Origin of the sequence: Curtobacterium sp. MCBA15_005 (genome assembly GCF_001864855.1) — a bacterium.
Taxonomy (GTDB): domain Bacteria; phylum Actinomycetota; class Actinomycetes; order Actinomycetales; family Microbacteriaceae; genus Curtobacterium; species Curtobacterium flaccumfaciens.
The window spans coordinates 487309-544979 of the sequence record NZ_MJGL01000003.1 but is presented as its reverse complement, the minus strand read 5'-3'; the positions used below and the strand labels follow the sequence as shown (position 1 = coordinate 544979).

General features: G+C 70.7%; 50 protein-coding genes (1 of these 50 running past the window's edge). 46 read left to right on the top strand and 4 right to left on the bottom strand.

The features are described 5' to 3' along the window. From BIU89_RS03730 to BIU89_RS03630, 21 genes are all read left to right on the top strand, one after another. Window positions 1-847, top strand: partial view of an MraY family glycosyltransferase gene (locus tag BIU89_RS03730; RefSeq protein WP_027465783.1) — the 3' portion only. It extends 380 nt beyond the left edge of the window; 847 of the gene's 1227 nt are visible here — the last part of the coding sequence; the start codon falls outside the window, past its left edge; it ends in the stop codon at window positions 845-847. Next, window positions 844-1335 (top strand): hypothetical protein, encoded by a 492-nt coding sequence (locus tag BIU89_RS03725; protein ID WP_071244790.1) that lies wholly within the window; start codon window positions 844-846, stop codon window positions 1333-1335. Before BIU89_RS03730 ends, BIU89_RS03725 begins: the two co-directional genes overlap by 4 nt. Before the next feature lie 107 nt (window positions 1336-1442). Further along, window positions 1443-2303, top strand: a complete 861-nt coding sequence (gene atpB, locus BIU89_RS03720; RefSeq protein ID WP_027465782.1) for a F0F1 ATP synthase subunit A — start codon at window positions 1443-1445, stop codon at window positions 2301-2303. Window positions 2304-2364: 61 nt separating this feature from the next. Next, window positions 2365-2601, top strand: coding sequence for an ATP synthase F0 subunit C (gene atpE, locus BIU89_RS03715; protein ID WP_027465781.1), 237 nt, complete (start codon window positions 2365-2367; stop codon window positions 2599-2601). Between the two features lie 9 nt (window positions 2602-2610). Further along, window positions 2611-3165 carry a F0F1 ATP synthase subunit B gene (locus tag BIU89_RS03710; protein ID WP_027465780.1) on the top strand — a complete coding sequence of 185 codons (555 nt, stop codon included), beginning with the start codon at window positions 2611-2613 and terminating at the stop codon, window positions 3163-3165. A 2-nt stretch (window positions 3166-3167) separates the two neighbouring features. Then, window positions 3168-3962 (top strand): F0F1 ATP synthase subunit delta, encoded by a 795-nt coding sequence (locus BIU89_RS03705; RefSeq protein WP_027465779.1) that lies wholly within the window; start codon window positions 3168-3170, stop codon window positions 3960-3962. Window positions 3963-4070: 108 nt separating this feature from the next. After that, window positions 4071-5699 carry a F0F1 ATP synthase subunit alpha gene (gene atpA, locus BIU89_RS03700; RefSeq protein WP_027465778.1) on the top strand — a complete coding sequence of 543 codons (1629 nt, stop codon included), beginning with the start codon at window positions 4071-4073 and terminating at the stop codon, window positions 5697-5699. Then, window positions 5700-6602: a F0F1 ATP synthase subunit gamma gene (locus BIU89_RS03695; protein ID WP_027465777.1), complete on the top strand. Its 903-nt coding sequence runs from the start codon at window positions 5700-5702 to the stop codon at window positions 6600-6602. Window positions 6603-6649: 47 nt separating this feature from the next. Beyond that, entirely contained in the window at window positions 6650-8104 is a 1455-nt protein-coding gene (gene atpD / locus BIU89_RS03690; RefSeq protein WP_017885744.1) for a F0F1 ATP synthase subunit beta, read from the top strand. Window position 8105: 1 nt separating this feature from the next. After that, window positions 8106-8369, top strand: coding sequence for a F0F1 ATP synthase subunit epsilon (locus tag BIU89_RS03685; protein ID WP_027465776.1), 264 nt, complete (start codon window positions 8106-8108; stop codon window positions 8367-8369). Beyond that, window positions 8366-9136, top strand: a complete 771-nt coding sequence (locus BIU89_RS03680; protein ID WP_368073330.1) for a YaaA family protein — start codon at window positions 8366-8368, stop codon at window positions 9134-9136. Before BIU89_RS03685 ends, BIU89_RS03680 begins: the two co-directional genes overlap by 4 nt. A gap of 107 nt (window positions 9137-9243) precedes the next feature. After that, on the top strand, window positions 9244-9801 hold the full coding sequence (locus tag BIU89_RS03675; protein ID WP_027465775.1) for a hypothetical protein: 558 nt from the start codon (window positions 9244-9246) through the stop codon (window positions 9799-9801). 25 nt (window positions 9802-9826) lie between these two features. Continuing rightward, complete coding sequence (locus BIU89_RS03670) at window positions 9827-10654, top strand: FHA domain-containing protein (RefSeq protein ID WP_139178772.1); 828 nt, start codon at window positions 9827-9829, stop codon at window positions 10652-10654. Window positions 10655-10657: 3 nt separating this feature from the next. Further along, window positions 10658-11479, top strand: a complete 822-nt coding sequence (locus tag BIU89_RS03665; protein ID WP_017885739.1) for a PP2C family protein-serine/threonine phosphatase — start codon at window positions 10658-10660, stop codon at window positions 11477-11479. A gap of 130 nt (window positions 11480-11609) precedes the next feature. Then, window positions 11610-13022: a serine/threonine-protein kinase gene (locus tag BIU89_RS03660; RefSeq protein WP_071244787.1), complete on the top strand. Its 1413-nt coding sequence runs from the start codon at window positions 11610-11612 to the stop codon at window positions 13020-13022. Then, window positions 13019-18874: an Ig-like domain-containing protein gene (locus BIU89_RS03655; RefSeq protein ID WP_139178770.1), complete on the top strand. Its 5856-nt coding sequence runs from the start codon at window positions 13019-13021 to the stop codon at window positions 18872-18874. The genes BIU89_RS03660 and BIU89_RS03655 overlap by 4 nt, the downstream gene beginning before the upstream one ends. Before the next feature lie 59 nt (window positions 18875-18933). Next, window positions 18934-19905: an AAA family ATPase gene (locus tag BIU89_RS03650; RefSeq protein ID WP_027465773.1), complete on the top strand. Its 972-nt coding sequence runs from the start codon at window positions 18934-18936 to the stop codon at window positions 19903-19905. A 98-nt stretch (window positions 19906-20003) separates the two neighbouring features. After that, the gene (locus tag BIU89_RS03645; RefSeq protein ID WP_051596797.1) at window positions 20004-21317 is read left to right on the top strand and encodes a DUF58 domain-containing protein; all 1314 of its coding nucleotides are present in this window, start codon (window positions 20004-20006) and stop codon (window positions 21315-21317) included. After that, window positions 21314-23791, top strand: coding sequence for a transglutaminaseTgpA domain-containing protein (locus BIU89_RS03640; protein ID WP_071244785.1), 2478 nt, complete (start codon window positions 21314-21316; stop codon window positions 23789-23791). Before BIU89_RS03645 ends, BIU89_RS03640 begins: the two co-directional genes overlap by 4 nt. Then, window positions 23788-25785, top strand: coding sequence for a zinc-ribbon domain-containing protein (locus tag BIU89_RS03635; protein WP_139178768.1), 1998 nt, complete (start codon window positions 23788-23790; stop codon window positions 25783-25785). Before BIU89_RS03640 ends, BIU89_RS03635 begins: the two co-directional genes overlap by 4 nt. A gap of 65 nt (window positions 25786-25850) precedes the next feature. After that, on the top strand, window positions 25851-26615 hold the full coding sequence (locus BIU89_RS03630) for a hypothetical protein (RefSeq protein WP_071244783.1): 765 nt from the start codon (window positions 25851-25853) through the stop codon (window positions 26613-26615). Window positions 26616-26649: 34 nt separating this feature from the next. Here BIU89_RS03630 and BIU89_RS03625 read toward each other — a convergent pair whose 3' ends face one another. Continuing rightward, window positions 26650-27642 carry an asparaginase gene (locus BIU89_RS03625; protein ID WP_071244782.1) on the bottom strand — a complete coding sequence of 331 codons (993 nt, stop codon included), beginning with the start codon at window positions 27640-27642 and terminating at the stop codon, window positions 26650-26652. A 34-nt stretch (window positions 27643-27676) separates the two neighbouring features. On the opposite strand from BIU89_RS03625, the gene BIU89_RS03620 reads away from it, so the two are divergent. From BIU89_RS03620 to rbfA, 12 genes are all read left to right on the top strand, one after another. Then, on the top strand, window positions 27677-28186 hold the full coding sequence (locus BIU89_RS03620; protein ID WP_027465770.1) for an OsmC family protein: 510 nt from the start codon (window positions 27677-27679) through the stop codon (window positions 28184-28186). Window positions 28187-28192: 6 nt separating this feature from the next. Continuing rightward, the gene (locus BIU89_RS03615) at window positions 28193-29164 is read left to right on the top strand and encodes an FKBP-type peptidyl-prolyl cis-trans isomerase (protein ID WP_071244781.1); all 972 of its coding nucleotides are present in this window, start codon (window positions 28193-28195) and stop codon (window positions 29162-29164) included. A gap of 2 nt (window positions 29165-29166) precedes the next feature. Then, window positions 29167-30279, top strand: a complete 1113-nt coding sequence (gene dxr / locus BIU89_RS03610) for a 1-deoxy-D-xylulose-5-phosphate reductoisomerase (RefSeq protein ID WP_071244780.1) — start codon at window positions 29167-29169, stop codon at window positions 30277-30279. A gap of 124 nt (window positions 30280-30403) precedes the next feature. Further along, window positions 30404-31738 (top strand): M50 family metallopeptidase, encoded by a 1335-nt coding sequence (locus BIU89_RS03605; RefSeq protein ID WP_173034034.1) that lies wholly within the window; start codon window positions 30404-30406, stop codon window positions 31736-31738. A 26-nt stretch (window positions 31739-31764) separates the two neighbouring features. Continuing rightward, window positions 31765-33261, top strand: a complete 1497-nt coding sequence (locus tag BIU89_RS03600) for a purine-cytosine permease family protein (RefSeq protein WP_071244778.1) — start codon at window positions 31765-31767, stop codon at window positions 33259-33261. After that, a complete protein-coding gene (locus BIU89_RS03595; RefSeq protein ID WP_083404134.1) occupies window positions 33258-33818 on the top strand; it encodes a cysteine hydrolase family protein in 561 nt (186 codons plus the stop codon). The genes BIU89_RS03600 and BIU89_RS03595 overlap by 4 nt, the downstream gene beginning before the upstream one ends. Before the next feature lie 56 nt (window positions 33819-33874). Beyond that, on the top strand, window positions 33875-35029 hold the full coding sequence (ispG, locus tag BIU89_RS03590; protein WP_173034028.1) for a flavodoxin-dependent (E)-4-hydroxy-3-methylbut-2-enyl-diphosphate synthase: 1155 nt from the start codon (window positions 33875-33877) through the stop codon (window positions 35027-35029). Between the two features lie 42 nt (window positions 35030-35071). Then, window positions 35072-36823 (top strand): proline--tRNA ligase, encoded by a 1752-nt coding sequence (locus tag BIU89_RS03585; RefSeq protein WP_027465763.1) that lies wholly within the window; start codon window positions 35072-35074, stop codon window positions 36821-36823. Window positions 36824-37026: 203 nt separating this feature from the next. Continuing rightward, window positions 37027-38022: a transcription termination factor NusA gene (gene nusA / locus BIU89_RS03580; RefSeq protein ID WP_027465762.1), complete on the top strand. Its 996-nt coding sequence runs from the start codon at window positions 37027-37029 to the stop codon at window positions 38020-38022. Between the two features lie 68 nt (window positions 38023-38090). Continuing rightward, on the top strand, window positions 38091-38402 hold the full coding sequence (locus BIU89_RS17615) for a YlxR family protein (protein WP_031259737.1): 312 nt from the start codon (window positions 38091-38093) through the stop codon (window positions 38400-38402). 74 nt (window positions 38403-38476) lie between these two features. After that, the gene (infB, locus tag BIU89_RS03575) at window positions 38477-41326 is read left to right on the top strand and encodes a translation initiation factor IF-2 (RefSeq protein WP_071244777.1); all 2850 of its coding nucleotides are present in this window, start codon (window positions 38477-38479) and stop codon (window positions 41324-41326) included. 113 nt (window positions 41327-41439) lie between these two features. After that, window positions 41440-41913, top strand: coding sequence for a 30S ribosome-binding factor RbfA (rbfA, locus tag BIU89_RS03570; RefSeq protein WP_071244776.1), 474 nt, complete (start codon window positions 41440-41442; stop codon window positions 41911-41913). On the opposite strand, the gene BIU89_RS03565 is transcribed toward rbfA, so the two are convergent. After that, window positions 41910-42836, bottom strand: a complete 927-nt coding sequence (locus tag BIU89_RS03565) for an A/G-specific adenine glycosylase (protein WP_371836749.1) — start codon at window positions 42834-42836, stop codon at window positions 41910-41912. The genes rbfA and BIU89_RS03565 overlap by 4 nt on opposite strands. 52 nt (window positions 42837-42888) lie before the next feature. On the opposite strand from BIU89_RS03565, the gene BIU89_RS03560 reads away from it, so the two are divergent. Genes BIU89_RS03560 through BIU89_RS03540 form a run of 5 tightly spaced genes read left to right on the top strand, consistent with a single transcriptional unit; the run spans window position 42889 to window position 46154 of the window. After that, entirely contained in the window at window positions 42889-43335 is a 447-nt protein-coding gene (locus tag BIU89_RS03560; RefSeq protein ID WP_051596740.1) for a hypothetical protein, read from the top strand. 22 nt (window positions 43336-43357) lie between these two features. Beyond that, complete coding sequence (truB, locus tag BIU89_RS03555; protein ID WP_071244775.1) at window positions 43358-44320, top strand: tRNA pseudouridine(55) synthase TruB; 963 nt, start codon at window positions 43358-43360, stop codon at window positions 44318-44320. Beyond that, window positions 44317-44682, top strand: a complete 366-nt coding sequence (locus BIU89_RS03550) for a hypothetical protein (RefSeq protein ID WP_071244774.1) — start codon at window positions 44317-44319, stop codon at window positions 44680-44682. Before truB ends, BIU89_RS03550 begins: the two co-directional genes overlap by 4 nt. A gap of 45 nt (window positions 44683-44727) precedes the next feature. Then, window positions 44728-45183: a hypothetical protein gene (locus tag BIU89_RS03545; protein ID WP_027465756.1), complete on the top strand. Its 456-nt coding sequence runs from the start codon at window positions 44728-44730 to the stop codon at window positions 45181-45183. 8 nt (window positions 45184-45191) lie between these two features. Continuing rightward, window positions 45192-46154, top strand: a complete 963-nt coding sequence (locus BIU89_RS03540) for a bifunctional riboflavin kinase/FAD synthetase (protein ID WP_071244773.1) — start codon at window positions 45192-45194, stop codon at window positions 46152-46154. Between the two features lie 98 nt (window positions 46155-46252). Here BIU89_RS03540 and BIU89_RS03535 read toward each other — a convergent pair whose 3' ends face one another. Together BIU89_RS03535 and BIU89_RS03530 are read right to left on the bottom strand one after the other, a co-directional pair. Beyond that, the gene (locus BIU89_RS03535; protein WP_173034022.1) at window positions 46253-47485 is read right to left on the bottom strand and encodes a DUF349 domain-containing protein; all 1233 of its coding nucleotides are present in this window, start codon (window positions 47483-47485) and stop codon (window positions 46253-46255) included. Between the two features lie 113 nt (window positions 47486-47598). Next, complete coding sequence (locus tag BIU89_RS03530) at window positions 47599-48411, bottom strand: peptidylprolyl isomerase (protein ID WP_027465753.1); 813 nt, start codon at window positions 48409-48411, stop codon at window positions 47599-47601. 129 nt (window positions 48412-48540) lie between these two features. Between BIU89_RS03530 and BIU89_RS03525 the strand changes: the two genes are divergently transcribed. The 8 genes from BIU89_RS03525 to BIU89_RS18365 form a co-directional block, all read left to right on the top strand. After that, window positions 48541-49893: a replication-associated recombination protein A gene (locus tag BIU89_RS03525; RefSeq protein WP_083404133.1), complete on the top strand. Its 1353-nt coding sequence runs from the start codon at window positions 48541-48543 to the stop codon at window positions 49891-49893. A gap of 234 nt (window positions 49894-50127) precedes the next feature. Further along, complete coding sequence (rpsD, locus tag BIU89_RS03520) at window positions 50128-50757, top strand: 30S ribosomal protein S4 (protein WP_017887166.1); 630 nt, start codon at window positions 50128-50130, stop codon at window positions 50755-50757. Window positions 50758-50880: 123 nt separating this feature from the next. After that, entirely contained in the window at window positions 50881-51063 is a 183-nt protein-coding gene (locus BIU89_RS03515) for a hypothetical protein (protein WP_027465751.1), read from the top strand. Window positions 51064-51122: 59 nt separating this feature from the next. Further along, the gene (gene alaS / locus BIU89_RS03510) at window positions 51123-53780 is read left to right on the top strand and encodes an alanine--tRNA ligase (protein ID WP_071244772.1); all 2658 of its coding nucleotides are present in this window, start codon (window positions 51123-51125) and stop codon (window positions 53778-53780) included. An 8-nt stretch (window positions 53781-53788) separates the two neighbouring features. Then, complete coding sequence (gene ruvX / locus BIU89_RS03505) at window positions 53789-54232, top strand: Holliday junction resolvase RuvX (protein WP_175474965.1); 444 nt, start codon at window positions 53789-53791, stop codon at window positions 54230-54232. 93 nt (window positions 54233-54325) lie between these two features. Further along, window positions 54326-55885: an endolytic transglycosylase MltG gene (gene mltG / locus BIU89_RS03500; RefSeq protein ID WP_254791473.1), complete on the top strand. Its 1560-nt coding sequence runs from the start codon at window positions 54326-54328 to the stop codon at window positions 55883-55885. A gap of 43 nt (window positions 55886-55928) precedes the next feature. Further along, a complete protein-coding gene (aroC, locus tag BIU89_RS03495; RefSeq protein ID WP_027465748.1) occupies window positions 55929-57149 on the top strand; it encodes a chorismate synthase in 1221 nt (406 codons plus the stop codon). After that, window positions 57146-57671, top strand: a 526-nt coding sequence (locus tag BIU89_RS18365; RefSeq protein ID WP_071244770.1) for a shikimate kinase, incomplete at its 3' end; no start/stop codon positions are given. The genes aroC and BIU89_RS18365, both read left to right, overlap by 4 nt.

Sequence of the window (57671 nt, the reverse complement as noted above, 5' to 3'; positions counted from 1 at the left end):
GCAGGGCGTCGCGATCGTCTCGCTGCCCATCGGCAACACGCTGGGCGTCGGCTCGTCGTACATGAGCCTGATCTTCACCGTGCTGGCGGTGGTGCTCGTGATGAACGCGGTGAACTTCATCGACGGGCTCGACGGCCTGGTGGCCGGCGTCGCGATCATCGCCGGCGGGGTCTTCTTCCTCTACACGTTCTTCATCAACCGCGTGGTCGTGCAGACCGAGTTCTTCTTCAACCTGCCGTCGCTGCTCACCGCGGTGCTCGTCGGGGCCTGCTTCGGCTTCCTCATCCTGAACTGGCACCCCGCCAAGCTCTTCATGGGCGACGCCGGCGCGCTGCTCGTCGGGTTCCTGATGGCCACGAGCGCAGTGTCGGTCACGGGCAACATCGACCCGGCGGCGGTGCAGACACGCCAGGCGCTGCTGCCGGCGTTCATCCCGATCCTGCTGCCGTTCGCGATCCTGATCGTCCCGATCCTGGACTTCGGGCTCGCGGTCACCCGACGGCTCAGCGCGGGCAAGTCGCCGTTCTCGGCCGACCGGAAGCACCTGCACCACCGCCTGCTCGACATGGGGCACTCGCACTTCCACGCGGTGCTGATCTTCTACGCGTGGACCGCGACCGTCGCCTTCGGGTGCCTGCTGTTCCTCTTCGTGGACTGGTACTGGGTCGTCGTCTTCGTGTCCGTCGGCTTCACCGTCTGCGCCGTCGCGACGTTCGCGCCGCTCGGCCGCAAACGCACCGAGATCGCCGCCCAGACCGCCAACCGTTCCGCCGCCGTGGTGGATGCCAGCCTCGACCCGCTCGACCGGGCCGCCAACGACCGCACGATCCCTGGAGACATCACGTGACCGCACCGAACGCGCTCGACCACGTCCGGCCGGTGTTCCGCCGCATCATCACCTGGGGCGCGGTCCTCGCCGTCGCCCTGGCGGTGGTCGGCGGGCTCATCGGGTTCCTCGTCGCGGACGGCCCGGGGCTGGTCGGGGGACTGCTCGGCGCCGTGCTGAGCGTCGTGTTCCTCGGGCTCACCGCCGTCAGTGTCCTCGTCGCGCTGCGCGTCTCCAAGGGGCAGATGATCTCCGGTGCCTTCTTCGGCATCGTGATGGGCACCTGGTTGCTCAAGTTCATCGTCTTCATCGTGCTGCTGGTCCTGCTCAAGGACCGCGACTGGGTCCACTTCCCGGTGCTGGCGATCGTGATCATCGCGGGGGTCGTCGGCTCCCTGGTGATCGACGTCGTCGCCGTCGCGAAGGCCCGCATCCCGATCGGCGTCCGGCTGCCGGGCGACGGCCTCGACGACTCCGCGGACGCTGGGAACCCGACCCCCCGCGTCTGAGAAGCCGGGAAGCCTCTCGCACCTGATAGGCTTCTCGAAGTCCGCTACCGGAGCCTTTCGCTCGGGGCGGACGAGCCTCCACAACGTCCACCATCGCGTGCCATGATGTGCGCGCGCCGACACAGGAGACAGCGCTGCTATCCCACGCTCTTCCCCTGTCCCTCTCCGCTGCGGTTGACACCGTCGCGGCGGGGAGCAGCAAGGCCGCCGAGTTCCATGGTCCGTCGATCAACGAGTTCTTCCCGGATGCGATCTTCTTCGCCGGGACGCCGTTCGAGATCGATCGGGTCGTCCTCATCCGCTTCTTCGCCGTCGCCGTTCTGCTGGTGTTCGCGTTCGTGGGTACCCGTGCACTGAAGCTCGTGCCGAACCGCGGTCAGGCGTTCATCGAGTACGCGTTCGACGTCGTCCGTCGCAACACCTTCGACAACCTCGGAGAGAAGGACGGCAAGCGCTTCCTGCCGCTCCTGGCGACGATCTTCTTCGGCGTGCTGTTCATGAACCTGACCGGTCTGATCCCGGGCATGAACCTCGCCGGCACCAGCCGCATCGCGATGCCGATGATCCTGGCGATCGTCGCGTACCTCGCCTTCATCTACGCCGGTCTCCGCAAGCACCCGGGCACGTTCCTCAAGAACTCGCTCTTCCCGCCCGGGGTGCCGTGGCCGCTGTACATCATCGTGACGCCGATCGAGCTCGTCTCCACCTTCGTGCTCCGTCCCGTCACCTTGACGCTGCGACTCCTGATGAACATGGTCGTGGGGCACCTGCTCCTCGTGCTGTTCTTCTCGGCTACGCAGTTCTTCTTCTTCGACGCTTCGCTCGGCTTCAAGGCCTTCGGCGTCGGGACCATCGCGTTCGGCATCGCGTTCAGCTTCTTCGAGGTCCTCGTCGCGCTGCTGCAGGCCTACGTCTTCATGCTCCTCACCGCCGTCTACATCCAGCTGGCGCTGGCCGACGAGCACTGATTCCTCACTGACCCCCTACGGGACCGGCGACCGTCGGACCCGCACCTCGAAAGGAAAACACGTGGACGCAACGACCGTTCTCGCGGAGATCAACGGCAACATCGCGACGGTTGGCTACGGCCTCGCAGCGATCGGCCCGGCCATCGGTGTCGGCATCGTCGTCGGTAAGACGATCGAGTCCGTCGCTCGCCAGCCCGAGCTCCAGGGCCGCCTGACGACCCTCATGTACATCGGTATCGCCTTCACCGAGGCCCTGGCCTTCATCGGTATCGCCACGTACTTCATCTTCACCAACTAAGGTTCCTCGATGCAGAACGCACTCATCATCGCGGCGGAGGAAGCGCACAATCCGCTGATCCCGCCGGTGTACGACATCGTGTGGTCGGCGCTCGCCTTCGTCATCATCTTCGTGGTGATGTGGCGTGTCGTCACGCCGCGCATCACGAAGATGCTCGATGAGCGCACCGAGGCCATCGAGGGCGGCATCAAGAAGGCCGAGGCCGCTCAGGAGCAGGCCGCCGCTGCGCTCGACGAGTACAACAAGCAGCTCGCCGATGCACGCGCCGAGGCTTCGCGCATCCGTGAGCAGGCCCGCGCCGACGCCACGGCGATCGGCAACGAGGTCCGCGAGCAGGCGGCCGCCGATGCAGCACGCATCACGGCCAACGCCCAGGCGCAGATCGAGGCCGAGCGCCAGAGCGCCGTCCAGGCACTCCGGTCCGAAGTGGGCACCCTCGCGCTGGACCTCGCGTCCGGTGTGATCGGTGAGTCCCTCAAGGACGACGCGAAGTCGACCGCAGTGGTCGACCGCTTCCTCGCCGACCTCGAGGCCTCGCAGGCCACGAAGACGGGGGAGCACTGAGCATGCGCAGCGCTACCAGAGAAGCACTCGCGTCCACCAGGGCGGTGCTGTCGGACCTCGGTCCGAGCGCCGGCCTGGCCGCGGGTGCCGAGATCCTCGCCTCTGGGCGTGCGATCGCCGGTGCGCCGCAGCTGCTCGGGCTGCTGTCCGACCCCACGGCCGACGCGGCCGGCAAGAAGGTCCTCATCGACCGTGTCTTCGCCGGGCAGTCGGACGCGACGCGTGCGGTCCTGACCGCGGTGGCCGGCTCGCGCTGGTCCTCGCAGCAGGACCTGCTCGCGGGCATCGAGGACGCGGGCATCCGCGCCGTCGCCGCCACCGCGGGTCCGGACTCGTCGATCGAGTCGGAGCTGTTCGCCTTCGAGACCGCCGTCCGCTCGGACGCCGGCCTCGAGCTGGCGCTCGGCACCAAGCTCGGCAGCCCCGAGCAGAAGGGCGCGCTCGTCGAGCGGCTCCTCGGTGCCAAGGCCTCGGAGCAGACGATCACGATCGTGTCGGCCCTGGTGCAGCAGCCCCGCGGCCGCCGCATCGGTGAGATCGTCCGCGACGCCTCGCGCATCGTGGCCGAGCAGGCCGGCAAGCTCGTCGCGACCGTCGTCACGGCGACGCCACTGACCCCCGCCCAGTCGGCCCGCGTCACGCGCGGTCTCTCCGAGCGGTACGGCAAGGACATCAGCATCAACCAGGTCGTCGACCCCACGGTCGTCGGCGGGGTCCGGGTGCAGATCGGCGGCGACGTCATCGACGGCACCGTGTCCACGCGACTCTCGGAGCTCCGGCTCCAGCTCGCCGGCTAGGCGTACGGTCGAAGCCGCTCCTCCCCAAGTCCACAACGGGAACTGCCGAGTCCGGCAGCGTCACCCTCTCGGAGCCGAAGGGCCCCGGAAAACCACAAGGAAAATCCCATGGCAGACATCACCATCAGCCCCGATGAGATCCGTGATGCCCTGAAGGACTTCGTCTCGAACTACGAGCCGACGAAGGCCTCCACGGCCGAGGTCGGGCACGTCACCGACGCCGGTGACGGCATCGCCCACGTCGAGGGTCTCCCCGGCGTCATGGCGAACGAGCTCATCCGCTTCGCGGACGGCACGCTCGGCCTGGCGCAGAACCTCGACGAAGACGAGATCGGCGCCATCGTGCTCGGCGAGTTCGGCGGCATCGAGGAGGGCATGGAGGTCACCCGCACGGGTGAGGTCCTCTCCGCCCCCGTCGGCGACGCCTTCCTCGGTCGCGTCGTCGACCCGCTCGGCGCCCCGATCGACGGTCTCGGCGAGATCGCCGCAGAGGGCCGTCGCGCCCTCGAGCTCCAGGCTCCCGGCGTCATGGCCCGCAAGTCGGTCCACCAGCCGCTGCAGACCGGCATCAAGGCCATCGACGCGATGATCCCCGTCGGCCGTGGTCAGCGTCAGCTGATCATCGGCGACCGCCAGACCGGCAAGACGGCCATCGCGATCGACACGATCATCAACCAGAAGGCCAACTGGGAGTCCGGCGACGAGGAGAAGCAGGTCCGCTGCATCTACGTCGCCATCGGTCAGAAGGGCTCCACGATCGCCTCCGTCAAGGGTGCGCTCGAGGACGCCGGTGCGATGGAGTACACCACCATCGTCGCCGCTCCGGCCTCGGACCCGGCCGGCTTCAAGTACCTCGCCCCGTACACCGGTTCGGCCATCGGCCAGCACTGGATGTACCAGGGCAAGCACGTCCTCATCATCTTCGATGACCTGTCGAAGCAGGCCGAGGCCTACCGTGCGGTGTCGCTCCTCCTGCGTCGTCCGCCGGGCCGCGAGGCCTACCCGGGTGACGTCTTCTACCTGCACTCCCGTCTGCTGGAGCGTTGCGCGAAGCTGTCCGACGAGCTCGGCGCCGGTTCGATGACGGGTCTCCCGATCATCGAGACCAAGGCGAACGACGTCTCGGCGTACATCCCGACCAACGTCATCTCCATCACCGACGGCCAGATCTTCCTGCAGTCGGACCTCTTCAACGCGAACCAGCGTCCGGCCGTCGACGTGGGCATCTCGGTGTCCCGCGTCGGTGGTGACGCGCAGGTGAAGTCGATCAAGAAGGTCTCCGGCACGCTGAAGCTCGAGCTGGCGCAGTACCGCTCGCTCGAGGCCTTCGCGATGTTCGCGTCCGACCTCGACCAGGCGTCGCGTCGTCAGCTGGAGCGCGGTGCCCGTCTGACCGAGCTCCTCAAGCAGCCGCAGTACTCGCCGTACCCGGTCGAGGAGCAGGTCGTCTCGATCTGGGCCGGCACGAACGGCAAGCTCGACACCGTCCCGGTGCCGGACGTGCTCCGCTTCGAGTCCGAACTGCTCGACCACCTGCGTCGCAACTCCGACGTCCTCACGACCCTGCGCGAGACGAACCAGCTCAGCGACGAGACCGTCGCCGAGATGGACAAGCAGATCGACGAGTTCACGAAGAGCTTCCAGACGAGCGACGGCAAGACCCTCGGCTCCGAGCAGTTCGACGCGGCTGACGCCGAGGACGTCGACCAGGAGCAGATCGTCAAGGGTCGTCGCTAGATGGCAGCGCAGGTCCGGGTCTACCGCCAGCGGATCAAGTCGGCGAAGACCACGAAGAAGGTCACCCGCGCCATGGAGCTGATCTCGGCGTCGCGGATCCAGAAGGCGCAAGCCCGCATGGCTGCGTCCGGTCCGTACTCGCGGGCCGTCACGCGTGCGGTGTCGGCCGTGGCGACGTTCTCGAACGTCGATCACGTGCTGACCACCGAGCCGGAGTCGTCGACCCGTGCAGCCGTCGTGCTCTTCACCTCGGACCGCGGCCTGAACGGTGCGTTCAGCACGAACGTCCTCAAGCAGGGCGAGGAGCTCGCCTCCCTGCTCCGCAGCGAGGGCAAGGACGTCGTCTACTACCTGGTCGGCCGCAAGTCCGTCGGGTACTTCGCGTTCCGTGAGCGTCCGTCCGAGCAGCAGTGGGTCGGCAACACCGACCAGCCGGAGTTCTCGACGGCCAAGGAGATCGGCGACGCCGTCGTGGCGAAGTTCCTCCAGGACACCGCTGACGGCGGCGTGGACGAGATCCACATCGTGTTCAACCGGTTCATCAGCCTGGCGACCCAGGAGCCGCAGGTCGTTCGCCTGCTGCCCCTCGAGGTCGTCGAGGGCATCGACGAGCCCGAGGGCAACGAGCCCCTGCCGCTCTACGAGTTCGAGCCGGACGCCGATGCGGTGCTCGACTCGCTGCTCCCGGTCTACATCGAGAGCCGCATCTTCAACGCCATGCTGCAGTCGGCTGCTTCCGAGCACGCCGCGCGTCAGAAGGCGATGAAGGCAGCCAGCGACAACGCCGACTCGCTGATCCGTGACTTCACCCGACTCGCGAACAACGCGCGTCAGGCGGAGATCACCCAGCAGATCTCCGAGATCGTCGGCGGCGCCGACGCCCTCTCGTCGAAGAAGAAGTAGTCCGCGTCGTTCGCGGACAGATACCCACCCTCAGGAAGGCACCAGCCATGACCGACACCGCAACCACCGCGGTCGAGACGTCGTCGGCGCCCGGTGTCGGCCGGATCGCCCGTGTCACGGGCCCCGTCGTCGACATCGAGTTCCCCCACGACGCAATCCCGGAGATGTACAACCTCCTGTTCACGACCATCACCATCGGTGACTCGTCGCAGGAGATCGGCCTCGAGGTCGCGCAGCACCTCGGCGACGACCTCGTCCGTGCCATCTCCCTGAAGCCGACCGACGGCCTGGTCCGTGGCCAGGAGGTCCGTGACTCGGGCGCTCCGATCTCGGTCCCCGTCGGCGACGTCACCAAGGGCAAGGTCTTCGACGTCCTCGGCAACGTGCTCAACACGGACGAGAAGCTCGAGATCACCGAGCGCTGGCCGATCCACCGCAAGGCCCCGGCCTTCGACCAGCTCGAGTCCAAGACCTCGATGTTCGAGACCGGCATCAAGTCCATCGACCTCCTCACCCCGTACGTGCAGGGTGGCAAGATCGGCCTCTTCGGTGGTGCGGGCGTCGGCAAGACCGTCCTCATCCAGGAGATGATCCAGCGCGTTGCGCAGGACCACGGCGGTGTGTCGGTGTTCGCCGGTGTCGGTGAGCGCACCCGTGAGGGCAACGACCTCATCGGTGAGATGGAAGAGGCGGGTGTCTTCGACAAGACGGCCCTCGTGTTCGGCCAGATGGACGAGCCGCCGGGAACGCGTCTCCGCGTGGCCCTGTCGGCGCTGACGATGGCGGAGTACTTCCGCGATGTCCAGAAGCAGGACGTGCTCCTCTTCATCGACAACATCTTCCGCTTCACGCAGGCCGGCTCCGAGGTCTCGACGCTGCTCGGCCGCATGCCGTCCGCCGTGGGCTACCAGCCCAACCTCGCCGACGAGATGGGTGTGCTCCAGGAGCGCATCACTTCGACGCGTGGTCACTCGATCACCTCGCTGCAGGCGATCTACGTGCCGGCTGACGACTACACCGACCCGGCTCCGGCCACCACGTTCGCGCACCTCGACGCGACGACCGAGCTCTCCCGTGAGATCGCTTCGCAGGGTCTGTACCCCGCGATCGACCCGCTGGCGTCGACGTCGCGCATCATGGACCCGCGCTACCTGGGTGCCGACCACTACGAGACGGCCACGCGCGTCAAGCAGATCCTCCAGAAGAACAAGGAACTGCAGGAGATCATCGCCATCCTCGGTGTCGACGAGCTCTCCGAAGAGGACAAGATCACGGTCGAGCGCGCTCGTCGTATCCAGCAGTTCCTCTCGCAGAACACCTACATGGCGAAGAAGTTCACGGGCGTCGAGGGCTCCACGGTGCCGCTCAAGGACACCATCGAGTCCTTCCGCGCCATCGCCGACGGCGAGTTCGACCACGTTGCGACCCAGGCGTTCTTCAACGTCGGTGGCATCAACGACGTGGAAGAGAAGTGGGCTCAGATCCAGAAGGAGAACCGCTGACATGGCGGGTCTCAGCGTGAGCGTCGTCTCGGCCGACCGCGAGGTCTGGTCGGGCGACACCACCATGGTCGTCGCACGGACGACAGAGGGCCAGATCGGCATCCTCGCCGGACACGAGCCGATGCTCGCGATCCTGGCGCAGGGTCAGGTCCGCATCACGCGGGCCGATGGGTCGACCGTCGCGGTCGACGCCGAGGACGGCTTCCTGTCGGTCGAGCACGACACGGTGACGATCGTCGCGCGGCAGGCCGCGCTGGCGTCCTGACTGGACTGACCGTCCTGCTCCCGCCTTCGGAGACGAAGCGGGAGGGCGGGGACACGAGCCGCACGCTCGATCTGCGTGCACTCTCGTTCCCGGAACTGGCCGATGAGCGGGCCGCGGTGATCACCGCGGCCCGCTTCGTCAGTTCCGAGGAGTCCTCGGCCAGGACGGCACTCAAGCTCGGTCCGAAGTCCATCGCCGAGCGCCTCCGGAACCTCGAGCTCGACACCTCGGGCACCATGCCCGCGATCGAGCGGTACACGGGGGTCCTCTACGACCCGTTGGGTGTGCAGGACGCGGACGCGGCGACCCGTGCGTGGTGGGCGGAGCACGTGATCGTGCAGTCCGCGATGTTCGGCCCGATCGGCGCCGGTGACCCGATCCCGGCGTACCGGCTGTCGCACGACTCGCGGCTCGGTTCGATCCGGTTGGCCGCGCACTGGCCCACGGTGTCGACCCGTTCGCTGCTGACCCGTGCGGACGGCCTGGTGCTCGACCTGCGGTCCGAGGGGTACCGGCAGCTCGGCCCCTTGTCCGGAGCGGTCACACCACGGGTGGTGAGCGTTGACGGCTCCGGTCGTCGTCGTGCACTGAACCACTGGAACAAGACCGCGAAGGGCCGCCTGGTGGCGTTGCTCGCCCGCACCGGCGCGAGCATCGGCAGCATGGACGACCTGGTCGTCTGGGCGGCGGCGAACGGCGTGGTGGTCGAACGCAACGAGGGCAGCTGGGACCTGGTCGCCGAGAGCCTGGAGCCCGTCGCCGCCTGAGCGGGTTCCGCCGGCTCGTCCTCCACAGCCTTAGGTGGGGCAGCTCCGGTCCACAGATGGCCGGGGCGCCCCTGCCTGGAGGCCCGCAGCACGCTTCGATGGCGTGCATGATCCCTCTCACGGCACAGTCCGGCCCTGGCTCCGCAGTCCGTTTCCCTCGCGAGATCGCCGCGGCGGTCACCCTCCCCGCCGCAGCGGCCGCGCTGGTCGCGCCCGGCCGTGCGGACCTGTCGACGGCGGCTGCGACGGCAGTGGTGACCGCGTGCGGCGCACTCGCGCCCCGGATGGCGCTGGTGCCGTTCATCGCGGCGCAGGGCACGCCGGACCCGCGGTCGATCCGGGTGTTCGACCCCTTCGCCGATCCGACACCACCGGCGCTCCACGGTTTCGGCCCGGCTCCCGATCGTGCCCGCGTGCGGCTCGCCGGTGACCGGTGCGCCGACGCGTGGCGGGTGTGGCGGGCGCAGGACGGGCCCTTCGACGGATCGTCGGGTGCCGCCGGTGCCCTGTCGCTCGGTGCCTGGTGTGCGTGGGCGCTGGGGTCCTGGGCCCGGGCGGAGACGCGTGCCCGGTACGCCCTCGAGACGCGCGCCGACGACCCGCTCGCGGGGCTCGTCCTGCGCTCGGTCGTCGCGGGCAGCGGGCCGTCGTGGGAGCGTCGATGACGTGGGGTCGACCGGATCGTCTACGGTGGGGGAGACCACACTGGGAGGGCTCCGGTTGTACGACGACGACATCGAGGACACCGTCATCCGGCGACCCCGACGATCTCCGGCGGGCGACCTGACCGCGGACGCCGTCGGTGACACCGTCATCCGCGGCGCTGGTCCCGTCCTCCCCGGGGCCGGTCCGGACTCCGACCCCGACTCCGCCTTCGGGGCCGACGACGGTGTCCTCGGTGACACGGTCATCCGACCCCAGGTCGGCGCACCCGGCCAGCCGCCGGCAGCGGTGGACGACGTCGATCCGGAGGACACCGTCGTCCGGGTGCCGGCGCGACCCCGCGCCGGAGCGGGCCCGTTCGTGGGTGCTGCCCCGGGCCTCCCGGCCGTCCCGTCGGGACCCGCCGCACCCGCGGCACGCGTGCCCTCGATCCGCATCGGCGACCGCACCTTCCGGCTCGACCACCCGGTGGTCATCGGCCGCCGGCCGTCGCTGCCCCGGGTCACACGTGGTCCGCAACCCGAACTCGTGACCGTGCGGTCGGCGTACGGGCAGGTGTCGTCGTCCCACGTCCGGATGCACGCCGAGGGCGAAGCCGTCGTCGTGCAGGACCTCCGGTCCACGAACGGCACCGTCGTCCGCCCGGCCGGTGCGCCCGCCTACCGCATGGCGTCGGGTGCGTCGATCGTGGCGCTGACGGGTACGGTAGTCGAGATCGGTGACGGCAACGCCATCGAGGTCCTCTCGCCGTACCTCCGGGTCGCACCGACGGCAGAGGGGCTGCCTCCGGTTCCCCCGTGGCCCTCCGATCAGACAGCACACGGCACGCCCCGACCCACCAGAGAGCGATCCTGACACGTGACCGAACTCGGCCGAGCAGCCACTGCGCACGCCATCGACGTCCCCGGTGCCGACGGCGCCACCCTGACGCTCTCGTGGGGAGCCGCGACCGACGTCGGTCGACGGCGTGACCACAACGAGGACAGCTACATCGTGGGCGCGCCGTTCTTCGTCGTCGCCGACGGCATGGGCGGGCACCTCGCGGGCGACCGCGCCAGCGACGCGGTCGTGCGTCGGCTCGAACAGGTGACGGCCGAACCGTTCACCACGCGCCAGGGCATCCAGCGTGCACTGCTCCTCGCGACCGCCGACATCGAGCGCGCAGCCGGCGGCAACGCCATCGGCGCGGGCACCACCGTCACCGGGATCGCGCTCGTGGCCTCGCTCGGGCAGCCCGCAGCGCTCGTGTTCAACGTCGGTGACTCCCGCACCTACCGCATCGAGGACGGCGTGCTCCGCCGCGTCACCGTCGACCACTCGGTGGTGCAGGAGATGGTGGACGCCGGTCTGTTGCGTGCCGAGGACGCCGAGCAGCACCCGGACAGCAACGTCATCACGCGTGCGGTCGGCTTCGGCGAACCGCCGGCACCGGACTGGTGGACCCTGCCCCTGCGAGCCGGTGACCGCTACATCGTCTGCTCCGACGGGCTGACCAAGGAGCTCGGCGACGCCGGCATCGCGCGCATCGCGGCACGTGAGCCGGGCGCGCAGGACCTGGCGGAGCGTCTGGTGGGCGACGCCGTCGTGGCCGGCGGTCGTGACAACGTCACCGTGGTGGTGCTGCAGGTCGATGCCGCACCGGACGACGGCGACCTCGAGGACACGCTGCCGAGGCACTGACTGGCCCCCGAACTGGGGGAACGCGTCGAGCTGTGGGGGATCGGCGTGCGGAATGTCCGTCACCCACGCTTCGTACAATGACATGGCCACGTCGAGAGAGCTGGCCGCTCGGCCGGGGGAGGAGAGGACCATGGCGAGACGCCTGCCGTCCAACCCGCCCGTGATCGGCGGTTTCAGTCCCGTCCACGTCCTCGGGTCCGGTGGCTTCGCCGACGTCTTCCTCTACGAACAGGACATGCCCCGACGACAGGTCGCGGTGAAGGTGCTGCTGGACGAGGTCGTCGACGACCGCGTCCGGCAGATGTTCCAGGCCGAGGCCAACCTGATGGCCCGGCTCAGCACGCACCCGTCGATCCTCACCGTCTTCCAGGCCAGCGTCGCCGCTGACGGCCGTCCCTACCTGGTCATGGAGCTCTGCTCGTCGTCCCTCAGCGAGCGCTACCGTCGCGAACCGATCCCGGTGTCCGAGGTGCTGTCGATCGGCATCCGCATCGGTTCGGCGCTCGAGACCGCACACCGTGAGGGCGTGCTGCACCGCGACATCAAGCCCTCGAACATCCTGCTGACGGCCTACGGCAACCCCGTGCTCTCCGACTTCGGCATCGCCGCGACGATCGGGGGCACCGACCCCGACGAGCCGATCGGCATGTCGATCCCGTGGTCCGCGCCCGAGGTCCTGATCGACGAGTCGCGCGGCACGATCCAGTCCGAGGTGTACTCACTCGCGGCGACGGTGTACTCGCTCCTCGCCGGGCGCAGCCCGTTCGAGGTCCGCGGTGGCAAGAACGGTGCGAACGACCTGATGCACCGGATCGACAAGGGCGGCGTGAAGCCGACCGGTCGCACCGACGTGCCGCCCTCGCTGGAGCGCCTGCTCGCCTCGGCGCTCTCCCGCAAGCCGCAGGGACGCCCCGCGACGGTGATGGAACTCGTGCGCGGGTTCCAACAGGTCGAGGCCGAGCTCGGCATCCCGCAGACGTCCGCCGACGTCGCGGTCGAGGCCTGGGCTATCTCGACGCCCACCCCGCACGGCGACCGCACCGTGATCCGTGAGCTGCAGCCACCCACCCGGGTCCGTGCGCGTCGTCGGACCCGCCGCGCGGTGCAGGGCGGGGTCGTGGCAGGCGGTTCGCACAGCGTCGGCACCGTGCACCGCACCGGGTCCGTGACCCGTGCCCGTCGCCGGACCCGTTCGACCCTGGTCTGGGCGACGTCCCTCGCCGTCGTCGTGGTCGCGGCCCTCGCGATCGCCACGGTCGTCGTCATCGGTCGGCTCGGCGCCGGGGCGATCCCGGTCGTGGCCGAGGTCCGTGCCGAGCCGTCGCCGCAGTCCGTGTCCTTCAGCTGGACCGACCCGGGGCTGCGCAGCGGCGACACGTACGTCATCTCGTCCAACGGGTCCTCGAGCCAGCAGACCGGCACGACGTTCGTCGTCTCCGGTGAACGCGGCGACGAGGAGTGCATCGCCGTCGCGGTGAACCGCGACGGCAAGACGGGTGCTGCGAGCGCGCAGAAGTGCGCGACGATCGGGAGCGCCGGGTGATCCGCGCCCTCCTCGCGAAGCACCGCTCCGCAGCCGTGACCACCGGTGCCTCGGTGCTCATCGCCGCCGTCGTCGCGACCACGGCCATCGTCTCCACCGGGTACCACACGCAACGCGTCGACCTCGGTGACGGCACCGTCTGGGTGCCCTCGGCCGAGTACGGCGCGGTCGGCCGGGCGAACACCGGCATCCTGCAGCTCAACACCGCGGTCGAGACGGCCAGCGACGACCTGTCCGTGCTGCAGCGCGGCTCCACCGTCTACAGCGTCGACGAGACCAAGGGCACGGTCGCCCGGGTCGACGTCGCCGACGCCACCGTGGGTGATGCGATCACGCTGCCTGCCGGGACGCCGCAGGTCTTCTTCGCAGGCGACACCGCGGTCATCGGCAACGCGGACACGGGTGAGCTCTGGTCGACCCCCGCGAGCGACCTCGCCGAGTTCGACGCGTCGGCCAAGGCCGACCTGACCCTGGGCGCCGACACCGTCTTCGACGCCTCCGACGGCCACGTCGCGGTCTACTCCGCGAAGACCGGAACGGCGTCGCTGGTCGACGTCGGCACGACACTCACCGTCGCCGAACGGTGGAAGGTCGACATGGACCGGGGCGACGACTTCCAGGTCGCCACGTTCGACGGGCACCTCGCCGTGCTCGACCGCACGAGCGGTGCCCTGTCGGTCGACGGGCGCACCGTCGAGCTCGGCGACCGGGTGGGGGCGTCGCCGGCCCTCCAGCGGTCGTCGGACACCACGGCCCAGGTCACGGTCGCGGGCACGGCGGGCCTGGTCCGCGTCAGTGCCTCCGGCACCGTGGACGCCACCGCGCTCGAGGTGTCCGGTCGAGCCGCGCGGCCCTACGTCGACGGCTCCTGCACGTACGCCGCGTGGGCGGGCGGACAGGCGATCGACACGTGCGACGGCAGCGCGTTGCAGCGGCTGGCGAGCACCGGCGGTACGAGCGAACTGCAGATCCTGCACAACGGCGACACCGTCGTCGCCAACGACCCGACGAGCGGCCGATCCTGGGCGATCGACCGGAGTGGTCAGCTCATCGACAACTGGGCCGACCTGATCAAGCAGGACGACGAGCAGCAGCAGGAGCAGGTCTCCGACGACGACCCCGAGGTCGACAAGGACCAGAAGCCGCCGGTGGCGGTGGACGACGAACTTGGCGCTCGTCCGGGACGCACCACGAGCCTCCCGGTCCTGCTGAACGACTACGACCCGAACGGTGACCCGATCATCGTGAGCGAGGTCGGCACCATCTCGAAGTCCGTCGGCCGCGTCGCGATCGTCGGCGACGGACAACGTCTGCAGGTCACGCTGTCGCCGCGCGCCACCGGGACCGTGACGTTCCCGTACACGATCACCGACGGCAACGGCGGTTCGGACACCGCGACGGTCCGGATCCGCGTGCGCCCCGACAGCGAGAACGAGGCGCCGCGGCAGGTCCGTGACACCTCGGCCGACGTCGTCCAGAACGGGCACGTGGTCTCGAACGTGCTCGGTGACTGGATCGACCCGGACGGCGACCCGGTGTACCTGGAGTCGGCCACCGCGTCGAACGGCGACCGGGTGTCCACCACACCGGACGGCCTGCTCGACTTCCGGAACGACAGCGGCCGCACCGGTGAGCGGTCGGTGCAGCTGGTCGTGAGCGACGGACGCGCTGACGGCCGGGGCGCCGTGACGGTGCGGGTGGCCAAGCAGGGCACCGTCCCGCTGCGCGCCGACCCGTTCCCCGTGTCCGGGTACGCCGGCAAGGCCTTCACGGTCGAGCCACTCGACCACGTGCGTGGTGGCAACGGCACCGTGACACTGACCAGCGTGTCGTCGGCATCCGGGCTCACCGTCACCCCGAGCTACGACGCCGGGACCTTCCGGGTGCAGGGGGAGCGGGCGGGCGACCACCAGCTCGAGTACACGGTGACCGACGGCGTGAAGACGTCGAGCGGCATCGTCCGGGTGACCGTCCTCGCGCCACCGGACGCCTCGACGGCGCCGATCACCACGCCGAAGACGGTGTTCGTCAACACCCTGTCCACCAAGGACACGGACGTCACCGCGACCGACATCGACCCGGCGGGCGGGGTGCTGCTCGTGACGGCGCTCGACGGACCCGGACGGGGCAGCGGCGTGCAGGCGAGCATCCTCGACCAGCACAAGGTCCGCGTCACGCTCACGGCGCCGCTCGACGGTCCGGTCTCGTTCGGGTACACGGAGACGAACGGGTTGGCGTCGTCCCCCGGCACGATCACCGTCGTCGAGATCCCGAAGCCCGACCGCATCCAGCCTCCGGTCGCCCAGCCCGACACCGCCACCGTGCGCGTCGGAGACGTCGCGAACATCGACGTGCTCGGCAACGACACCCAGCCCGAGGGCGAACCGTTGACGCTCCAGCCCGAACTGGTGCAGAACGTGCCGGGCAACGGCGGCCTGCTGTTCGTCTCCGGTGACCACCTGCGCTACCTCGCCCCGAAGACGCCGGGCAACTACACCGCCGTCTACCGGGTGGCCGGCCCCGACGGCCAGTACGCCGATGCCGCCGTGGCGATCTCGGTGCGCGAGCGTGACGCCGCGACCAACAACCCGCCGGTCCCGCAGACCGTCACCGCGCGCGTGGTCGCCGGGTCGTCGGTGCGGATCAGCGTGCCGTTGAACGGGATCGACCCGGACGGCGACTCCGTCCAGCTCGTCGGCGTGGGCTCCAACCCCGACAAGGGATCGGTCGCCGACGTCGCCTCGGACGCCCTGACCTACGAGGCCGGCGACTACTCGGCGGGTACCGACGAGTTCACCTACACGGTCGTGGACGCGCTCGGGGCCCGTGCGTCCGGCACCGTGCGGGTGGGCATCGCACCCCGCGCCGAGCAGGCCTCGAACCCCGTGGCCGAGGCCGACCACGTCACGATCCGTCCCGGTGGGTCGGTGACGGTTCGTGTCCTGCAGAACGACTCCGACCCCGAGGGCGGGCAGCTCACCGTCGCGCAGGCCGAGCCGACGGCCGAGGACGTCACGGCGAAGATCCTCCGGAAGCAGCAAATCCGCGTCACGCCGCCGAAGTCGGCGAAGCGCGGTGACTACGCCGTGCTCTACACCGTCGCGAACAGCAGCGGGGGATCGAGCACGACCTTCCTCACGGTGACCGTCGACCCGGACGCCCAGCCGCTCCGGCCAGAGGTCGACGACACGACCCTCGACCTGCAGGACATCCTCCGCCGGAAGAGCGTGACCGTCGACGTGCTCGACAACGTCTTCTTCGCCGAGGGCACCGCGGCCGACCTCCGGGTCGGGGTCGTCCCCGGCTACGGCGACACGGCGACGCCCACCGGCGACGGCCGCATCACGGTCCGGTTGACCGACGAATCGCAGGTGATCCCCTTCTCGGTCGCCCGGCTCGACCATCCGGACATCGTCTCCTACGGCTTCATCAACGTGCCGGGCTTCGACGACGCCCTGCCCCAGATCAACCGCAGCGCCGGCGCGGTCACGGTGAAGAGCGAGGCCACGGTCCGTATCCCGCTGCAGGACTTCGTCGTGACGGCGAACGGCGAGACCGCGAAGATCACCGACCGCGGCACGGTCAAGGCCACCCACGCGAACGGGCAGAGCCTGGTGGTGGACTCGTCGACGCTGCAGTTCACGTCGTCGAAGCTCTACTACGGCAAGGCGTCGATCTCCTTCGAGGTCACCGACGGCTCGTCGGCGAACGGCGGCAAGGGCCGCGTTGCCACCCTCGTGCTCCCGATCACGGTCACGCCCCGGTCGAACCAGCCGCCGGCGTTCGCGGGCTCCTCGATCGAGATGCAGCCGGGCGAGACGCGGAAGATCGACCTGACGAAGCTCACCGACTACCCGTACCCGAAGGACCTGCCGGAGCTCCGGTACTCGATCGTCGGCCGGCCCGCCGCTGGGACGACCGCGTCGATCGCGAAGCAGCAGCTCACCATCGCAGTCGCCGACACCGCGAAGAAGAACACCACCGCGTCGATCGGGATCGGCGTCGCGGACGACGCCAACGCCGGTCGTGCCGGCACGGTCGCCGTGGGCGTCGTCGGCTCCACCCGGCCGGTGGTCCAGCCGGGCGCCGACCGCGCGGTCACGAAGCGCGGGGCGACCACCACCCTCGACGTGCTGACGAACGACCAGCCGACCAACCCGTTCCCCGGCGAGCGGCTGCGCGTCGTGAACATCCGCGGTCTGTCCGGCGGACTCCCGAAGGGTGTCACCGTCACACCGAGCGGTGATCGCTCGCGTCTGCAGGTCGCGGTCGCCGGAACCGCGAAGCCCGGCGACGCGCACCTGCAGTACCAGGTGGCGGACGCCACGAACGACCCCGACCGGTACGTCTGGGGCGACGTCACGATCTCGGTGCAGGACGTCCCGGACGCGCCGGGGGCGCCCACCCGCACCGGCTCCTACGACGGTGGTCAGGCCACGCTGACCTGGGCGACCCCGCAGAGCAACAACTCGCCCATCACGGGCTATCGCGTCGTCGGGACCAACGGCGTCTCGAAGAACTGCGGGACCGCGACGGTGTGCACGGTCACCGGCCTCGACCCGAAGGAGTCCTACCGGTTCCAGGTCGTGGCGACCAACGCGATCGGTGACTCGAAGCCCTCGGCCCGCTCGGGTCCGATGAGTGCGGACTTCGTGCCGGCACCGCCGAAGGGCATCACGGTCACGCCCAGCAGGTCGACGCCGAACCAGCTCGACGTCAAGTGGGGCAAGGTGTCCGCGCCGAACAACGGCAGCGCGGTCGACAACTACGTCGTGACGATCGAGGGTCCGGGGCTGTCCGACACCCGCAACACCGGCACCGCCACGAGCACCTCGTTCACCGGCGCCCAGAGTGCCGCCCAGTACACGGTCACCGTGTCGGCCCGGAACGCCGCCGACCGCAACGGCACGGTGGTGCAGTGGAACTCGGCGTCCGCCACCGGGAGCGCAGTCGGTGTACCGACAGCCGTCTCCGTGGGGGATCCGAACGTCGACGCGTCCTCCGGTCGCACGGTCATCAGCGTCGACTACTCCAAGTCCGACGGTCAAGGTGCGCCGATCCAGTCGTACGCGCTCGTCCGGGTCGGAGGGCAGGTCACCTGCGGCCCGATCGGCGGCGGTCAGCAGGTCGACAGCACGGGCCCCGGAGGCGGGACACTGCGTGACGGCAACGCTGCGGACGGCAGCACGACCAGTTACGTCGTTGTGGCGTCCAACACCTACGGCTTCTGCAGCGTCAGCCGAGCGACGACGTCCGTGACGAGCTACGAGCGTCCTGGCCAGGCCACCACACCCTCGATCCGTGTCGTGAAGACCGACCAGGACAACGGCGTCTACCAGCTGGTCGCAGAGGGGTACGGCGTGAAGTCCGGACGCGCCGATCACTACCGTGTTCGCTACAACGGTGGTGGATGGCAGGACGCACCTTCCGGGCCCACGGCCGCACTGGGCTACGGGATGGCGGTCTCGATCGAGGTGCAGGGCTGCCGCGGACCGAGCAACAACTACGACTACTGCGGTCCCGCGTCTTCGGAATCCAACTCCGCAACCCCGATCATCACCAAGCCGATCGTGCAGCAACCCGTCGAGGGCACGGCCCTCAACGTTCAGGATCCGTCGAACGGTCGCGCCGCCCCCACGTACACCGTGCGCTTCGACGGTCGTGGGAGCGACGATCAGAACGTGGCCTACACGACGAACTCGGTCGTGCCGACATCTGCCCTGTCACCGCTCCGGACCACCACCGTGACCATTGAGGTGCAGATCGCCGGGCAGACGGACACCTGGACGTACGAGTCGGACGCGGCCCCCGCTCCCGAGCAGCCTGCCCCGGAACCAGCCCCCGGCGGCTGACACCCGCCGCCCCGACCCGCCAACGCCGCCCTCCCGCCACGACCGAAGGACCATCCCGCATGAGCATGACCCCGGAGCAGGCCACCTGGTTCGCCGACGTCGCAGGCCGCATCGTGACCAACGTCGAGCAGGTGCTCCTCGGGAAGACGTTCGTGATCCGCCTCGCGGTCACGGCGATGCTCAGCGAGGGGCACCTGCTCCTCGAGGACGTTCCCGGAACGGGCAAGACGAGCCTCGCCCGAGCGATGGCGCAGAGCGTGCAGGGCACCACGAACCGCATCCAGTTCACCCCCGACCTGCTGCCGGGCGACATCACCGGCATCAGTGTCTACGACCAGCGGACGCAGGAGTTCGACTTCCACCGCGGGCCGGTCTTCGCGAACATCGTGCTCGCCGACGAGATCAACCGTGCGAGCCCGAAGACCCAGTCCGCGCTGCTCGAGGCGATGGAGGAGTCCGCGATCACGGTCGACGGCGTCAACCACCGTCTCGCCGCGCCCTTCATGGTCATCGCGACCCAGAACCCGATCGAGCAGGCCGGCACCTACCGCCTGCCCGAGGCACAGCTCGACCGCTTCCTGATGAAGACCTCCATCGGCTACCCCGACCACGCGGCGACGGTGAAGATCCTCGAGACCTCGTCGGCTCCGTCGGCGTCGGTCCCGCTGGCGAGCGTCGTGCCCGCCGCGACCATCACCGAGATGGCCGCCCTGGCGCGCACCGTGCACGTCGACGCCGTGATCGCCGACTACGTCGCCCGCCTGGTGGACGCGACCCGCTCCGCGAGCGAGGTCCGCCTCGGCGTCAGCGTTCGAGGGGCGATGGGCCTGATCCGTGCTTCCCGTGTCCTCGCGGCGCTGAGCGGTCGCCACTACGTCACACCGGACGACGTGAAGGCGCTGGCCGTCCCGGTCCTCGCGCACCGCCTGGTGCTCGACGCCGAGGCCGAGTTCGACGGCGTCAGCGCACCGAGCGTCATCGCGCAGCTCCTGGTGGAGACCCCGCCGCCCGCCGACCGAGTCACGACGTGACGGACCGCCGGCCCGTCTCCACGCGCTCGCGCCGTCCGTCCTCGACGCGGTCGCGTCGTGGCACGACGGCGTACGAGCGCACGGGGACGGTCACCGGCATGACCAACGTCCGGACGCGGATCGTCGGTGACCGCGAGGGCGTCGCAGCGGATGCGGTCATCGGGATCGTCCGGCTCTGGGCAACGGCCTGGAGGCTCGTCCTGCGTCTCTGGGGCGAGGTCTCGTCCGTCGTCACCGGGCTCGGGTGGACGGTCGCCGCGCTGACGCTCGTCGCGTTCGTGGCCGGCTACCGCTTCGGTCTGCGGGAGATCGTCGTCGTCGGGTTCGCCGGCGCCGTGCTCGCGGTGGTCGCTGCGGTGGCGTTGATCGGCCGGTCACGGCTGGTGATCCGGATGCGGCTCCCGCAGCACCGTGTGGCGGTCGGCGACGACGCCGGTGTGATCATCACGGCCGAGAACCCCACGCGCCTGCCGTCGGTGCCGACCACCGTCGAGGTGCCGGTCGGATCCGGTCTGGTCGACGTCGCCATCCCGGCCATCGGGCCGCACGGCACCTTCGAACGGCAGGTCCCCGTCCCGACGCTCCGCCGCGGGGTGCTCGACGTCGGGCCCGTGACGGGGGTCCGCGCAGACCCCGTGGGACTCGTCCGCCGCGAACTCGTCTGGACCGCCCGCGAGCAGGTCATCGTGCACCCGCGCACCATCGCGATCCCGTCGACGAGTACCGGGCTGGTGCGTGACCTCGAGGGGCAGGCGACGACGGACCTGTCGCCCGCGGACATCGCCTTCCACGCCATCCGCGAGTACATGCCCGGCGACGACCCGCGCACCATCCACTGGAAGTCGACCGCGAAGTCCGGCGCGCTCATGGTCCGGCAGTTCGAGGACACCCGTCGCTCGCACCTCGTCGTCGCGCTCGGCATCGCCCGCGGTGAGTTCGCCGACGACGAGGAGTTCGAGCTCGCGGTGAGCGCGGCCGCCTCCCTCGGCGCGCGGGCGATCCGTGACGGCCGTGAGGTCTCGGTCGTGGTGTCCCAGCGCACGCCGGAGTTCGCGAAGCGTGCGGTGTACGCCGTCCGGACGCTCCCCACCGTCACGCCGACGCGCCTGCTCGACGACTTCGCCTCGGTCGGCCTGGCCGACGCCTGCCTGCCGATCGCCGAGGTCTCCCGGATCGTGGGGAGCGACACCGACGGCATCTCCGTCGCGTTCCTCGTCGTGGGTTCGACTGTCGGCCTGCCCGCGCTCCGACTCGCCGCCACGCGGTTCCCCGTCGGGGTGGAGGTCGTCGCGGTGATCTGCGAGCCCGAGGCCCAGCCGCGGTTCCTGCGTGTCGCGGGTCTGACGGTGATGACCATCGGCTACCTGGACGACCTCCGGCACGCCCTGCACCGATCGGCGTCGGCAGCATGAGCGCCGCACCCGTGACCACCCCGGCGCCGGCGCCGGACCGGGCGAGACGCTCGACCCGACGGTCCGACCGTCGCGATGCCCGCCGGCTCGTCCCGTTCCGCCTCGCCGGCGGCACGCTCGCGGTCTGGCTGTTGCTGGCCGTCGCGAGCACGTCCTGGTGGCCGGTGTACCGGGACGGCGCGATGGTCACCGCCGCGGTCACCGCGATCGTCATCGGGACGGTCGTCGCGCTCCTCGGCACCCTGCTCCGGCTCCCGATGGCCGTCGTGGCGATCGCGACCGTCGCCGCGTTCACGCTGACCGGCGTCCCCGCCGCCGTGCCGAGCCAGGCGAACGGCCTGCTGCCCACCGGACACGGACTCCTCGACCTCTTCGCCGGCGTCGCCCTCGGCTGGAAGCAGCTGGTGACCATCAGCCTTCCGGTGGGCTCCTACGAAGCGCTCCTCGTGCCGTACTTCGTGACGCTGCTCGTGGCGACGGTGACCGCCGTGAGCGTGGCGACCCGCGCCTCCAGGCAGGAACTCGCGAGCATCCCGGCACTGGTGCTCTTCGCGGTGGGCGTGGTCGTCGGGCCGAGCCGGCTCGACACGTCGATCGTGACGGCGGTCGTCCTGGTCGGCCTCGCCCTCGTCTGGGCGTTGACGGTCCGGCACGCGCGTCGCGCGGTCGCCGTGGCGACCACCATCGGTTCCCGCGTGCCGGTCGCACGGTCCATCGTCCGACCCGCGCTCGTGGGCACCGGCACCATCGTGGCCGCGGCGGTCGTCGCGACCGGGCTCGGCCTGGTCGCACCGCCCTCCGGCGACCGCACCGTCGCGCGCACCGACGTCGTGAAGCCGTTCGACCCCCGCGACTACGTCAGTCCGCTCAGCGGGTTCCGCGCCTACGAGGAATCCACCGCCTCGGACGCGACCCAGCTCCGGGTGACCGGCCTGCCCGAGGGCGGGTTCGTCCGCATCGCGACCCTCGACACCTACGACGGCGTGGTCTACCGGGTCGGCGGTGCCGACGGCTCGGCGGGCTCGGGCACCTTCGAACGCGTGCCGACCTCGGTCGACGTCCGTGGCGTCCGGGGCACCACGGTCGACGTCGGTGTGACGGTCGACGGGTACCGCGGTGTGTGGCTGCCGACGGTCGGCGACCTGGAGCGCGTGGAGTTCACCGGGAAGGACGCCGACGACGAGCGCGGCGCGTTCTTCTACAACGGATCGACCGGCACCGGCGCCGTGGTCGGCGGAGTGGGAGACGGCACGTCCTACGACCTGACGGCGGTGCTGCCCGACCAGCCGACGGAACGGCAGCTGGCCACCGCGCGGCCGGGGAGCGCAGCGGTCCCCACCGCACGGGACGTCCCCGACGCCGTGCGCGACACCGTCGAGTCGACGACGAAGGACGTGTCGGCACCCGGCGCGAAGCTCCTCGCCGCCGTGCAGGCACTGCAGCGGAAGGGGTACGTCAGTCACGGTGTCGGTGACGACCGGATGAGCCGGTCCGGCCACGGCGCCGACCGTGTCCAGGAACTCCTCACCGCGCCCCTGATGATCGGGGACCAGGAACAGTACGCCGCGGCGGCCGCGCTGATGGCCGACCAGATCGGGTTCCCCGCGCGGGTCGTGATGGGCTTCACGGCCGGGGGTGACTCGGGCAGTGACGGCACCGCAGCGCGTGGCGGGACGACGACCTTCCGCGGGTCCGACGTCACGGCCCGCATCGAGGTGGACACCGCGCAGTGGGGGTGGGTGATGCTCAACCCCAACCCCGAGGTGCGTGAGATCCCGGACGAGCAGCAGCAGACCCCGCAGCCGGTGACCCGTCCGGAGACGGTCGTGCCGCCGCCCCCGGTGGACCAGCAGGACCAGGACCAGCAGACGCCTCCGGAGAGTGACCGGAACACGCCGCCGGTGCAGCCGCTCTGGCTCCGGATCCTGCTCGCAGTGCTGCCCTGGGCCCTCGGGACCCTCGGCGTCGTCGCACTCGTCCTGCTGCCGTTCGCCGTGATCGTGCTGCTGAAGCGACTGCGACGGCGACGACGGCGGAACGCCACCACGCACCGGGGTCGCATCGTCGGCGCCTGGGACGAGTACCGCGACGCGCTGCTCGACCGTGGGCACGACGTACGGCGATCCGCCACCCGGCGTGAAGCCGTCGTCGGTGCTCCGGGCGACGGCGGGACCGGACTCGCGGCGCTGGCCGACCGTGCGGTGTTCGGTCCGAGCGACGCCGACCAGTCCACCGCCGATCGCATGTGGGCGGCGACGGACGACGCGATCGGTTCGCTCCGGACCGGGCGGACCCGGCGGGAGCGGTTCCGCACCGCCGTGTCGCTCCGGTCGCTGCGGGGAACCGGGCGTCGTCCGACGGCACGGTCCCGTCGTGGAACCGACGGCCAGGCTGCGTCGGGGCGCGGCGACTACGATGTCCAGAGGCCGGACGAGCGTCGTGGACGGCCGAGTGAGGACAGAGGCACCACGTGATCAGATGCGAACACTGCGGATCGATGCTCCCGGACGGAGCGATCTTCTGCGGTGAGTGCGGACGCGCGGTCACCGCCGCGGCGAGCCGTCGCCCGGTCGCGCCGACCCCCGTCGAACAGGCACCGCCGCCACCATTGCAGCAGCCCGATGCCCACGGCCGACGGTCCGACCCGGCCTCCGACGCCTGGTTGCCCGAATCCACGCTCGACCCCGCCACCCGCGCCTGGCTCACCGGTGCCGACCGCCGTGGAACCGAACCGCCGGCACCCGTGCCGGTGCAGCGTCCCGACGACTTCGCGCCGCGCCAGGCGCCCTCCCACGTGCACGGCGCCGGATCCGGACTCGGGGACTGGTCGGGCGCGCCGGGCCAGTCGGATCCGGAGCCGGCTCTCGACCCCGACGCCTACCCGTCCGAGCCCCTCGACGCCGACGACCCCGAGCGCACCCGCATCGCCCCGGCTCCGGGTCGCGCGGCGACGCCCGCCGCCCCGGTGCGCGATGCCGCGACGCCGGGCCCTGAGCAGACGGCGCAGCAGCCCGTCGCGCCCCCGCACACCGCGGAGCCCGCTCTGCCCGTGTGGGCACCGCCGGCCGCCACCGCACCCCCAGTGGCACCCGCCGGTCCGTCCTGGTGGGTGGGTCGTGGTACCCCGGCTGCCGAGACGCCGTCCGAGCCGGTCGTTCCGCCGGTGCCAGGAGCACCTGCCGACCCGGCCGCCGAGCAGGGCACCGCGGCTCCTGCGTCGGACCCACAGGACGGACCGGACCCACAGGGCGAACAGGATGCCCAGGCCGGCTCCGAGCCGGAGCGCGACGAGGTGATCGTGGCTGCGTCGGAGACGAGTGCCGCCGACGACCAGCCCGCCGTCATGTCGCCCCCGCAGCCCGGGGACACCGCCGTGGTCGAGCCGCTCATCGACCGACGGCCGCCGCGTCCGGCCCCGCTCGTCACCCCCGGCATGCACGAGACGACCATCTGCCACGTCTGCGGCAACCGGCTCGAGCCCGACGACATCTTCTGCGGCGAGTGCGGAGCCGTCCGCCCGGCGGTCACCGCGGCCTTCACCGGCCCGGTCATGCCCTTGCCGATGACCCGACCCGACTGGGCAGCAGAGGGCTCCGACGAGACCCAGGGATCTGACGGCATCGAGGGGTCTGACGGCGCCCAGGGGTCTGACGGCACCGAGACGTCCGGAACGACCGACGATGCGGACGAGCCGGCCGGGGGCTCGTCCGAGCCCGCAGGCTCGGACGAGTCCGACGAGAACAGCGCCGACGAACTCGCTGCGCACGACGAGCAGGGCGATGAGCCGCACGACGAGGTCCCGGTGGACGACGAGCCGGTCCGCGCCGGGGTCGAGCAGGCCGGTTCGGGCCGTCGCGCCCGGAGGGCGCACGCTGCCCCGGTCAGCGAGCCCGAGGCGTCCGCCGTACCGCGCGTCCCGCTCCCGCCGGTGCCCGGTTCCGCGACCGTCCCGTCCTCCGCGCCGTCCGCCACCGCGCCCGGTGCGCCACTGGCTGCGCCGCTGCCCCCGATCCCGGGAGCGACCGGACCCGCGCTGCCGCTCCCGCCGGCGAGCCCGTCCGAGTCGAACGCCGGAGCCGATGAGTCCGACGACCCCGACGACGACGTCGACGAGACCCGCATCGTCGCGAAGACCCCGACCCGGGCGCCGTTCGTCCTGCACTTCAGCACGGGTGAACGGCTCGGGGTGCACGGCACCGGTCTGCTCGGCCGCCTGCCACGACCGCAGCCGGGGGAGCGGTACGACGACCTGCTGACCGTGCACGATCCGGGCAAGTCCGTGTCGAAGACCCACCTCGAGCTCGGCCGCGACGGCGACGACCTGTGGGTCTCCGACCGGTTCTCCGGCAACGGCACCGTGGTCCGGCACATCGACGGATCGATCCGCCGCTGCGAGCCCGGTCGGCGGTACCGCGTCGAGCGTGGTGCGCGCGTCGACATCGGTGAGCAGTTCTTCCTCGTGCAGTAGGCGACTTCTCCACAGATCCCGTCGCGGACCAGCGCTGGGCCGTTCGCACCTGGTGCGATGGGGACATGTCCCGCTTCACCGCCCGCTGTGTGATCGTGGGGGCAGCGGTCACGCTCGTCGTGGCCGGTGTCCTCGCGCCGATCAGTGGTGCCGGGCAGAGCGTCCTGCTCGGCGCGGGCGCGTGCTGCGCCCTGGTCGACGTCGTGCTGCACCGATCGGCGCCGCCGGATCCCGGAACCCGTCCGGCCCCGGTCGTTGCGCCGCGTGCGCCGGACCAGCCCGCCGCGGCCGATCCCCTCGGCTCGACGGCGCAGCCGACGGGCACGACCTCTGCGGACGGTGACGGCACCCCGGCACTCGTCCTCGGGCACGGGTCGGGCGGCAACCTGCTCCGCGTCGACGCCGGCTCCCACATCGTGGTCGTCGGGGCCGGAGCACTCGCCGTCGCGGTGTTCCGCGGGCTCGCCGAGCAGCTCCGCGCCGCTGCCGTCCACGCCGACGACGACCTGCGGTGGGCCGTCGCGCCAGGACTCCTCGACGCCGCGGGCTCCGGCATCGACGATCCGGTCCCGACCACCTCGAGCGCGCCGTCAGTGGAGACCCTCCCGCCGGGGACGTCGGTCGCGGTGTGGATGGGCACCGACGGCCGACCGCACGGCACGGTGGTGCTCGTCCCCGGACTCGGAGCAGCGCCCCGACACCGGGACGTCACCGTGGAGGTCTCGCGGTACGGCTGTTCCGTCCGTCGACTCGACGGCCACGGGGTCGTCCGCGTGTTCCCGGCACTGCCGGTCCTCGCACCTGACCCCGTCAGCGAGGACCCGAGATGATCAGCGCCGACCGAGGATCAGCACCCGCGACGGATCAGCGCAGCCCGGCACCGACGCGCACCGTACCGACGGGGACGCCACCGCCGAGCACCCGCTCACCGGTCGCCTCGAGCACCTCGGCCACGCCGTCGGACGCGACGAGCCCGTTCCGCTCGAGCAGGGCAAGGGCCGCCAGGGTGCCGGCCCGCTGCGAGCCGTCGAGCACCTTCACCGCCACCGCCGCGCCGCCGGGCAACCCCATGACCATGACGCCCTCGGCACCGAGCTTCGCCAGCACCTGCAGTCGCTCGATGGTGACCGTGTTCGCACGCCCGACACCGTCGATCGCCCACGGGTGCGCCAGGACCGCGTCGGTCAGCGCGGCGGAGTCGTCGTCGGCCCGTGCCACGACACCGGCGAACCCGCGTGCCAGCCCCGTCAGGGTCAGCGGGAACACGGGGGCGCCGCAGCCGTCCGTGCCGACCAGGTCGACGGTCTCGTGCGTGTACTCCTCGACCACGGAACGCACCCGCTGCTGCAGCGGGTGCTCGATGTCGAGGTACGTGGCCTCGTCCCACCCGTTCACCCGGCAGGCCGCGAGCATGCCGGCGTGCTTGCCGGAGCAGTTCATCGCCAGTCGGCGGGGTCCGTCCATCGTGCGGGCGGTGCCGCGGTCGAACGGCATGTCCGGCGGGCAACCGAGGTCGGCCTCGACGTGGTCGAAGGACTCGAGCATGTGCAGGGCGAGCGCCTGGTGCGCCGCGGTCCCGGCATGGCTCGCGGTGGTGAGGACGAGCTCCTCGTCGGAGAACAGCGCGCCGGCGCGTCGGACCGCCAGGGCCTGGAACGGCTTCATGGTGGAACGCGGGTAGATGCTCGCCGTCACGTCACCCACGGAGTCGATCACCGTGCCGGTCGCGTCGACGACGACGCCGGCACCGACGTGTCGGCTCTCGTCGAACCCTGAGCGTTCGAGCACCGCCAGCTCGACGGAACCGTCGGCGGTGAGAGGATGGCGATCACTGCGGACTTCGGGGCTCACCGTCATGCCGCCATGCTAGCCAAGGCGAAGGGGCACACCCGTGCACGACCACTCCTACGAGGTCTCCGTCAGCTGGACCGGCGACCGCGGGACCGGCACGTCCGGGTACCGCGACTACGGCCGCGAACACGTGGTCTCGGCGACGGGCAAGCCGGACGTCCCCGGCTCCGCCGACCCGACGTTCCGCGGGGACCGTGACCGCTGGAACCCCGAGGAGATGGTGGTCGCGGCGCTGGCCCAGTGCCACATGCTCAGCTACCTGCACGTCGCGGTCACGAAGGGCTTCACCGTCGTGGACTACCAGGACACCGCGACCGCGTCGCTCCGCCTGAACCGTGACGGTTCGGGTGAACTGACCGAGGCGACCCTGCACCCGGTCGTCACGATCCTCGAGGCCGACCGCGTCGCGGACGCCGAAGCCGCACACGTCACCGCCAACCAGCTCTGCTTCATCGCACGCTCCGTGGCGTTCCCGGTGCACCACGAGCCGCAGCTGGTCGTCCGACCTGCGTCATTGGCAGGGGACTCTTCGACTGGTGGGGCAGACTAGGTCCTCGTGAAGCGTCTCCGCCTGCTCCCGATCGCCATCGTCCCCGCCGTCGTGCTGGGACTCGCCGCCTGCTCCGGCTCCGGTTCGAACGGGTCCTCGGCCTCGCCGACCCCGTCGGCCAGCGCCACGGCCTCGGCGATCACCTCCTGCCCCGACCCGGGCAAGGCCTCCGACGCCGTCGAGGCAACCGGGTCGTTCGGTGGGACGAAGGCCCCGACCGTCAAGTTCGCCTCTGGCCTGTCCGCGAAGACGCCGCAGGCCACCCGGCTCGTGAAGGGCAAGGGCGCGGCGCTCGACGAGGGCGACTACGCGCAGGTGTCCTACAGCGTGTACAAGACGTCGGACGCCAAGAAGCTCGGCACCGTCGGCTTCGACGAGGGCAACCCGCAGGTCCTGTCCGTCGGCGGGTCGGGCTTCGGCGCACTCCTCGCCTGCTCGAAGGTGGGCGACCGGATCGCCGCGGTCGGACAGTCCTCGGCACTCGGGTTCAACACCGGCGGCGAGATCGTCGTCGTCGCCGACGTCGTCGCGCAGACCCCCACCAAGGCGAACGGCACCCCGAAGGACCAAGACCCGGCCCTGCCCACGGTCACGGACAAGTCGAGCGGCGAGCCGGAGATCACGATCCCCGACGGCGTGAAGGCGCCCACGAAGACCACGGTCGAGGTGCTCAAGCAGGGCGACGGCTCCGCGATCGCCGACGGCGACACCGCACTCGTGCAGTACAAGGGCGTCGTCTACGACACGGGCAAGGAGTTCGACTCCTCGTGGTCGAAGGGCGTCCCCACCACCTTCACCGTGTCGGAGAGCGCGCTCATCAAGGGCTTCGTCACCGGGCTCGTCGGGCAGAAGGTCGGCTCGCAGGTCCTGATCGTCGCCACGCCGGAGGACGCCTACGGCGCCAACCCGCAGGAGGGCTCGGGCATCCCGAAGAACGCCACGCTCGTCTTCGTGGTCGACATCCTCGCCAAGGGCTGATCGTGACGGACGGCGGCCTCGGCAGCACTGGTCCGGCCCGCAGACGCATCGTCGTCCTCGGCAGCACCGGTTCGATCGGCACCCAGGCGCTCGACGTCGTCGCCCGCAACCCCGACCGGTTCGAGGTCGTCGGCCTCACCGCGGGCAGCAACCGCGATCTCGTCGCCGAGCAGGCCGCCCGTTTCGGCGTGCGCGACACCGCGTTCGGCGCGGCCGACTCGGAACGGCTCGTCCGGAGCGTCGAGGCCGACGTCGTCCTCAACGGCATCACCGGTTCGGTCGGGCTCGGTCCGACGCTGGCCGCACTCGAGAGCGGTGCCACCCTCGCCCTGGCGAACAAGGAGAGCCTGATCGTCGGCGGCTCCCTCGTGCAGCAGGCTGCGGCACCCGGGCAGATCGTGCCCGTCGACAGCGAGCACTCCGCGATCGCGCAGGCGCTCCGCTCCGGCGTCGACACCGAGGTGCAGCGACTCGTCCTCACCGCGAGCGGGGGTCCGTTCCGCGGGCGCACCCGCGAGCAGCTCCGCGACGTCACCCCTGCCCAGGCGCTGGCGCACCCCACCTGGGACATGGGGCTCGTCGTCACGACGAACTCCGCCACCCTGGTGAACAAGGGGCTCGAGGTCATCGAGGCCCACCTGCTCTTCGACGTGCCCTACGACCGCATCGACGTCACCGTGCACGCGCAGTCGATCGTGCACTCGATGGTCGAGTTCGTCGACGGTTCCACCATCGCCCAGGCGTCGCCGCCGGACATGCGCCTGCCGATCGCAGTCGGCCTGGCCTGGCCGGACCGGGTGCCCGGCGTCGGCGTGCCGCTCGACTGGACGACCGCGAGCACGTGGACGTTCGAGCCCCTCGACCAGGACGCCTTCGGCGCCGTCGCCCTCGCGAAGCGGGTGGGTGAGCTGGGTGGGACGTTCCCGGCCGTGTTCAACGCCGCGAACGAGCAGGCCGTCGCCGCGTTCCACGCCGGTGCGATCGGTTTCCTGGACATCGTCGACACGGTCGAGCGCATCGTCGAGGAGCACACCGCGGGGGAGCCGTCACTCGACGGCGTGCTCGCGGCGGAGCAGTGGGCGCGCACCGCTGCGGACCGCGCGCTGACCCGCTGACGCGAGACGCGCCTCCCGTCCGACGCGGAGGCGGCAGACCGCGGACGGCGACGGACAGGAGGCCCAGCTCGCCTCTCAGACGGCGCTCGGCTCCGTCATGGAATCAGTCCCGTACTCTTTCCCGGTGACCGTCGAATCCGTCCTGCTCTTCGTCCTCGGCGTGGTCGTCTTCATCATCGGCCTGCTGGTCTCGATCGGACTCCACGAGCTGGGACACCTGTCCTTCGCGAAGCTCTTCAACGTCAAGGTGACGCAGTACTCGCTGGGCTTCGGCAAGGCGATGTGGTCGTTCAAGCGGGGTGAGACCGAGTACGGGATCCGTCCGATCCTGCTCGGTGGGTACATCTCGATGGTCGGCATGCTCAAGCCGCGCGCCTCGGGCCGGGCGAACGCCATCACGAACACCGGCATGTACGGCGCGTTCGTGCAGGACGCCCGCCAGGCCAGCGCCGAACAGATCGCGGACTCCGGTGGCGACGACTCCCGTGCCTTCTACCGCCTGACGCCGTGGAAGCGGATCATCGTCATGGTCGCGGGCCCGGCCATGAACCTGGTGATCGGCATCGTGCTGTTCGGCGTGCTGCTGTGCGGGTTCGGGGCGCCGACCACGACCTTCACGTCGAGCGTCGGGTGCGTGCTGCCGAACAGCCAGACGACCGAGTGCTCGCCCGGCGACGCGGTGTCCCCGGCGAAGCAGGCCGGCATCGAGTCCGGTGACGTCGTGCTCTCGGTGAACGGCGAGCAGGACCCCACGATCACCCGCGTCTCCGAGGTCTTCCAGGAGTCCGCCGGTGAGCAGGTCACCGTGGTGGTCGAGCGCGACGGTGCCCGGAAGACCCTCGAGATCACCCCGACGACCGCCACTCGCGACGTCTACGACGCCGAGGGCAAGGTCGTCAAGAACGACGACGGCACCACGAAGACCCAGCGTGTCGGCGTGGTCGGCGTCAGCATCGGGCAGTCCCTGGTGCGGCAGTCCCCGGCCGAGGTGCTGCCCGCGACCGGCGCCCAGATCGCGGCGTCGGCGCACCTGATCATCGACCTGCCGCAGCGCCTGGTCGCGGTGTGGAACGCCGCGTTCGGCGCCCAGGAGCGGTCGCAGGACAGCCCCGTGTCGGTGGTGGGCGTCGGCCGTGCGATCGGCGAGGTCTCGTCGATGAGCGGTGTCCCCGTGGTCGACAAGGCGTACACGATCCTCGGGCTGCTGGCCTCGCTCAACATCGGCCTGTTCGTGCTGAACATGGTGCCGCTGCTGCCGCTCGACGGCGGACACATCGCGGGCGCGCTCTGGGAGGCGATCAAGCGACGGTCGTTCAAGCTCGTCGGCAAGGCGGACCCGGGGCCCATCGACCTGGCGAAGACGATGCCGCTGACGATGGTGGTCGTGGTGCTGCTGGCAGGCATGAGCGCCCTGCTCATCTACGCCGACATCGTTCGTCCGGTGAACCTCTTCGGGTAGGGCTGCCGAGCCACTACGCTCAGCGCATGAGCACAGCCGCCACGAACCCGCCCGAGGTTCGCGCCGTCGAACGCCAGGGGCTCGACGTCATCGCCGAGTCCGACCGGAAGGGCACCCCGAGGGGGCTGTTCTGGCCGTGGTTCGCCGCCAACATCTCCGTCCTCGGCCTGAGCTACGGCTCCTTCGTCCTCGGCTTCGGCATCTCGCTGGCCCAGGCGACGATCGTCTCGGTGATCGGGGTGGTGTTCTCGTTCCTGCTGTGCGGCGTCGTCGCGATCGCCGGCAAACGCGGCTCCGCGCCGACGATGGTGCTGAGCCGTGCGGCCTTCGGGGTCCGCGGCAACCGGGTGCCGTCGTTCCTCAGCTGGGTCCTCACCGTCGGGTGGGAGACGTCGCTCGCCGCCCTGGCGGTCCTGGCGACCTCGACGGTGTTCACGGAGCTCGGCTGGGACGGCGGGGTCCTGACGAAGATCGTCGCGCTCATCGTGGTCGCCGCACTGATCGTCGGAGCCGGCATCGCCGGGTTCGACGTCATCATGCGCCTGCAGACCGTGATCACCGTCGTCACCGCCGTGTTGACCGTCGTCTACATCGTGCTCGCCGCGCCGACCATCGACTTCGCAGCGCTCGGTGCCCTGCCGTCCGGCAGCGGGCAGAACGTCATCGGGGCGCTCGTCCTCGTGATGACCGGGTTCGGACTCGGCTGGGTGAACGCCGCCGCCGACTACTCGCGGTACCTGCCACGGAACGCCTCGACGGGCGGGGTCGTCGGCTGGACGACGTTCGGCGGTGCCCTCGCACCGGCGGTCCTCGTGGTGATCGGCGTGATGCTCGCCGGCTCGTCACCGGACCTGAACGACGCGATCGGAGCCGACCCGATCGGCGCGCTCACGACGGTGCTCCCGGTCTGGTTCCTCATCCCGTTCGCGATCGTGGCGATCCTCGGGCTCGTCGGGGGAGCCGTCCTCGACATCTACTCGTCGGGCCTCGCACTGCTGAGCGTCGGCGTGAAGATCTCGCGTCCGGCCGCCGCGGGCGTCGACGGCGTGATCATGGTCGCCGGTGCCGTCTACGTCGCCTTCTTCGCGCAGGACTTCATCTCGCCGTTCCAGGCCTTCCTCGTGACCCTCGGCGTCCCGATCGCCGCGTGGGCCGGGATCTTCGTCGCCGACGTCCTGCTCCGTCGACGCGCCTACGCCGAAGCCGAGCTCGACGACCGCCGCGGGCGCTACGGCGACGTCCGGTGGCTGCCCATCGCGCTCGTCGTGCTCGGTACCGTGCTCGGGTGGGGTCTGGTGACCAACACCTACGGCGTCCCGGCCTGGCTCAACTGGCAGGGCTACCTGCTCGGCCCGTTCGGCCTCGGTGGCCGCGAGGGGCCGTGGGCCTACGCAAACCTCGGCGTCCTCGTCGCCCTGGTCGTCGGGTTCCTCGGCACGCTGCTGTTCGCGCGCGGGTCGATCCGCCGTCAGGAAGCACTCGGCACCCCGGAAGCACTGCGCACCCCGGACGACCTGCGATGAGCGCGGAGATCCCCGACGACGCCTGGCTCGTCGTGATCGACATGCAGCAGGTCTTCACCGGCGAGAACCCGTGGGCCGCACCGCGGTACGACCACGCCGGCGCCGGCATCGAGCGGCTCCTGCCACGGTTCACGGGCCGCACGGTGTTCACCCGCTTCGTGGCTCCGGCGGAGCCCCAGGGCGCGTGGGTGCCGTACTACCGCGACTGGCCCTTCGCACTGGTCCCGGACGCCGACCCGCTGTACGCGCTCACCGAGCCGTTCGCGTCGGCGGCAGCGGACCGGAACGACCCCGTCGTGACGGAACCGACCTTCGGCAAGTGGGGGACGAGCCTCCAGGCCGTCGTCGGCGACCACCCGCACCTGGTGCTCACGGGGGTCTCGACCGACTGCTGTGTCCTGTCGACCGCGCTGGCGGCGGCCGACGCCGGTGCGACGGTGACCGTCGTGGCCGACGCCTGCGCCGGCGGGACCGACGAGGACCACGACCGTGCGCTCGCGGTGATGCGGCTCTACGCACCGCTCATCACGGTCGTGGACTCGGTCAGGGAGCTCTGAACGGACGCACGGGGACCGGACCCGGCACGGTCAGACCGAGCGCGTAGAGTGCTCACGTGCCCGCAGTCAACCTCGGTATGCCCAAGTCCCCCGAAACCCTCGCTCCGCGTCGCAAGTCGCGGCAGATCCGGGTCGGCAAGGTGCTCGTGGGCGGCGACGCCCCGGTGTCCGTGCAGTCGATGACCACGACGCAGACCACCAACATCAACGCGACGCTGCAGCAGATCGCCGAACTCACGGCCTCGGGCTGTGACATCGTCCGGGTCGCCGTGCCCACGCAGGACGACGCCGACGCGCTGGCGATCATCGCGAAGAAGTCGCAGATCCCCGTGATCGCCGACATCCACTTCCAGCCGAAGTACGTCTTCCAGGCGATCGACGCCGGCTGTGCGGCCGTCCGCGTCAACCCGGGCAACATCCGCAAGTTCGACGACCAGGTCGGCGCGATCGCCAAGGCCGCCAAGGACGCCGGCGTCTCGCTCCGCATCGGCGTGAACGCGGGGTCGCTCGAGCCGAGCCTGCTGCAGAAGTACGGCAAGGCCACCCCCGAGGCGCTCGTCGAGTCCGCCGTGTGGGAAGCCTCCCTGTTCGAGGAGCACGACTTCCACGACTTCAAGATCTCGGTCAAGCACAACGACCCGATCGTGATGGTCAAGGCCTACCGGCAGCTCGCCGCCGCCGGTGACTGGCCGCTGCACCTCGGCGTGACCGAGGCCGGCCCGGAGTTCCAGGGCACCATCAAGAGCGCCACCGCGTTCGGCATCCTGCTGGCCGAGGGCATCGGCGACACCATCCGCGTGTCGCTCTCCGCCCCGCCCGCGCAAGAGGTCAAGGTCGGCCTGCAGATCCTGCAGTCGCTCAACCTGCGCGAGCGCAAGCTCGAGATCGTCTCCTGCCCGAGCTGCGGACGCGCGCAGGTCGACGTCTACCAGCTCGCGAACGACGTCACGAAGGGGCTCGAGGGCATGACCGTCCCGCTCCGCGTCGCCGTCATGGGCTGCGTCGTGAACGGCCCGGGCGAGGCGCGCGAGGCCGACCTCGGTGTCGCCTCGGGCAACGGCAAGGGGCAGATCTTCGTCAAGGGCCAGGTCGTCAAGACCGTGCCCGAGGCCGAGATCGTCCAGACGCTCATCGACGAGGCGAACCGCATCGCGGACGAGATGGGTCCGGCCGCCGCCACGGGCACGCCCCAGGTGATCATGGCGCCGTAGGCGCGACCACCGCTCCCTGTCCGCCGCCACTAGGCTTGCCCCGTGGTCACACGGCTTTCGCATCTGTTCCTCCGTACGCTCCGCGACGACCCCTCCGACGCCGAGGTGACGAGCCACAAGCTGCTCGTCCGCGCCGGGTACGTCCGTCGCCAGTCCCCGGGGATCTTCGCCTGGCTGCCGCTCGGACTCCGGGTGCGCGCCAAGATCGAGGCGATCATCCGCGACGAGATGGTCGCCGCCGGTGCGCAGGAGGTCCTGCTGCCGGCGCTGCTGCCGCGTGAGCCGTACGAGGCGACGAACCGCTGGACCGAGTACGGCGACGGCATGTTCCGCCTGCAGGACCGCAAGGGCTCCGACTACCTGCTCGCGCCCACGCACGAGGAGATGTTCGCGCTCCTGGTGAAGGACCTGTACTCGTCGTACAAGGACCTGCCGGTGACGCTGTTCCAGATCCAGGACAAGTACCGCGACGAGGCCCGGCCCCGCGCCGGACTCCTGCGCGGCCGCGAGTTCACCATGAAGGACGCGTACTCGTTCGACCTCACCGACGAGGGCCTCGAGCGCAGCTACCAGGTCATGCGCGACGCGTACGAGAAGATCTTCGCCCGCCTCGGCCTCGACTACGTCATCGTCAAGGCCGACGCCGGCGCGATGGGGGGCTCCAAGTCGGAAGAGTTCCTGCACCCGATCGGCGTCGGCGAGGACACCTTCGTCCGCAGCGCCGGCGGCTACGCGGCCAACGTCGAGGCCTACGTGACCCCCGTCCCCGAGTCGCTGCCGATCGAGGGTCAGCCCGAGCCCGTGCTGCTGCCGGCGTCGGACACCCCGACGATCGACACGCTCGTCGCCCACGCGAACCAGGTCGCGCCACGCGAGGGCGCCCCGTGGACCGCGGCCGACACGCTGAAGAACGTCGTCCTCGCGCTCACCCACCTCGACGGCACGCGTGAGGTCGTGGTCGTCGGCCTGCCCGGTGACCGCGACGTCGACCTGAAGCGCGCCGAGGTGTCGTTCGCCCCGGCCGAGGTCGAGGCCGCCGGCGACGACGACTTCAAGAAGCACCGCGGCCTGGTGAAGGGCTACATCGGCCCGCAGGTCCTCGGCGCCGACAGCGCCACCGGCCTCCGCTACTTCGTCGACCCCCGTGTGGTCGACGGCACGAGCTGGATCACCGGCGCCAACGAGCGCGGCGTGCACGTCTCCGGCCTCGTCGCCGGCCGTGACTTCGTCGCCGACGGTGTCGTCGAGGTCTCCGACGTCCGCGCCGGTGACCCGTCCCCGGACGGCTCCGGCCCGCTCGAGACCGCGCGCGGCATGGAGATCGGGCACGTGTTCCAGCTCGGTCGGAAGTACGCCGAGGCGCTCGGTCTCAAGGTGCAGGACGAGAACGGCAAGCTCGCCACCGTCACGATGGGCTCGTACGGCATCGGCGTGACCCGCATCCTCGCGATCCTGGCCGAGTCCCACAACGACGAGAAGGGCCTGGTCTGGCCGAAGAACGTCGCGCCGTTCGACGTGCACATCGTCGCCACCGGCCGTGACCAGGTCGCCTACGAGCTCGCGGCCTCCGTCGTCGCCGAGCTCGAGGGCGAGCGGTTCGACGTGCTGTACGACGACCGCCCGAAGGTGTCGCCCGGCGTGAAGCTCCGCGATGCCGAGCTGCTCGGCATGCCGATCGTCGTCGTCGCCGGCCGCGGTGCGGCCGAGGGCGTCGTCGAGCTGTGGGACCGGGCGACGGGCGACCGCCGCGACGTGCCGGTGGCCGACCTGCTCGACGCGGTCCGCGCGATCTAGACGCGACCCCTGACGGACGGGCGCGCCCCGCTCAGCGGTGACGCGCCAGCGTCACGCGGGGCGCGCCGACCGAGCCTGCGAGGGAGGGGTGCGACGCCGCCACGGGCCTCCTGTCCGTCTCCTGGTTCTGGGGTACGCTTGTGGCCGACTTCTGCGCAGTTCCACCCCGCAGGAGCGACTCATCTGAATACGGAGGCACCTCGGTGAAGATCGATCTCGCAGTCCTGCGACTCATGGAGCGCGAGCGGGAGATCCCGTTCGACGAGCTCGTCCAGATCATCGAATCTGCCATCCTGACCGCCTACCAGAAGCACGCCGACGAGAACGGCGAGCCGGCCCACGCGCAGTCGCGTGTGGAGCTCGACCGCAAGTCCGGCGAGGTCAGCGTCTACGTCCCCGAGCTCGACGACGAGGGCACCGTCATCGGTGAAGCCGTCGACCAGCCGAGCGACTTCGGTCGCATCGCGGCCTTCGCGGCGAAGCAGGTCATCAACCAGCGCCTGCGCGACATCGGCGACGACAAGATCCTCGGCGAGTTCCGCGGCAAGGAAGGCGACATCGTCGCGGGCGTGGTCCAGCAGGGCCCGAACCCGAAGATGGTGCACGTCGACCTCGGCACGATCGAGGCGATCCTGCCGCCCGAAGAGCAGGTGCCGGGGGAGTCCTACACGCACGGCTCCCGCATCCGCGTCTACGTGACGAGCGTGGCCCGTGGCAACAAGGGCCCGCAGATCATCGTGTCGCGCACACACCCGGGCCTGGTCCGGAAGCTCTTCGCGCTCGAGGTCCCCGAGATCGCGTCCGGTGTCGTCGAGATCACCTCGCTCGCCCGCGAGGCCGGGCACCGCACGAAGATCGCCGTCAAGGCGAACGAGCCCGGTGTGAACGCGAAGGGTGCCTGCATCGGTGAGCTCGGCGCACGTGTCCGGGCGGTCACGAACGAGCTCGGTGCCGAGAAGATCGACATCGTCGACTACTCGTCCGACCTGGCGTCGTTCGTCGCGAGCGCCCTGTCGCCGGCCAAGGTGACGAGCGCGTTCGTGCTCGACGCCTCGACGAAGGCCGTCCGCGCGCTCGTGCCGGACTACCAGCTGTCGCTCGCGATCGGCAAGGAAGGGCAGAACGCCCGCCTGGCCGCGAAGCTCACCGGTGCCCGCATCGACATCCAGCCGGACTCCATCCTGGACGGCGAGGACTAGGACGATTTCGCTCCCGGCGCGCCCTGCGAGGGCGCGCCGGATCGCGCACGTCCGAGGCAAGGAGTAGAGTGGTTCCCGTCAGAACGTGCATCGGCAGTCGTCGTCGCGCTTCCCGATCCTCCCTCCTCCGAGTCGTCGCCCTGAGCGACGGTCGTGTCGTGGCGGATCCGAAGGCAGTCATGCCGGGGCGGGGAGCATGGCTCACACCGACCGTCGATGCCTACGATCTGGCCGTCAAGCGCAGGGCTTTCCGCCGTGCGCTCCGGTTGGATCGCGATCCCGACACGTCCGCGGTGCTCGACCACATCGTCGGTCTCCCACAGGAACCGGCCGAGCGCCCGGACATGACAGAACAGGCTGAACGGCTTATGGACAACTGATGAGCGGCTCGAAATGAGACCCGTCATCCATTGAGTCCTGCCCCTTCACGGGGTGGGACCCGTGAAGGAGAACAGTGGCTAAACCACGCGTACACGAGATCGCAAGCGAACTCGGCGTCGACAGCAAGACCGCACTCGAGAAGCTCAAGGAGCTCGGCGAGTTCGTCCGGGGTGCCAGCTCGAGCATCGAGCCCCCCGTGGCACGGAAGCTCCGTGCCGCCCTCCAGGCAGACGGCGCCCCCGCGGCGAAGCCCGCCGCCTCGGCCTCCGCGCCGAGCGCACCCGCCAAGGCCAGCGCGCCGAAGTCGAGTGCACCCAAGCCCGGCGGCCCCCGTCCGGGTCCGGTCCGTCCGGCACCGGCTCCCGAGCCCGAGGCCCCGGTAGCACCCGCTGCCGACGTGCCCGCGCCGGCCGCACCGAAGTCCGTCGCCCAGCGACAGGCCGAGGCCGAGGCAGCGCAGAAGGCCCGCGCCGAGAAGCAGGCCGCCGAGAAGCAGGCCGCCGAGGCTGGCGGGACGACCGACGCGGCGACGAAGTCCGACGCCGTGAAGCCGGGCACCAGCCCGAAGGCTCCCGCGGCCGCCGGTCCGAAGCCGGGTGGCCCCAAGCCCGGTGCACGTCCGGGCAACAACCCGTACTCGTCGAACCAGGGCATGGGCTCGCGCCCGCCGCGCCCCGGCAACAACCCGTACTCGTCCAACCAGGGCATGGGCCAGCGCCCGGCCGCCGGCGCAGCCGGTGGCGGCGGCATCCCGCGTCCGCAGCCCCCGCGTCCGGGCACGCCCCGTCCGGGTGCTCCGCGTCCGGGTGGTCCCGGTCAGGGCAACCGTCCCAACGGCTTCGGGCAGCGCCCGGGCCAGGGTGGTGGCCGTGGCGGCCCCGGTGCCCGTCCGGGTGCCGGCGGCGGTGCCGGTGGCGGCTTCCCGCGTCCGGCCTTCAGCGGCCCGCGTCCCGCCGGTGGCGGTGGCCGTGGTCGTGGCCCCGGTGGTGGTACCGCCGGTGCGTTCGGTCGCGGTGGCGGCAAGAGCCGCGCCCGCAAGTCGAAGCGGACGAAGCGCGCCGAGTACGAGATGCGTCAGGCACCGTCGCTCGGCGGTGTGCAGGTCCCTCGCGGCGACGGCAACACGGTCGTCCGACTCCGTCGTGGTGCGAGCATCTCGGACTTCGCGGACAAGATCGACGCCATGCCCGGCAACCTCGTGACGGTGCTGTTCCACCTCGGTGAGATGGCGACCGCGACCGAGTCGCTGGACGAGGCCACGTTCGAGGTCCTCGGTGACGAGCTGGGCTACAAGATCCAGATCGTCTCGCCCGAGGACGAGGACAAGGAGCTCCTCGAGGGCTTCGACATCGACCTCGACGCAGAACTCGAGGACGAAGACGACGACGTGCTGCAGCAGCGGCCGCCGGTGGTCACCGTCATGGGTCACGTCGACCACGGCAAGACCCGCCTCCTCGACGCGATCCGCAACTCGAAGGTCGTCGAGGGCGAGGCCGGTGGCATCACCCAGCACATCGGTGCGTACCAGATCGTCGCGCAGCACGAGGGCATCGACCGCCCGATCACCTTCATCGACACCCCGGGTCACGAGGCCTTCACGGCCATGCGTGCTCGTGGTGCCCAGGTGACGGACATCGCGATCCTCGTGGTCGCGGCGGACGACGGCATCATGCCGCAGACCATCGAGGCGTTGAACCACGCGCAGTCGGCCGGTGTGCCGATCGTCGTCGCGGTCAACAAGATCGACAAGGAAGGCGCGAACCCCGCCAAGGTCCGCCAGCAGCTCACCGAGTACAACCTGGTGGCCGAGGAGTACGGCGGCGACGTCATGTTCGTCGATGTGTCGGCGCGGCAGAACATCGGTATCCAGGAGCTCCTGGACGCCGTGCTGCTCACCGCGGACGCCGGTCTCGACCTGCGTGCGAACCCCGACAAGGACGCCCGTGGTGTCGCGATCGAGGCCCGGCTCGACAAGGGTCGCGGTGCAGTCGCCACGGTCCTCATCCAGTCCGGCACGCTCCACGTCGGTGACGCCATCGTGGCGGGCACGGCCTACGGCCGAGTCCGTGCGATGACGGACGAGAACGGGGTCGCGGTCAAGGCCGCGACGCCGAGCCGCCCGGTCCAGGTGCAGGGTCTGTCGTCGGTGCCCCGCGCCGGTGACACCTTCCTCGTCACCGAAGAGGACCGCACGGCTCGTCAGATCGCCGAGAAGCGTGAAGCCGCCGAGCGCAACGCCCTGCTGGCGAAGTCGCGCAAGCGCATCTCGCTCGAGGACTTCACCCGTGCGCTCGAAGAGGGCAAGGTCGAGTCGCTCAACCTCATCATCAAGGGTGACGTCTCCGGTGCCGTCGAGGCACTCGAGCAGTCGCTCCTGGACATCGAGGTCGACGACAGCGTCCAGCTCCGCATCCTGCACCGCGGTGTCGGTGCGATCACGGAGTCGGACATCGACCTGGCCACGATCGACAACGCCATCGTCATCGGCTTCAACGTCCGTCCGGACGTCAAGGCCCGTGAACGTGCGGCGCGTGAAGGCATCGACGTGCGCTTCTACTCGGTCATCTACAACGCACTCGATGACATCGAGCAGTCCCTCAAGGGCATGCTCAAGCCCGAGTACGAAGAGGTCCAGTCGGGCGTCGCCGAGATCCGCGAGGTGTTCCGTTCCTCGAAGTTCGGCAACATCGCGGGTGTCATCGTCCGCTCCGGCACGATCACGCGCAACGCCAAGGCGCGCGTCATCCGCGAGGGTGTGGTGATCGCCGATGGCCTGGCCATCGAGTCGCTGCGTCGCTTCAAGGACGACGTGACCGAGGTCCGCACGGACTTCGAAGCCGGTATCGGTCTGGGCAAGTTCAACGACATCCAGATCGGCGACGAGGTCGAGACGACCGAACTCGTCGAGAAGCCGCGCGACTGATCGCGTGACTCCTCTGGGCCCCGGCCTCCCCGTGTGGGAGGCCGGGGCCCGACCCCTTTCCCACGCAGGACCACCGGCGGGAAGCGTCCCGCCACTGCCTCAGGAGGCACCCAATGGCCGATCCGCAGCGCGCACGCAAGATGGCGGACCGCATCAAGGAAGTCGTCGCACGTCGACTCGACAAGGGTCTGCGGGACCCGCGACTCGGGTTCGTCACGATCACCGACGTCCGTGTGACCGGTGACCTGCAGCACGCGTCGATCTTCTACACCGTGTACGGCACCGACGAGGAGCGTGCGGACTCCGCCGCGGCGCTCAAGGCCGCGACCGGCATGCTCCGGTCCGAGGTCGGCAAGAACATCACCGCCCGGCTCACGCCGTCGCTCGAGTTCATCGCCGACGCCCTGCCCGAGACCTCGGCGCACATGGAGGACCTGCTCGTGCAGGCCCAGGTGCGTGACGAGCAGGTGCGGGCAGCCTCGGTCGGCGCGACGTACGCCGGCGACGCCGACCCGTACAAGCGCGACGAGGACGACGACACCGACGACGCCGCCGAGACCGACGGCTCCGCCGAGCCGCGTTCCTAGATCCCGGGCAGCTGGTAGCCGCTCGCGTCGTCCCCGACGGCCAGTCCGTCACGCAGGAGCGACGCGAGCGCCCGGTCGCGCTGGTCGGCGTCCGGCCACACCGGTTCGATCTCGGACCGGGTGACCGGCACGTCGCTGGCGCGCAGCTCGGCCATGATCAGGCCACGCACCTGGCGGTCACTGCCGGCGAACCTCGCCTGCCGCGGAGCCCGCGGCCCGTCGTGCTCCGGGTACCCGGCCGCACGCCACGCGCAGCGGTCCGCGATCGGGCACGCATCGCACGCGGGGGAGCGGGACACGCACACGAGCGCGCCGAGCTCCATCACGGCCGCGTTCGTGGCAGCTGCGTCGTCGCGGTCCGCCGGCAGTACGGACTCCATCAGCGGGAGGTCCTGCTTCGCCTTCGCCGGCCCGGGTTCGCCCTGGCCGAGGACCGCACGAGCGAGCACACGGCGCACGTTGACGTCCACGACCGGGTGCCGGTCGCCGTACGCGAAGACCGCGACGGCCCGCGCGGTGTAGTCGCCGATGCCCGGCAGTGCGAGCAGCGCGTCGACGTCTCGCGGCACGACGTTGCCGTGGTGGGTCGCGATCGCGGTCGCCGCCGCGTGGAGCGCGAGCGCGCGTCTCGGGTAGCCGAGCCGGTCCCAGGCGCGCACCGCCTCGGACGGCGGCGAGTCCGCGAGGTCGCGAGGCGTCGGCCACCGGGTGAGCCACGCCTCCAGACGGGGGATCACGCGCGCGACCTGCGTCTGCTGCAGCATGATCTCGCTGACGAGCGTCCCCCACGCGGGGAAGCCGGGGCGGCGCCACGGCAGGTCCCGCGCCTGCTGCCGGAACCACGCGATCAGCGGGGTCGCGATGTCGGGCCGTTCCGGCGTGGCCGGCTCCTGCACACCGCGTCGCGCGGTCGGTTTGTCCACATCCGGTCTGGAGGCCCGACTCGCGTTCACCTCGACAGCCTACGGTGGACGCATGGCACGCTGGGCACCCGAAGAGACCGACACGATGGCTGCGATCGCCGCAGAGGCGATTGCGCAGGTCGGCACGAACCGCACCGTCATCGGCGTCGACGGGCAGGACGGCACCGACCTCGAACGGGTCGCGGCCGCGCTCGTCACCGGTTTCGAGCAGCACGGGGTCTCCGCGATGGCGGCCGCCGCGCCGTCCGCCGACCAGGACACGCTGCGGTCCGACCTGGTGACGCCCTTCCGCACGACCGGAGCCGGTGACGGTGTCCTGATCGTGCACGGACGGGGCGTCCTGGCCCCCGGGGTGCGCACCCTGTGGCGTTGGTCGCTGTGGGTGGAGCAGGAGTCCGGTCGGCTCGAGCGCCGCGCCGACGTGAAGATCGCAGCCTCCGCCGTGCTCGACGTCACCGATCCCGAGCACCCCCGCCGCGAGTGGAACGACGCCTGCTGACCGGCGCTGGTAATCTCGCCTGGTGCTCGAAACCGCGCCGGACGGCATCCTCCTCGTCGACAAACCGCAGGGGATCTCCAGCCACCGGGTGGTCTCCATCGCCCGTCGGCGCCTCGGCCTGAAGAAGGTCGGCCACGCCGGGACCCTCGACCCCATGGCCACCGGGCTGCTGCTGCTCGGCATCGGGCCGTCCACCCGGTTGCTGACGCACCTGGTGGGCCTCGACAAGACCTACACCGCGACCATCCGGCTCGGTGTCTCGACGGACTCCGACGATGCCGACGGCACGCCGACCGCTGCTGTCGGTGTGGCCGCTGCCGACGTCTCGGACGACGCCGTCGAGACCGCCGTCGCAGCACAGCGGGGCGTGATCGACCAGGTCCCGTCGACGGTCAGCGCGATCAAGGTCGACGGGCGCCGCGCCTACGACCTGGCGCGCAAGGGCGAGGCGGTGGAGCTCAAGTCCCGCACGGTGACCGTCTCGCAGTTCGACGTGACGACGCGGAACGAGCGGACCGTCGCCGTCGACGGCACCGACGTCGCCGTGGTGGACCTCGACGTCGTCGTGACCTGCTCGTCGGGCACCTACGTCCGCGCGCTCGCCCGTGACGTCGGCGCTGCCCTCGGCACCGGGGCACACCTCGTCGCGCTCCGGCGGACCCGCGTCGGACCGTTCGACGTGCAGGACGCCATCGACCTCGAGGACGACGCCGTCGACGTCCGCGCCGCGCTCGCACGTCCGGCGGACATCGCCCGGCGACTCTTCTCGTCCGTGACCCTCGACGCAGCCTCGGCGAAGGACCTCACCGACGGCAAGCGCGTCGCGGCCGAGCACCCCGACTCGGACGGTCCGGTGGCAGCGGTCACCGCGTCCGACGACCGGCTGGTCGGCCTCGTCTCCGTCCGCCGTGGGCTGCTCCGGGTCATCACGAACTTCCCGACGCCCGGTGCGTCGTCCTCCTCGCAGACCGGAGCCCGCGCGTGATCGAGTGGTACATGTGGGTGCAGCTGGTGCTCGCCGTGGTGGTGGGGCTCTTCGCGGTCGTCGTGGGGTTCATCGGCTGGAAGCCGAACGACTACACCGTCGGCGCCCTCGTGCTCATCGAACTGCTGCTCCTGGTGCAGGGAGTCATCTCGATCGTGCTGCCGGCGACGGGCAGTCCGCCCGACGGCAACGCGCTCGAGTTCGGGGTGTACGCCGTGTCGGTGCTGCTCGTCCCACCGGCCGCGGTCGTGTGGGCTCTGATCGACCGCACGAAGTGGAGCACCGTGGTGCTCGGTGCCGGTGCCTTCACCGTCGCGGTGATGGTCTACCGGATGTACCAGATCTGGTTCGCGCTGAACTGACGCCGGAGGTCATGCGCGGAGCCGCGCGTCGGTAGAATCGGTGCAATGGCGACCAGATCCTCACTCGCGACCGGCATCGGCCGCGTCCTCATCGCCGTGTACGGCATCCTCGCGCTGGCGGCGACCGGACGCAGCGTCGTGCAGATCATCGAGAAGTTCTCGTTCGCACCGTTCGCCTACACGCTCAGTGCCATCGCCGCCGTCGTCTACATCGTCGCGATGATCGCCCTGATCGTGCCCGGTCGGTTCTGGTACCGGGTCGCCTGCGTCACGATCGTGTTCGAGATGACCGGCGTGCTCGTCATCGGCACCCTGTCGCTGTTCGACCGCCAGCTGTTCCCCGACGACACCATCTGGTCGTACTACGGCATGGGCTACGCCTTCGCGCCGCTCGTGCTGCCGATCGCCGGGCTCTGGTGGCTCCGCAAGCACCACCGCACCGCCGTCACCGAGTCGACGGCACCGGCTGCGTCCTCGTCCACCGCACCGGCGAGCGAGTAGGAGCCACCGTGCAGTTCTACGAGGACACCGCCGACGTGGCGGACGGGTTCGGGCCGAGTGCGGTCACCATCGGCAAGTTCGACGGCGTGCACGTCGGGCACCGTGCCGTCATCGCACACCTCGAGCGTGCCGCCCGCGAGCACGACCTCGTGGCCACCGTGGTCACGTTCGACCGCCACCCGCTCAACGTCATCGACCCGCCGCACGTCCCGCCGGCCCTGACGAGCACCGCGCAGCGCCGCGAACTGCTCGAGGACGCCGGGGTCGACGCCACCCTGCTGCTCCGTTTCGACCAGGAACTGCAGTCGAAGTCGCCCGAGGCGTTCGTGTCCGAGATCCTCGTCGACACCCTGCACGCCCGGCTCGTCTTCGTCGGCAGCGACTTCCGCTTCGGCGCGAAGGGCGCCGGTGACGTCGCGCTGCTGCGTGCCCTGGGGGAGCGGCACGGGTTCACGGTCGAGCTCATCGACGACGTGGACCTGATCGACGACGTCCGACCCGACGGTGAGCGCCGGGTGTCCTCCACCTGGATCCGGGAGCTCCTGGGCCAGGGTCGCGTGGCCGAGGCCGCACGACTCCTCGGGCGGGAGCACGCCGTGCGGAGCGTCGTGGTGCACGGCAACCAGCGCGGCCGGGCGATGGGGTACCCCACCGCGAACCTCGACCCGGCGTGCGAGGGCTTCGTCCCCGCCGACGGCGTCTACGCCGCCCGGGTGCTGCACGACGGCACCGTCTACCCGGCAGCGGTGTCGGTCGGCAACAACCCGACGTTCGAGGGCGTGCCGGCGAAGCAGATCGAGGCGCACCTGCTCGACGTCGACATCGACCTGTACGGCGATCGGATCTCGGTGCTGTTCGTGTCGTACGTGCGCGGCATGGTGAAGTTCTCGTCGATGGACGAGCTCGCCGCGCAGATGCGGCAGGACGACCTCGACATCCGACTGCTGCTCGGACTGCCCGCTCCGGTCTGACCTGCCGGCACGCTGGCCTGGTTCGCCCGCTGGTGCCCTTGCACGACGACGCCCCCGTGACCGTTCGGTCACGGGGGCGTCGTTCGTGGTGCGGAGGCTCAGCCGCCCAGGGCGTCGAGCCAGATCTTGCGGGCGTCGAGGGCTTCCTGCGCGTCCTTGATCTTCCGGGCGTCGCCGGTGGCCTGCGCCGCGGCGAGCTCGGACTGGAGCTTGCCGATCGCGTCTTCCAGCTGGCTCGCGAGGCCGTTCTGACGGGCCTTGCGCTCCGGGTTCGATTCCTTCCAGTGCGCGTCCTCGAGCCCACGGACGTGGTCCTCGATGGCGCGCAGGCGGTCCTCGACCCGACGGACGTCACCGCGGGGCACCTTGCCGATCTCGTCCCAGCGACGCTGGATGCCGGTGAGGGTCTTGCGCGCGGCGACCCGGTCGGTCGCCTGCAGGAGCGGCTCGGCCTCGGTCAGCAGGGCCTGCTTCGCCTCGAGGTTGGCGGAGAACTCTTCGTTCTCGGCTGCGCTCTCGGCGTGGCGCTGCTCGAACAGGACGTCTCCGGCGGCCTTGAAGCGCGCCCAGAGTGCGTCGTCGTGCCGCTTGCCGGCACGCCCGGCGTTCTTCCAGTCGTCGAGCAGCTGGCGGTAGTCCGGGATCGCATCGGAGCCGCGGGGTGCGAGGGCCTCGGCCTGCGCCACGAGCTCCTGCTTGCGGGTCCGGGCGTCACGGTGCTGTGCGTCCAGCTCGGAGTAGAAGGCACGACGGTGCTGGTCGACGGTGGACCGCGCTGCGCGGAACCGCTTCCAGAGGTCGTTGGCCTCGTTCTTGGGGATCCGCGGCCCGTCGTGCTGGTGCTGCTGCCAGCGCGCGAACACGTCGTCGAGCTGCGCCGTGATCTGCTTCCACTGTGCGCGTGCGGGGTCCACCGCGGCGAGTGCCTCGGCTTCCTCGACCAGGGCGGTGCGGTGCGCCAGGGCGTCCTGCAGCGCCTGCTGCGCCTGTTCCGCCTGCTCCTTGGTGAGCGAGCCGAGCTGCTCGGTGAGAGCACCCACGCGGGTCTCGAGCGACTTGATGTCACCCACCACGCGCGCGTCGGCGACCAGGGCGGTCAGGTGCTCGACCGTCCGGGCGACGTCGTTCGCCGACGCACCGCGCTGGACGCGCTGCTCGGCGATCTTCACCTGCCCCTCGAGGTCGGCGTACTTCCGCGCGAAGTAGGCGAGGGCTTCTTCGGGGGTGGCGTCCGGGTACTCACCGACAGCACGTTCGGTCTCTTCGTACCGGACGTACACGGTCCCGTTCTCGTCGACCCGCCCCCAGGTCGTTGCTTCGTCAGATCCCACAGGTCTCGCCTCGATCGTGGTCGTGCATCGCCGACGTCACCGTCGGCACGGTCAGGTCGTCAGCCTATTGCACGGACGGGCTCCGCCGCCCGACCGGTGCGACGGGTTGTGGACTACTTCTGCTCCGCGATGGTCGCGTCGGTGATCTTCGTCGCCACCTTCGGCTCGCCGGTGCCGTCGCTGCCGGGAGACGCGATGCCCTTCGCGGCGATCTTCGACTCGAGCTCGGACAGCCCGCTCGTGACCTTGCCGACGACCGTGTAGCCGCCCGTCGAGCCGTCGAGCGTGGTGTCCCCGTAGACGATGAAGAACTGCGTCGACTGCGAGTACGGGGAGTCCGACCGTGCGATCGCGATCGTGCCCTTCCCGTAGACGCCGTCTTCCGGCACGTTCTCGAGCGGGCCGTACTCGAAGCCGGCGTCGCCGGTGCCGTCGCCGTTCGCGGAGCCGCACTGCAGGAACTTCAGTCCGTCGCTGTCGGCGAGCCGGTGGCAGGTGGTGCCGTTGTAGAACTGCTCACGGATCAAGGAGATCTCGGCACTCGTGGCCTGCGGCGCCTTCGCGCCGTCCAGCTCGATGCCGAGGTCGATGTCCTTGTTGAGCGTGAGGGTGCCGGTCCAGGTCGCGCCCTTCGCGATCGACTTGCTCGGAACGTCGCCGGTGTTGCCGGCCGTGGCACTGGCCGACGGCGTGGCCGTCGACGACGCGGAGGCGCTCGGGGCCGGGGCGTCCGACCCCCGCGATCCGGCGAAGGCGAGCTGCGACCCGGTGGCGAGGGCCGCGACGAGGACGAGGGCACCGGCGCCGATCAGGTTGTCCCGCACGCGGCGGCGTCGCTGCCGCTCGTGGAGGCCCTGGCGGGCCTGGTAGAGGCGCAGGCGCTCGCGCGCCTCACGGTTGTCACGCGCTGGGTTCTTCGGTGCCACGGTGCTGGTCTGCCCTCTCGTCGCAGTGTGCAACGAGCGTAGCCGAACGGTCGCCGTCACCAGCCGGGAGGCGCGGCCTGCGTCGGTGGACCGGCCTACGATTGCAGGATGGCAGCGGATCGTTCGGGAATGCACGCGCCCACCACGGGTGGTCGCGCCGGTCTCGCGCAGGGTTCCGTCCCGCTCGCCGTCCGGATGCGCCCCACCAGCCTCGACGAGGTCGCCGGTCAGCAGCACCTGCTCGGCCGGGGTTCGCCCCTGGTGCAGCTCGCCACCGGCACGCGTGAGAACCCCGGCGGGGTCTCCGTGATCCTGTGGGGACCGCCCGGCACCGGCAAGACCACGCTGGCGCAGGCGATCGCACGGCAGTCCGGTCGCGAGTTCGTCGAGCTCTCCGCCGTGACCGCCGGCGTGAAGGACGTGCGCGAGGTCATGGAGAAGGCGCTGACCCACCGCGACCTGTACGGGTCGACCACGGTGCTGTTCCTCGACGAGATCCACCGGTTCAGCAAGGCCCAGCAGGACGCCCTGCTGCCCGGAGTCGAGAACGGGTGGGTCATCCTGATCGCCGCCACCACCGAGAACCCGTCGTTCTCGGTCATCTCGCCCCTGCTGTCCCGCTCACTGCTCCTGACGCTCAAACCGCTCACCGATCCCGACCTCGGCATGCTCGTCGACCGCGCGGTGGAGGACCCCCGCGGGCTCGGCGGTGCCGTCGTCCTCGGGGACGAAGCCCGCAGCGCGATCATCCGGCTCGCGTCCGGCGACGCCCGACGTGCCCTCACGGCGCTCGAGGCCGCGGCGGCGTCGGCCACCGCCGCGCAGGACGAGGACGACGACACCGTGCCCGTCGTCGACGCCGACACCGTCGCGGCTGCGGTCGACCGGGCCCTGCTGCGCTACGACCGACAGGGTGACGAGCACTACGACGTCATCAGCGCGTTCATCAAGTCGGTGCGGGGGAGCGACGTCGACGCTGCCCTGCACTACCTCGCCCGGATGATCGAGGCCGGCGAGGACTCCCGGTTCATCGCGCGGCGGATCATCATCTCCGCGTCCGAGGACATCGGCATGGCCGATCCCCAGGCGCTGCCCATCGCGGTCGCGGCGGCCCAGGCCGTCCAGCTCATCGGGATGCCCGAGGGGCGGATCCCGCTGGCCGAGGCGGTCGTCTACCTGGCGACGGCGCCGAAGTCGAACGCCGCCTACAACGGGGTCAACCAGGCGATGGCCGACGTCAAGGCGGGGCGCATGGGCACGGTCCCGATGCACCTGCGCGACGCGCACTACGCCGGGGCGAAGCGCCTCGGGCACGGCAAGGGGTACGTCTACTCCCACGACGCCGAGCACGGGGTCGCCGAGCAGCAGTACCTGCCGGACGCACTCGAGGGCACCGAGTACTACACGCCGACGGCCAACGGCTACGAGCGCGAGGTCGGGCCGCGGCTCGAGCGACTCCGGAAGATCACACGCGGCCACTAGCGTCGGTGCTTCTGCGCCCGCCCCGATGCTGCTAGCATTGCCGGGCCTACGTCCTGGTCCTCGAGCACGGCTGCGTCGAGGACAGAGTGCCACTCCGGTGGTACGGGGGCAGAGGTTCGGACTGTAGCCGTCCGATCCCACAGGCTCATCCCTCTGGATCCCGTCGTCGGGGCCACCGGCACTCGCGTGCCCGGCCTCCGGTGAGTATTCAGTTCGAACAGAGAAAAGGACCCTGTGTCTACCAAGTCACGTACCCGCAGCAAGACCCGCCTGTCGCGCGCACTCGGCATCCCGCTGACGCCGAAGGCTGCCCGTTACCTCGAGAAGCGCCCCTACGGGCCCGGTGAGCACGGCCGTACGCGCCGTCGTGCGGACAGCGACTACGCCGTCCGCCTCCGTGAGAAGCAGCGTCTGCGCGCCCAGTACGGCATCCGCGAGAAGCAGCTCCGCATCGTCTTCGAAGAGGCCCGCAAGACGAAGGGCCTGACCGGTGAGAACCTGGTCGAGCTCCTCGAGCAGCGCCTCGACGCCCTCGTGGTCCGTGCCGGCTTCGCCCGCACCACCGCGCAGGCCCGTCAGCTGATCGTGCACCGCCACATCCTGGTCGACGGCAAGCTCGTCGACCGCCCCTCCTTCCGCGTCAAGGAGGGCCAGCTGATCCACGTCAAGGCGAAGTCCGAGTCGATGGAGCCCTTCCAGGTCGCCGCTGCCGGTGGCCACCAGGAAGTCCTCCCGAAGGTCCCGGGCTACCTCGAGGTCGAGATCGAGAAGCTCCAGGCCCGCCTCGTGCGTCGCCCGAAGCGCGCCGAGGTCCCCGTGACCTGTGAAGTGCAGCTCGTCGTCGAGTACTACGCAGCTCGCTGATCCACTGATCACACCCGAACGGCGGGTCGTCCTCTCGAGGGCGACCCGCCGTTCGGCGTTCCGGCACCGGCGACTAAGCTTGTCCGGGCATGCACCGCCCGGGTGCACAGAGGGAGAGGCACCGTGAAGCAGCTGTTCTTCGTCGCCGTCGGCATCGTCATCGGGTTCGCCGTCGCACACCGGGTCGCCCAGACCTCCGGTGGCGCCCGGCTCTTCGCCGAGGTGAACGCCAAGACGAAGGCCTTCACGGGAGCCGTCGCGGACGGCTACCGGTCGCGCGAGGCCGAGCTCCGTACCGACGTCTGAGCGCTCCGACCGAGCAGCCACGACCCTCCTCCACCCACGACCTGAACCCAGGAAGCACCATGCAGACCGCAGAGATCCGCCGCCGTTGGCTCCAGTACTTCGGTGACCGCGGCCACACCGTCGTCCCGTCCGCGTCCCTCGTCTCCGACGACCCGTCGCTCCTCTTCACGGTCGCCGGCATGGTGCCGTTCATCCCGTACCTGACCGGTCTCATCCCTGCGCCGTTCCCGCGGGCGACGAGCGTGCAGAAGTGCATCCGCACGAACGACATCGAAGAGGTCGGCAAGACCCCTCGCCACGGCACGTTCTTCCAGATGAACGGGAACTTCTCGTTCGGCGACTACTTCAAGGAGCAGGCGATCCAGTTCGCCTGGGAGTTCCTGACCAAGCCGGAGACCGACGGCGGGCTCGGCTTCTCGCCGGACGACCTCTGGGTCACCGTCTACGAAGAGGACGACGAGGCGATCGGCTTCTGGAAGCAGCACTCCTCGCTCCCCGACGAGCGGATCCAGCGCCTCGGCAAGGACACCAACTACTGGTCGACCGGACAGCCCGGACCCGCGGGTCCCTGCTCGGAGATCTTCTTCGACCGTGGCCCCGAGTACGGCATCGACGGCGGCCCGGCGACGGACGACGACCGGTACGTCGAGATCTGGAACCTCGTCTTCATGCAGTACCAGATCGCCGACGTGCGGTCGAAGTACGACTTCGAGATCACCGGCGAGCTGCCGAACAAGAACATCGACACCGGCATGGGGCTCGAGCGCGTCGCCTTCATCAAGCAGGGCGTCGACAACATGTACGAGATCGACCAGGTGCGCCCGGTGCTCGACCGTGCGGCCGAGATCTCCGGCCGGCGCTACGGTGCCGTGCACGAGGACGACGTGCGGATGCGCGTCATCGCCGACCACGTGCGTTCCTCGCTGATGCTCATCGCCGACGGCGTGAGCCCGTCGAACGAGGGCCGCGGGTACATCCTCCGTCGGCTGCTCCGTCGTACCGTCCGTGCGATGCGCCTGCTCGGTGTCGAGGCCCCCACGTTCCCCGAGCTCTTCCCGGCGTCCCGCGACGCCATGCGCGACGCCTACCCCGAGGTGGCGTCCGACTACGACCGGATCTCCCGCATCGCCTACGCGGAAGAGGAGACCTTCCTCCGCACCCTGGCACAGGGCACGACCATCCTCGACGTCGCCGTCGAGCGCGCGAAGCAGGACGGCGCCCCGTCGATCGGCGGCGACACGGCGTTCCTGCTGCACGACACCTTCGGGTTCCCCATCGACCTGACGATGGAGATGGCCGAGGAAGCCGGCGTCCACGTCGACCGCACAGCGTTCGAGACCCTGATGTCCGAGCAGCGTGCCCGGGCGAAGGCCGACGCGAAGAGCAAGAAGACCGCGATCGCCGACCTGAGCGTGTACAGCGCGTTCCGGGCGAAGGGCGAGACGACGTTCCTCGGCTACGACGCGCTCGAGGCCGAGACGCGCGTGCTCGGCATCATCGTCGGCGGCGTGAGCGTCGACCGTGCGGTCGCCGGTGACATCGCCGAGGTCATCCTCGGTGAGACCTCCCTGTACGCCGAGTCCGGCGGCCAGGACGCCGACCAGGGCTCGATCGTCGGCAACGGGTTCGACCTCGAGGTCCTCGACGTCCAGCGACCGGTCTCCGGACTGTGGAGCCACACCGTGCAGGTCCGCTCCGGTGAGGTCGGCGTCGGCGACGCCGCGAGCACCGTCGTCGACGCGGAGTACCGCCGCGGTGCGACCCAGGCGCACTCCGCGACGCACCTGGTCAACGCGGCCCTCCGCGACATCCTCGGGCCGGAGGCGCTGCAGGCCGGTTCGTACAACAAGTCCGGCTACATGCGCCTCGACTTCTCGTGGTCGCAGCCGGTCTCGCTCGAGACGCGCTCCGAGATCGAGGAGGTCGTGAACACCGCGATCCGCACCGACCTCGAGGTCTCCACGCGCATCCTGCCCATCGACGAGGCGAAGGCCCTCGGGGCACAGGCCCTGTTCGGTGAGAAGTACGGCGCCGAGGTCCGCATGGTCGACATCGGCGGCCCGTGGTCCCGCGAGCTCTGCGGTGGCACGCACGTCGCCTCGAGCGCGCAGATCGGGCTCGTCAACCTGGTGGGGGAGTCGAGCGTCGGTTCGACCAACCGCCGAGTCGAGGCACTGGTCGGGCTCGAGGGGTTCCGCGACCTCGCCGTCGAACGCACGATCGTGTCGCAGCTCTCCAGCGCGCTCAAGGCACCCCGGGCCGACCTGCCGGCCCGCGTCCAGAACCTGATGGAGGACCTCCGGTCCGCCCAGAAGAAGCTCGCCGAGTACGAGTCGGCCAACCTGCAGCAGCGCGTGCCCGCCATCGCCCGCAACGCCACGACCGTCGGTGCCACCACCGTGGTCGCCGAGACGGTCGACGGCCTGCAGTCCGGCGACGACCTGCGCTCGCTCGCCACCGGCGTGCGGGGCCAGCTCGGTGACGGCGCGGCCGTCGTCGTGCTCGGGGCGGTCGTCGGTGGGAAGCCGATCGTGATCGTCGCGACCAACGACGCCGCTCGTGCTGCGGGCGTGCAGGCGGGCCCCCTCGCGAAGGAGGCCGCCGGCGTGCTCGGTGGCGGTGGCGGCGGCAAGCCGGACCTGGCGCAGGGCGGCGGGACCGACGCGGCCGCGCTCCCCGCGGCGCTGCGTGCCGTGACCGCACGGTTCGCGGGCTGACCGTGGGCATCCGGTCCGGGCGTCGCCTCGGCGTGGACGTCGGACGCGCCCGGATCGGGGTCGCCGTGTGCGACCGCGACGGCCTGCTGGCGACGCCGGTCGAGACCGTCCGTCGTGACGACTCGACGGACCTCCGGCGGATCCTCGAGCTCGCGGACGAGTACGACGTGCTCGAGGTCGTCGTCGGGCTGCCCCTGTCGATGTCGGGTGGGGACACGGCCTCCACCGAGGACGCCCGTGTCTTCGCCGCCCGGATCGCGGCGCGTCGGCCGGTGCGCCTGGTCGACGAACGACTGTCGACCGTGACGGCCCAGCGGGGGCTGCACCAGGCCGGCAAGAACACGAAGAAGTCCCGGGCCGTGATCGACCAAGCAGCCGCTGTTATCATTCTGCAACACGCGCTCGACCACGAGCGCAGTGCCGGTGCCCCTCCGGGCGCCACGCTTCCCTGACAGGGCTGCCCGGTACCGCACATGGGTGCTCTCGTCGTCAGCTGCGAGGACGACGGTGCCCAGGTGGAGTTCCCGACCGAGAGACCGAGGACGTTGGCAGACGATCTGGACTGGAACGCGATCATCGCGCCCGGCAACGACGCCGAGCGGCGGAAGGCGACTTCCGACCGCACGACAGGCACCGATGACCGCGACGACGCTGGTCAGGTGACCCCGCCGCCGCCTCCGATGTCCCGACGTGAAGCCCGAGCCCTCGAGGCCGAACGAGCCCGCGTCGCAGCGACCGACGAGTCGCCGGTCCCCGAGCGGACCACCGATTCCCCGCCAGCCGCACGCGACGAACGCCCCGCGTCACCCGCCGACGCGCCGATCGCCACCCGTTCTGAAGACCTGCACCCCGAGGTCGCCGCACTGCTGACCGGCGAGCTGCCGACCGAGCCCGCGGCGACCGCTGCGGGCGGCGGATCCGGGGCCGGCGGGACGGACGACGGTGACGTGACCGGCGGCGGTGGCGCCGCGGGAGGCGGTGGCCGCGGGGGACGAGGCGGGGGAGGACGCGCCTCCAGGCCGCCCCGGGAGCCACGGCCGAAGCGCCGACGCGGACCGCTCGTCGCCGGACTCGTCATCGTCGCGGTGGTGCTCGCCGCCGGCGTCGGGGCGTACACCTTCGCCGCCCCCAAGTTCCAGCAGCTCATCGCGGCGATCAGCGGCGCCCAGGAGCCCGACGACTACACCGGCGACGGCACCTCGAAGGTGACCATCACCATCAAGCAGGGCGACATCGGCGAGAACGTCGCCGCGACGCTGCAGCGCAGCGGCGTCGTCAAGGACTCGAAGGTGTTCTACAAGCTCCTGCTGGCCTCGCCGGACGTGCAGTTCCAGCCCGGTTCGTACGCGCTGAAGAAGCAGATGAGCTCGAAGTCCGCGCTCGCGGCACTGCAGGACACGAAGAACCGCGTGCAGGCGTCGATCATCATCCCCGAGGGCACCGCACTCGCCGACATCGAGGCCGGGATGGTCTCGAAGGCCGGCCTGACCAAGCAGGAGGTCGACGCGGCCGCGAAGGACCTGTCGGCCTACGACCTGCCGTCCGGCGTCACGACGCTCGAGGGCTGGCTCTTCCCCGCGACCTACCCGATCAACCCGGGCTGGACCGCCGAGCAGTACTTCAAGTCGATGGTCGACACCATGAAGGAGCGCCTGTCCGCCGCCGGCGTCAAGGAGGCCGACCAGGAGCGCACCATCGTCTTCGCGTCGCTGGTGCAGAAGGAAGCCGGCCTCGCAGCCGACTACCCGAAGGTCGCCCGGGTGTTCCAGAACCGCCTCGACCAAGGCATGCGCCTGCAGTCCGACGCCACCGTCGCCTACGGCACGGGCAACACGCACACCGTGACCACGACCGACGCCGAACGGGCCGACGAGTCGAACGCGTACAACACGTACGTGCACGAGGGGCTGCCGCCGGCACCCATCTCGAACCCCGGGGACATCGCGATCAAGGCCGTGACGAACGAGGCCCCGGGCAAGTGGCTGTACTTCGTGACGGTGAACCTGGAAACCGGCGAGACGGTGTTCTCGAACACCTACGACGAGCACCTCGTCGCGGTGAAGCAGTTCCAGGCGTGGCTCCGGGCGCACCCCGACTACCAGTAGGACCGCGACGTCGCACGGCGGTGCGCTGTGGGAGGATTGCCGCATGCTTCGTTGGTTGACTGCTGGTGAGTCCCACGGACCCGAACTGATCGCCATGCTCGAGGGCCTGCCCGCGGGTGTCCCGGTGTCGTTCGAGTCCATCCGTGCCGATCTCGCGCGCCGCAAGCTCGGCTACGGCCGTGGCTCGCGGATGAAGTTCGAGCAGGACGAGCTGCACGTGTCCGGCGGCGTCCGGCACGGCTACTCGCTCGGCAGCCCCATCGCGATCCGCATCGGCAACACCGAGTGGCCGAAGTGGGTCGAGGTCATGAACCCCGAGCCGATCGAGTCGACCGAGATGTCCCGCGGGCGGAGCGCTCCGCTCACCCGACCGCGTCCGGGTCACGCCGACCTGGTCGGCATGCAGAAGTACGGCTTCGACGAGGCCCGCCCGATCCTGGAGCGTGCGAGCGCCCGCGAGACCGCTGCCCGTGTGGCGCTCGGCGCCGTCGCGAAGTCGTTCCTGGCCGAACTCGGCATCCGCTCGGTGGCGCACACGCTGCAGGTCGGGACCGTCCGGGTCCCGGACGGCACGGAGCTGCCGCTGCCCGACGACGTGGACCGCCTCGACGAGGACCAGCTGCGCTGCTTCGACCCCGAGACCTCGGCACGGATGGTCACCGAGGTCGAGGCGGCGAAGAAGGACGGCGACACCCTCGGCGGCGTCGTCGAGGTGCTGTTCTACGGCGTCCCGCCGGGCCTCGGCTCGCACGTGCACTGGGACCGCCGGCTCGATGCCCGCCTTGCCGCGGCGATCATGGGGATCCAGGCCATCAAGGGCGTCGAGGTCGGCGACGGCTTCGCGACCGCCGGGCGCCGGGGCTCCGCCGCCCACGACGAGCTGTACCGCGAGGACGGCGAGATCTACCGCACGAGCGACCGCGCCGGTGGGACCGAGGGTGGGATGTCCACGGGCACCGTGCTGCGGGTCCGCGCCGGCATGAAGCCGATCGCGACCATCCCGCACGCCCTGCACACCGTGGACGTCGTCTCCGGTGAGGACGCCTCGGCGCACCACCAGCGCTCGGACGTCTGTGCCGTGCCCGCGGCGGGCGTCGTCGCCGAGGCGATGGTGGCCCTGGTGCTCGCCGACGCGGTGCTCGAGAAGTTCGGCGGCGACAACGTCGTCGAGACGAAGCGCAACCTCGACGCCTACCTCGCGGCGATCCCGGAGACCCTGCGGACGCGCCGGACCGAACCGTCGGCGACCTCGACCGACCTGTGAGCACCGACGTCCGACGCGCGGACGCGCCCGTGGTCGTCATCGGCCCGATGGGTGCCGGCAAGTCGAGCGTCGGCAAGCGGGTGGCGAAGGCCCTCGGCGTCCCGTTCACGGACACCGACCGGGTCATCGTGCGTGAGCACGGACCGATCCCCGGGATCTTCGCCGACCGCGGTGAGCCGGCGTTCCGCGCCCTCGAAGCCGAGGCCGTCCGGGCAGCGCTCGCCACCGGCGGCGTGATCGCCGTGGGCGGAGGAGCCGTCACCCACGCGGACACCCGGCAGGCCCTGGGCGGGGCGCGCATCGTCCTGCTCACCGTGTCGCCCGAGGCCGTCGCCGACCGCATCGCCGGGTCCGACCGGCCCCTGCTGGCGAACGGCGGGATCGACGCCTGGCAGACGATCATGGACGAGCGGGCCGCCACCTACGCCGAGCTCGCGCACGTCGTGGTCGACACGTCCCGCCGGCCGATGTCCCGCGTGGTCGACGAGGTCGTCACGTGGCTGCGCAGCGACGCCGGCACCA

Coding starts and splice junctions, on each gene's coding strand:
- BIU89_RS03675 (WP_027465775.1), top strand. CDS start 9,244: ATGATCCCTCTCACGGCACAGTCCGGCCCTGGCTCCGCAGTCCGTTTC.
- BIU89_RS03625 (WP_071244782.1), bottom strand. CDS start 27,642: ATGACGGTGAGCCCCGAAGTCCGCAGTGATCGCCATCCTCTCACCGCC.
- BIU89_RS03560 (WP_051596740.1), top strand. CDS start 42,889: ATGGCACGCTGGGCACCCGAAGAGACCGACACGATGGCTGCGATCGCC.
- BIU89_RS03630 (WP_071244783.1), top strand. CDS start 25,851: ATGTCCCGCTTCACCGCCCGCTGTGTGATCGTGGGGGCAGCGGTCACG.
- BIU89_RS03650 (WP_027465773.1), top strand. CDS start 18,934: ATGAGCATGACCCCGGAGCAGGCCACCTGGTTCGCCGACGTCGCAGGC.
- BIU89_RS03595 (WP_083404134.1), top strand. CDS start 33,258: ATGAGCGCGGAGATCCCCGACGACGCCTGGCTCGTCGTGATCGACATG.
- BIU89_RS03695 (WP_027465777.1), top strand. CDS start 5,700: ATGGCAGCGCAGGTCCGGGTCTACCGCCAGCGGATCAAGTCGGCGAAG.
- aroC (WP_027465748.1), top strand. CDS start 55,929: ATGCTTCGTTGGTTGACTGCTGGTGAGTCCCACGGACCCGAACTGATC.
- BIU89_RS03645 (WP_051596797.1), top strand. CDS start 20,004: ATGACCAACGTCCGGACGCGGATCGTCGGTGACCGCGAGGGCGTCGCA.
- BIU89_RS03705 (WP_027465779.1), top strand. CDS start 3,168: ATGCGCAGCGCTACCAGAGAAGCACTCGCGTCCACCAGGGCGGTGCTG.
- alaS (WP_071244772.1), top strand. CDS start 51,123: ATGCAGACCGCAGAGATCCGCCGCCGTTGGCTCCAGTACTTCGGTGAC.
- atpA (WP_027465778.1), top strand. CDS start 4,071: ATGGCAGACATCACCATCAGCCCCGATGAGATCCGTGATGCCCTGAAG.
- BIU89_RS03660 (WP_071244787.1), top strand. CDS start 11,610: ATGGCGAGACGCCTGCCGTCCAACCCGCCCGTGATCGGCGGTTTCAGT.
- BIU89_RS03545 (WP_027465756.1), top strand. CDS start 44,728: ATGGCGACCAGATCCTCACTCGCGACCGGCATCGGCCGCGTCCTCATC.
- BIU89_RS03685 (WP_027465776.1), top strand. CDS start 8,106: ATGGCGGGTCTCAGCGTGAGCGTCGTCTCGGCCGACCGCGAGGTCTGG.
- BIU89_RS03525 (WP_083404133.1), top strand. CDS start 48,541: ATGCACGCGCCCACCACGGGTGGTCGCGCCGGTCTCGCGCAGGGTTCC.
- rbfA (WP_071244776.1), top strand. CDS start 41,440: ATGGCCGATCCGCAGCGCGCACGCAAGATGGCGGACCGCATCAAGGAA.
- BIU89_RS03600 (WP_071244778.1), top strand. CDS start 31,765: ATGAGCACAGCCGCCACGAACCCGCCCGAGGTTCGCGCCGTCGAACGC.
- BIU89_RS03710 (WP_027465780.1), top strand. CDS start 2,611: ATGCAGAACGCACTCATCATCGCGGCGGAGGAAGCGCACAATCCGCTG.
- atpD (WP_017885744.1), top strand. CDS start 6,650: ATGACCGACACCGCAACCACCGCGGTCGAGACGTCGTCGGCGCCCGGT.
- BIU89_RS03640 (WP_071244785.1), top strand. CDS start 21,314: ATGAGCGCCGCACCCGTGACCACCCCGGCGCCGGCGCCGGACCGGGCG.